Raw genomic sequence first — 57671 nt, 5'->3', positions numbered from 1 at the left:
AGGCACGTTCGGGCGGCACCCGAATCTGAGGTTCGTCTTCGCCGACGGGGGCTACGACATCCTGACCCCGTTGATGTGGCGACTCGACACGTTCTGGCTGTCGATGCGTGATCAGACGCCATGGGTCGATCGCTACCCGAGCGACTACCTGCCCGACCATGTCCGGTTCTGCACGTCATCCTTCGACGGGCCAACGGACCCGGGCCAGACGCAGCGCTGGATGGAGTTCTCCGGGAAATCCGGCCTGCTGATGTACGGGTCCGGCTACCCACACTGGTCCACCTGCTCAGCCGAGGATGCCGTCGCCGGGCTGAACAGTGCACAGCGCGACGACGTGCTGTGGCGAAACGCCGCCGACCTATACGGCCTCACCGCACTAGCGGAAGGGAGTCATCGATGACCATCACCGAACGGGCGGAGTCGCGCACCGAGCACGACGAGATCGCGGTCGCCATCGTCGACACCGACGTGCACCCGATGCCCGTCTCCACCGACGTCCTCAAGTCGTACGCGCCGCCGGAATGGGTGGACAAAATCTGGCCCTCCGGCAACGCCGTCACCCCGATCCCGCACTTCTACGACACCCCGGATTCGTTCAAGACCTTCTCCATGCGAGTCGACGCGGCGCCGCCCGGCGGCGGTTTCGCCGGGACCGATCCCGACTACGCCGCCAAACAACTACTCGTCGACGCCGGAGTCGGCATCGCCACGCTGGAACCGATGTGCGACGCGCAACTGCCGCAGGCCGAACACGTGCTGAAAGCCACGTACAACGACTGGCTCGCCGATGTCTGGCTGGACCGTAACAACGCCCACGGCCGCTGGCGCGGATCCATCAGCGTCACTGCGCAGGCACCCGACCTCGCGGCCCGCGAAATCGAGCGGTGGGCGGGCCATCCGTACATGGCGCAGGTGTTGATGACGCCGCAGACGCGCGGAATCCCGTTCGGCAACCCGCATTTCGATCCGATCTATGCTGCCGCTTCGGCTAACGGCTTTCCGGTGGCCACCCATCTGATGGGGCAGACGCCATTCGAGCTGATTCCGATCTACCCGGTCGGAAACCCGGCCCACTGGCACGACTTCTTCGCGTCGTGGCCCCTGCTGTACGTGTCGCATCTGATGAGCCTGGTGTTTGACGGCGCCTTCGACCGGCATCCCGACCTACGGGTGGTGTTCGTCGAGGGCGGCTTCACGTGGGCGATGCCGGTGATGTCGCGGATGGACCGGATCTGGCAGGCGCGGCGCGCTGACCTGCCGCACGTGCGTCGACGGCCGTCGGAGTACGTCCGCGAACACGTCCGTTTCACCACCCAGCCGCTGGAGGACACCGACGTCAAGCAGTTCCGCGAGTACCTCGAGATGATGGACCTCGGGGACAACCTGATGTTTTCGACGGACTATCCGCACTGGAGCTACGACGCCCCGACCTATGCGGTCAACCGGTTTCCCGCAGCTCAGCGGGAGCGGATCATGCGCGGCAACGCCACGGCGTTGTACGGGTTGCCCTCGACCGTCAAGGCACTGCCCGGAGAGCGTCCCCCGGTGACCGCTTGAATAGGGAGACCTGACCACGCTAAAGGACGACTGCATGACGACTGAGACCGATCGCGCACGGCCGCGCGGTTTGGGCCGGATTGACCCAGCCCTGCGCGACGTGGCGGCCGGCTTGGACATCGTGGAATTTCAGACCGAGTCGCTACCCGTCGAGCGGGAAAAGTCCAACGCGCTGGCCGCCGAGCGTGCCGCCGCCGTCGACACCACCGATGTCCGGGTCGAGGATCGGGCCATCGACGGGCCCGGCGGGCGACTCGGTCTTCGGCTCTACCGTGGTCCGGCCACGTCGGCGACACCGCTGGTGATCTACGCCCACGGCGGTTGCTTTGTCACCGGCAATCTCGACACCGATCACGCCCACTGTGTGCAGCTGGCTCGCGACGCGAGCTGCCTGGTGGTGTCGGTCGACTACCGGTTGGCCCCCGAGCATCCGTGCCCGGCGGCCCTCGACGACGTGGCGGCGGCGTTCCGGTACGCCGTCGAGAACGGCGCGGCCCTCGACGCGGACGCAGACCGGATCGTGCTGATGGGCCGCGACGCGGGCGCGGCGCTCGTCGCTGCGCTGGCCCAGCGCACGTTCGACGAGGAGGGTCCGGCGATCCTGGCCCAGGTGCTGCACCAGCCCATGTTGGATTCGGACGCAACGCCCTCGCGCCGGGAATTCCGGCAGACCCCCGGCCTCAACGGTCCGGCGGTGAGTCGGGCGTGGGGGCACTACCTCGGACATGGCGCGGCGACGGCGCAGCACGTTCCGGCGCACCGGGCCAACCTCGAGGGTTTGCCGCCGGCGTTCATCAGCTGCGCCGAGATCGACCCCTGCCGCGACGAGGCCATCGACTACGCCAACCGGCTACTGCACGCCTATGTGCACACCGAGTTGCATGTCGTCGCCGCCACCTTCCATGGATTCGACTCGGCGGCGCCGGAATGGGTTGTCTCGCAAGAGAACGTGGCACTGCATGCCCAAACCCTGCGGCGAACGTTCGCGGTCTAGCGGCTCCCCGGCCTACTAGAGCGGATCGAATTTGGTGATCAACCACTGGCCGTTCATCCTGCTCAGCGAGACCCTCACCGAACTGGCGGCCATCGACGGATCCGGCCGCTCCTTGCTCGCAGTGGCTTGATTGACGAAGACCAGCACCTCGGCTGAATTCGGGTGCAGATCGGAGACGGCGGCGCCGACGACCTGAGCGGTGGTGGACACGCCTTTCGATTTGGCAGCCGGCGTCACGACCTGCTTGGTGAAGTCGCTGTAGTAGTTCAGAAAGTCGCCGCTGAGGTGCGACTTCGCCGCGGCGAAGTCTTGGTCGAGCGTGTCGGGCTTGTACGAGAGCAGGGCCACCGTGCCGTCTCGCGCGGCGTTGACGACGCTTTGCTCGACCGCGTGGTCCGTCTCCTGGTCGGGTCGGTACTGGGTGAAGAACAGCCACCCCGCAAGGCCGCCGGCCGCCAACAACGCCACCAACAGCACCAGTGGGACGACGGGAATGCCGGCGCGCCGGCGGACCTCGCCCGTGCTCAACCGGTGAACCGTCTCGGTTCCGTCCTCTTCGCCGTCCTTGGTCTTGTCGATCTCGACGCCTTCGGTCGGCTCGACGTCGGCGGCAGTGTCGTCGTCGCTCACAGCACGAACTCCACTTTCGACACTTTCAGGTCACCACCGGCTTGCACGACGCTCACCCGGAACCGGAAGGTCCGCGGTTGGTCTTTGGCACCGGCGATGTTGGTCACGCGCTCGTTGGCCAGCACCAGGACGACTGCGGAGTCCTTGCTCATCGATTCGAGCGCGGTCATCGTGACAGATCCCTCGGTCACCGCCTTCGAGTCCTTCACCACCGACTCGAAATCCTCTGCGCGCTTCTGGAAGTCGTCCTTGAACTCGCCAGTGGCGCTGTCCAGCACCCGCTGTACGTCTTCCTTGGCTTTGTTGAAGTCGAGTGACGTCAGGTTGATGACGCCCTGGCGGGCGGTCGCGACATAGGCGGCGGCGCGCGCGCGGTCCTGCCCGACTTTGTAGTGACACCATGCCATCCAGCCGCTGGCCCCGAGGAGCGCGACGATTGCGACCACCGCGGCAACGGTCAGGGTCAGCGACATCCTCGGTAGCTGCCGCCGCTGGCCGGCCGCTTCGGATTCGGCGGAGTCGGTCGGCTCGGGAGTTGCCGCCTCGGCAGTCTCCGGCTCGGCCGCCTGCTCGACGGCGGTGTCGCTGGAGCCGGTCGCGTCGTCGTCAGCGTCGGTCTGAGTCGCGCGCTCGGCCTCGGCCTCGCGCCGCAACTTGATGGCCCGCGCGCGGGCGCGGGCCGCCGCGGCGAGCGCTTCAGCCTCAGCCGCCTCCGCCTCGGCTTGCTCAGCCAGCGCGAGGGCATCCAGCTTCGCTTTGGCCAGGTCCGACGGCCGGTCGTCGGCCTCAGCCATGGCTAGCGCGGCTTCTCGACGTCATTATCGATTGAACTCCGGTATCTCTTACGGTATTGGTCATTGCTACCATCGGGTCACCAGCGACCAGCGATTGGGACGCACGGCCAGGAAGGCTTCGCCAACATCATGACTGCCGTCGATTCCCCCGAAAAGATACTCTTTGCCTCCACGACTCAGGCTTTTCTCCAGAAAGAGGTTCCCCTGAGTCGGGTGCGGGAGTTGCATTCTCAGGGCGTGGCATTCGAGCCGGATTGGTGGCGGCGCGCCGCGGAGTTGGGGTGGACCGCGCTGCTGGTTCCCGAAGACCTCGGCGGCGGCAGCGTCTCCGGTGACGGGTTCGCCGACCTGGCGATGGTCGCCGAACAACTCGGCAAAACCGTCGCCCCCGGCCCGTTGTATCCAGTCAGCACCGTGCTTACCGCACTGGTGGAATCGGCCGAGCCGCAAGCACATGCGGAGACGATCGAATCGCTGATCGCCGGCGAGACGATCGCCTCGTGGGCGGTGTACGAGCCCGGGCGGGGCTGGGCGCCGCACGAGCCGTCGGTCACCGCGACGGCCACCGACTCCGGCTACCGGATCGACGGCGTCAAAGACCGGGTCGAGGCCGGCGCCCAATCCGGACTGCTGCTCGTGGTTGCCCGCACCGATGACGGTGTGCGCCAGTTCCTGGTCCCTACCGACGTTGCGGGCGTGCACGTCGAGCCCCAGCAGTCCATCGACATGGTCAAGCAATACGCGCGTGTGCAATTCGACGATGTCGAGGTGGACCACACCGCGGCGCTGGACAGTTCGGTCGACCTGATCGACCGTCAAAGTCAGATCGCGCAGGTGCTGCAGTGCGCCGAGGTCGTCGGGATTCTGCAGACCGTCTTCGACTTCACCGTGGCCTGGGCGCTGGACCGGCACAGCTTCGGTCGTCCACTGGCGTCCTACCAGGCGCTCAAACACCGTTTTGCCGACATGAAGATGTGGCTGGAGGCGTGCCGGGCGACGACTGGCGCGGCGGTGGTCGCGATCTCCCAGCGCGCGCCTGATTCCTCGCTGACGGCCAGCATCGCCAAGTCCTACATCGGGGAGAAGGCAGTGGAGATCATCCAGGGGTGTGTGCAGATGCACGGCGGAATCGGGGTGACGTGGGAACACGACCTGCACTTGTACCTGCGACGAGCGACCCTGTACCGCTCCATGTTCGGCACCCCGGAGGAGCACAACTTGCGGGTGTATGCGCTGCACGACGCCGCCCAGCAGGCATTGAGGTCGGCGTAATGACCGAGACCGCCGGCACCGTGACAGACACCGAAACCATCGACGAGTTCCGCGCCCGCGCCCGCGCGTGGCTTGCCGAGAACATGCCGGCGATCGATCCGGCACACCCACCGGCCGCGCACCGCGACGAAGAGCGCTGCTGGCAGCGCGCCCGCGAACTCCAGAAGCGGCTCTACGACGGAGGATTCGCGGGCATCTGCTTTCCCCGCGAATACGGCGGGCTGGGCTTGGACTACGAGTACCAGAAGGCGTTCAACGACGAGAGCCTCAGCTATGAGATGCCGCTGATACTCAACACGCCGACCTTCACCATCTGCTGCGCGACCTTGCTCGACACCGCAAGCGAGGAGCAGAAGCGTCAGCACATCGGCGCCGCCCTGCGGGGCGAGGAGATCCTGGTCCAGCTGCTGTCCGAGCCCAGCGGCGGCTCGGATCTCGCGGGGGTGCTCACCCGCGCCGACCGAGTCGACGACCACTGGGTGCTCAACGGCGCAAAGACGTGGAGCACCAGTGCCTTTGGCGCTGACTACGGCTTATGCCTGGCGCGGACCAACTGGGATGTGCCCAAACACGACGGCCTGACCATGTTCCTGGTCCCGATCAAGCATCCCGGGATCACGATGCGTCGCATCACCCAGCTGAACGGGTCGACAGAGTTTTGCGAGGAGTTCCTCGACAACGTCGACGTCGGCGATGACGCGGTGGTCGGCGAAGTCAACGACGGGTGGTCGGTGGCCTCCCGCCAGCTCTATCACGAACGCCGCGCGGTCGGCATGGGCTCGGAATTCGCCAGCGGCAGCGGCAGTGAGGGCGGGCGCGCGACGCCGGTCAATTACCCGCGACTGCTCGCCGCGACCGGACAATCCGACAACGAGCGGCTGCGAGAGATCGCGGGGCGGGCGCTGGTGCACCGCGCGGTCAGTGAGCAACTGGGCGCGCATATCTTTCGCGGCGTCAACGACGGTTCGCTGCCGCCCGCGGCCGGAAGCTTGTTGCGGCTATTCCACGCCGACGCCGTCACCTTGGAGATGGATACGGGGCTGGCGATTACCGGAACCGGCGGCGTCGTCGGCGCCGAGGGCGAGGGCTTGGAGACCGGGCTGCGCTATCTGTCCCGCCAAACGGCCTGCATCGGCGGCGGCACCAGCGAGTTGGCTCGTAACGTGATCGGCGAGCGCGTGTTGAACTTCCCTCGCGAGTACGCCGCCGACCGTGGGGTGCCGTTCAACCAGGTCAAGCACGGCAAGGCCGGACGCTAGACCGTCCGCGTCAGTCGGTTGGCAAGCAGCTCGGCGAACCGGGCGGGATCCTCTGGGGCATTGCCTTCCGCCAGAAGTGCCGCGCCGTAGAGCAATTCGGCGGTCTCGCCATTGGTGGGGTCGTCGCCGCGGTCTTTGTGTGCCTGCTGCAGCCCGGTGATCAATGGATGCGTCGGATTGATCTCCAGCGTCCGCTTGCCGACCGGCACGTCCTGCCCGGTCGCGCGGTAGATACGGGCCAGCGACGGGGTGATGCCGAATGCGTCGGTGATCAGGCACGCCGGTGAGTCGGTCAGGCGAGTGGACAATCGCACTTCCTTGACGTGGTCGCTCAACGTCTCGGTCAGCCACGCCAGCAGGTCGGCGAAGTTCTCTTCCTGCTCTTTGCGTTCGGCCTCGTGCGCCGACTTCTCTTCCTCGGTGTCGAGGTCGACGTCGCCCATGGCAATCGACTGCAGCGGCTTCTCGTCGAACTCGGTCACCGAGCCCAGCCAGATCTCGTCGACGGTGTCGGAAAGCAGCAGCACCTCGTAGCCTTTGGCCTTGAACGCCTCGAGGTGCGGGGTGTTGAGGATCTGCTGGGGCGATTCGCCGGTGGCGTAGAAGATCTGGCGCTGACCCTCCTTCATCCGGGAGACGTACTCGGCGAGCGTCGTGAGCTGGTCTTCGCTGTGGGTCGAGGCGAATGAGCAGACCTCGAGCAGCGTCTCCTGGTTGTCGAAGTCACGCATCAGGCCCTCTTTGAGGACCTTGCCGAACTCGCCCCAGAAGGTGCGGTAGTCGTCCGGCCGCTCGGTTTGCAGTTCCTTGATGGTCGACAAGACCTTCTTGGTCAGCCGCCGCCGGATCGCGTTGATCTGCCGGTCTTGCTGCAGGATTTCGCGAGACACGTTGAGCGACAGGTCCTGTGCGTCGACGACACCTTTGACGAAGCGCAGGTATCGGGGCATCAGCTGGTCACAGTCACCCATGATGAAGACGCGCTTGACATACAGCTGCACGCCGATGGCGGCGTCGGGCTCGTACAGGTCGAGGGGGGCGCGCGACGGAATGAACAGCAGCGCTTGGTATTCGAACGTGCCTTCGGCCTTCATGGAGATGACCTCGAGTGGCTCGTCCCAGGCGTGCGCGATGTGCTTGTAGAACTCCTTGTACTCCTCGTCGGAGACCTCGTCCTTGGGTCGCGCCCACAGCGCCTTGCCGGAGTTGAGGGTCTCGACCTCGGTGGTGACGGTCTCCTTGTCGTCCTGCTCAGACTTTTTCTCGACCTCCATCCGGATCGGCCAGGCGATGAAGTCGGAGTACTTCTTGACCAGCGTCCGCAGCTTCCACTCCGAGGTGTAGTCGTGCAGCGCGTCCTCGGCGTCGGCGGGCTTGAGGTGCAGCGTCACCGACGTTCCCTGCGGCGCGTTGTCGACTGATTCGATCGTGTAGGTGCCGTCGCCGCTGGATTGCCATTTGATGGCTTCGCTTTCACCGGCTTTGTGGGTGAGCAGTTCGACCTTGTCGGCCACCATGAACGTCGAGTAGAAGCCGATGCCGAACTGGCCGATCAGCTCGTCGGATACCGCGGCGTTTTTCGCGTCCTTGAGTTGCTGTCGCAGCTCGGCCGTCCCCGACTTGGCCAAGGTGCCGATCAAGTCGACCACCTCAGCGCGGCTCATGCCGATGCCATTGTCGCGAATGGTCAACGTGCGCGCCTCGCGGTCCACGTCGATCTCGATGTGGAGATCGGAGGTATCGACATCCAGGTCCTTGTTGCGGAACGCCTCGATGCGCAGCTTGTCCAGCGCGTCAGAGGCGTTGGAAATCAACTCCCGCAGAAACGAGTCCTTGTCGGAATAAACCGAGTGGACCATCAAATCCAGAAGCTGTCGCGCCTCGGCTTGGAACTCCAGTTGCTCGACACCCGATGTCATGGCTGCCCCTTAGTACGCCCTCCGGTATTCGAGGGCAGGGTACAGGATCGCGTCACCCCAGGTCTTCGTGCACCTTTTCGGTGTCTTTCCTATCTTTAGTAGAATAGATACTATAGGTTTTTAACAGCCTGTCCTGCAGTGACGCAGCGTCGTGGAAGAGAAGCGATGGAGTTGAACGCTCACCGATCCCTGTGGTGGGTCGGCTCAGCGCCTCTGTCGCGCCCACGTCGGAGGATTCAGCTGCCGGCTTCCGTTTCGAATGGCTTGGGCGACAACATCGCCGCTAGGCCCGCGGTCGCGTTTGTGAGCGCATGAGAAGGGATCGGCTATGGGCAGGGTGACGGGCAAGGTCGCGGTCGTCAGTGGAGCCGCGCGCGGTCAGGGCCGCTCGCACGCCCGGACGCTGGCGGCGGAAGGCGCCGACATCATCGCGGTCGACCTCTGCGAAGACATCGAGACCAATGAGTACCCGCTCGCCCGCCCGGAGGATCTGGACGAAACCGCCCGCCTAGTGGAGAAGGAGGGGCGGCGCGTCCACACCGAGATCGCCGACGTTCGGGACCGCGCGGCATTGGCGGCGGCCGTCGACCGCGGCGTCGCCGAGCTCGGCCATCTCGACATCGTGGTCGCCAACGCCGGGATCTGCCCATTGACGGCGGGTCTGCCGCCGCAAGCCTTCGCCGACGCCGTCGACGTCGACCTCGGTGGCGTGCTCAACCTGGTGCACTCGAGCCTCAAGCACCTGGAGTCCGGCGCATCGATCATCGTGATCGGCTCCAACGCCGCCTTCATGTCGTCGATGAATACCACCGGCATCGACGGCGGGCCCGGCGGCGCGGGTTACGCCTTCGCGAAAATCGCTGCCGCGCATTACGTCAACGACTTCGCACGCGCGCTGGCGCCGTTCTCGATCCGGATGAACGCGGTGCACCCCACCAACGTCAACACCGACATGCTGCACAGCGCGCCGATGTATCGGGCTTTCCGGCCCGACCTGCCGAACCCCACCCGCGAGGACGCAGAACCGATCTTCCCGCTCGTGCAGGCGATGCCGATTCCGTACGTCGAACCAGAGGACATCAGCGAAGCGGTGCTGTTCTTGGCCTCCGACGCCGCGCGCTATGTCACCGGTCAGCAACTCCGCGTCGACGGTGGCGGCTTCCTCAAGGTGAAGCCGTGGTCGGGCGGCTAAGCGGCGCAGGAGAATTGGAGACCTAGAAATGGCTACCGCCAACGACGATGCAGAGCGAAGCGATGAGGAGGAGTGGCGAAATGGCTACCGCCAACGACGATGCAGAGCGAAGCGATGAGGAGGAGTGGCGAAATGGCTACCGCCAACGACGATGCAGAGCGAAGCGATGAGGAGGAGTGGCGAAATGCCTAGAGGCATCATTTATCTACAGACCATGCCGGCGTCGTCCGACCTCGAGCAGGAGTACCACGACTGGTACAACGACACACATTTGGCCGAGATCTGCTCGGTGGACGGCATCGTCTCCGCGCGCCGATTCGCGCCGACGGATGGAAACGGTCCGTTCATCGCGATCTACGAACTCGAGGCCGACGACCTCGACGGGGTCGTCGCCAAGCTGGGTGAGCTCGGCGCCAGTGGCAAGATGTCGTCGCTGCAGTATCTCAGCCTGGACCCGCCCCCGATTCCGAAGGTCTACCGCGAGATCGGCTCCTACACGGAGTGATTCCCGCGATCGAGACTGCAGACGTCCAACGGGGCATGTATGAGCTGATGATCTTGATGAAATCCGCCGACGACTCGCTTTCGGAGGGCGTCGGCACAGGCGAGATCGGCACGACTTACGACATCGGCGCAGAAATCGGCGTCATCACTCAGGAAGGGTAAAAGTATATGGACGTCAACGAAACTCGCGAACGCATCATCTATCAGAAGGATGGTCCGATCGCGAAGATCACCCTGAACTGGCCGGAGAAGGCCAACGCTCAGGACCAGAAGCTGGCCGAGGAAGTCGATGCCGCCCTGCTGGACGCCGACCGCGACTACGACATCAAGGTCCTGGTCCTCAAGGCCAACGGCAAGGGCTTCTGCTCGGGGCACGCGATCGGCAACAACGCGGTCGACTACCCGTCGTTCGTGGAGAACGCGATGGTGACCGGACATCCGTGGAAGGCGCAGTCGGATCTCTTCGTGAAGCCAACCCTCAATCTGTGGGAATTCTCCAAGCCCACCATCGCGCAGGTGCATGGCTACTGCGTGGGCGGCGGCACGCATATGGGGTTGACTACGGACATCGTCATCGCCTCCGAGGATGCTTACTTCTCCTATCCGCCGTTACAGGGATTCGGCATGCCCTCGGGTGAATGTTCCATCGAGCCATGGGTGTTCATGAACTGGCGCCGCGCGGCCTACTACCTGTTCACCGCAGAGGTGATCGACGCCAAGAAGGCGCTGGAGGTCGGACTGGTCAACGAAGTGGTCAAGAAGGAAGACCTCGACGACCGGGTGGACGCGATTGCCCGCCACATCGCCCAGGCGCCGCTGACGACGCTGATGCTGACCAAGGCCAACCTGAAGCGGGCCTGGGAGCTGATGGGTATGCGAGTGCACTGGCAGAGCTCCAACGACCTCGTCGCGCTGGCGTCGATCAGCAAGGACGTGCAGCAGCTGATCCAAACCGTGTTCAAGGACAAGGTGTTGCCGTCCGAGCACGCGCGGCGTCAGGCGGCCGCGGCAGCGGCGAGCGACGGCGCGTCCGCGGGATAGTCGTGAACATCGCCGATCACGCGATCAGCGCCGGGCAGTCGCCGGCGCTGATCATGTCCGACGGCGATGTGCTCTCATTCGGGGAGCTGTACGCGCGAAGCCAACGGGTCGCCGCGGCGCTGCACGACGCGGGGCTACGCTCCGGCGACGGCGTGGCGTTGGTACTGCCAAACCGGCCGGAGTTCTTCGAGATCACCTGGGGTTGCCAGCTTTCCGGGCTCTATTACACCGCGATCAACACCCATTTCACCCCCGACGAGGTCGCCTACGTGATCGACGACTCCGATGCCAGAGCGGTATTCGTCGACGTGTCGATGGCCGAGCTTGCGGCGCAGCTGGGTGGCTCCGATCGACTGCGGATTGCGGTCGGTGGGAACTTACCAGGCTGGCAGTCTTACGCGGAGGCGCTGGCGGCGGCGGGTGAAGCGCCCCCGCTGACCGACGGGTCGGAGATGCTGTATTCGTCAGGAACCACCGGCCGGCCCAAAGCGGTTCGCCGACCGTTGCCCACCGACGGTAACGGCTCCTGGGCGCAGTCGGTGCTCGAGTTGGCGCTGATCCACAAATACGGCATGAACGCCGACAGCGTGTATCTGTCGCCCGCGCCGATGTATCACGCGGCCGGGGTGAACTACACGATGGCGGTCAATCGCGTTGGCGCGGCGGCCATTACGATGCGTAAGTTCGACGCCGAGGACGTGCTGCGGCTGATCGAGGCGTACCGCGTCACCCATGCTCAGTTCGTGCCGACGATGTTCGTCCGGATGCTCAAGCTGCCAGACGACGTCCGCCGACGCTACGACGTCTCGAGCCTGCAGTGCGTGATCCACGCTGCGGCCCCGTGCCCCGTCGACGTCAAACAACAGATGATGGCCTGGTTCGGCCCGATCATTCACGAGTATTACGGTGGCACAGAGGGATTCGCCGGCACGACGATCGGGCCGGAGGAGTGGCTGGCCCACCCGGGTTCGGTCGGTATCCCGATGTCGCCCGTGCACGTCGTGGGCGAAGACGGAGAAGAGGTTGCGGCCGGGCAGACCGGTGAGCTGTTCTTCGAGGGCGGCCCGGCGTTCGAGTACTTCAAGGACCCGGCCAAAACCGCGTCGGTCTCCAACGACCGGGGCTGGCGGTCGCTCGGTGACATGGGCTATGTCGACGACGACGGCTACCTGTATTTGACCGACCGGTCTACGTTCATGATCGTCTCGGGCGGGGTGAACATCTATCCGCAAGAGGCGGAGAACGTGCTGACGATGCATCCCAAGCTCGTCGACGCGGCGGTGTTCGGCGTGCCCAACGACGAATTCGGCGAAGAGGTCAAGGCCGTCGTGCAACCGGCGGACGGTGTTTCGGGCGGACCCCAGTTGGCGGCCGAGCTCATCGAATACTGCCGAACCCACCTCGCGGGCTACAAGTGCCCGCGCACAATCGAATTCGACATCCTGCCGCGGGACCCCAACGGCAAGCTCTACAAACGGCGTATTCGGGACCGGTATTGGCAGGGGCGGGCGTCCAGGATCTTATGAGGTGACACGATGACCAACCAGGTGCCGTGGGCGGTGCAGAATCCGAGCCGAATTCCCAAGCAGCGCTATTACGATCCCGACTTCTATGCTGCCGAAGCCGAGTTGTTCTGGCCGCGGGTGTGGCAGATGGCGTGCCGTTTGGAAGAGATTCCCAAGGTGGGCGACTTCGTCGAGTACGAGATCCTCGACCAGTCGGTCATCGTCGTGCGAGTCGACCCTGACACCGTCCGGGCTTATCACAACGCGTGCCGCCATCGCGGAGTCAAGCTGATCGAAGGCAACGGCAATCGGCGCACCTTCGTCTGCCCTTTCCACGGCTGGTGTTGGGGAATCGACGGGCGCAACACCTTCGTGCTGCGCCCCGAGGCCTTCGTCGAGAGCAACATGGTCGCTTACGATTTGGAGCTCGTGGAAGTCAAGTGCGAACTGTGGGGTGGTTGTGCCTGGATCAATCTCGACGACGAAGCACCGCCGCTGCGCGACTGGATGGAGCCGTTCGCCTCGATTTACGACGCATGGCAGGTCGAGTCACTGCGCGTCGAATGGTGGCAGTCCTGCCGGCTACCGGTGAACTGGAAGCTGGCGACGGCGGCGTTCATGGAGGGCTACCACGTCCCGCAGACGCATCCGCAGCTGTTGCCGTCCGCGGCAAGCGGCGGCGCGTCCGAGGCAGTGCACCCCGTCGTGGCGAGCAGCCTGTATTTCATGCGGACCCTCGGCGACGGTATGGGCGGTATGACGCACGAGAACGACATCCGGATCGCCGAGGGGATGCAGACTCTCCCGTTACCGTCGGATCCAGCTGAGGCGCTAGCCGCTTGGCGTCGCGCCCTCAACGACGCGGTGGTCAAGTGGCACCGCGCGCGGGGGAGCGCGATGCCCGATCTCAACGACTTGATTCGCCGCGGCATCACCGACGCGATCGGCTTCGCCTTCCCGCACCACTTCATCCTGCCCACCTACAGCAGCGCGTCGTCTTACCGGATTCGCCCCCTCGGGCCGGAGGAGACGCTGTTCGAGATCTGGTCGCTCACCCGCCTGCCCAACGACCAGTCGGCGGGCAAGCCGACACCGCCCGAGCCGTTGGCGCCCGACGACCCGAGCTGGCCACCGATCCCCGCGCAGGATTTCTCCAACCTGCCGAGGCAACAAAAAGGATTGCATTCCAAGGGTTTCGACTACATGCGGCTGTCCAACCAGATCGAGGGGCTGATCTCGAACTTCGAGCGGGTCATCGACGGATTTCTGGCCGGTCTGCCCTACGACACCCTGGTCCCGGCGATTCAGAAGACGAACACCACCATCGACGTGCCGATCGTCGACCTCGGTTTCACCTTGGAGGCGCGATGACCACGCACTGGGATCGTTCCGTCGATCTGTTGATCGCCGGCAGCGGCGGTGGTGGCATGGTCGCCGGCCTGGCCGCCCTCGACAGCGGGCTCGAACCGCTGATCGTGGAAAAGCAAGGACTGGTGGGCGGTTCGACCGGCTTGTCCGGCGGCATCGTCTGGTTGCCCAACAACCCGCTGATGCGCGCCGACGGCATCGCCGACTCGCACGAGGACGGACTCGCCTACCTGGACGACGTCGTGGGCGACGTCGGCGCTGCGTCCTCACCCGAGCGTCGCGAAATGTTCCTGACCGCCGGTTACGAGATGATTAACTTCCTGATCCGACGCGGCGTCAAGCTGATCCGCTGCGACGGCTGGAGTGACTACTACCCGAACCACAAGGGCGGCAACGCAGCTGGCCGGGCCGTCGAAGGCATCCCATTCGACGCCGCCGAGCTGGGTCCCTGGCACGACAAGGTACAACCGGCGCTGGCCGAGAACTACGGTTACTCGGTGCTGACCAACGAGCTGCGGTCGGTGCAATATTTCAACCGGGCACCAAAGGCTTTCGCGGTGGCCACCAAGGTGTTCCTGCGCACCGCCGGTGGCCGTGCGCGTCGGCGCCAGATCCTGACCAACGGTGCGTCGCTGATCGGGCAGATGCTCAAGGTGCTGCTGGATCTCAGCGGCGGCCGGCCACCACTGTGGATCAATTCCACGTTCGACGATCTGATCGTCGAGGACGGCCGGGTGGTCGGCGCGCGCATCACGCACGACGGGACGACCGTCAACGTCGAGGCCCGCAGGGGAGTCCTGTTGGCCGCCGGCGGATTCGGGCACAACGCCGAGATGCGAAAGCAGTACAGCGGCGACCAGCCCAACGAGGCCAAGTGGTCGATCGCCAACCCGGGCGATACCGGGGAAGTGCTGCAGACCGCGATGCGGCTGGGCGCCAAGACCGACCTACTCGACGAAGCCTGGTGGCTGCCTTCGGTTTTCCTGCCCGACCGCGTCGTCGCCGCGTCACTGGGTTCCGGACGGCAGCGGCCCGGCGCCATCTACGTCGACTCGACGGGACGTCGCTTCTGCAACGAGTCGAACTCCTACGTGGAAGTCGGCAAGGCGATGTACGCCAACAAGGCGGTGCCATGCTGGATGATCTTCGACGACGGATACGTGCGTCGCTACGTCACCAGCGCCAACCCGCTCAAGCGCAACCAGCAGCTGCCGGCCGAGCTGATCGAGTCCGGGGCAGTCAAGCGCGCCGACACCATCGAGGCGCTGGCCCGCCAAACCGAGCTTCCCGCAGACGAATTGGCGCACACCGTGCAGCGCTTCAATGAGTTTGCGGTCAAGGGTCTCGATCCCGACTTCGGTCGCGGCCAGTCGGCCTACAACGACTGCCTCGGCGATCCGGGATACCGGCCCAACGCCGCCGTCGGTCCGCTGGATCGTGCGCCGTTCTACGCGACCAGGGTGCTGCCCGCCGACGTCGGGACGTGCGGCGGGGTCGTCACCAACAAGCACGCCCAGGTCCTCGACGGCAACGACCAGGTGATCGAGGGCCTGTATGCCACCGGCAACACCACGGCGACCGTGATGGGCCGCACCTACCCGGGTGCCGGCGCCAGTATCGCCAGTTCGATGGTGTTCGGCTACGTCGCTGCGCGGCATGCCGCAGGCCGCGCGCTGCCTGGCGAGCGCGGCCGCTAGGCGGGCGCGGCCTGCCCCTCCGCCGCCTCCCGGCTGGCCGGGCGTTCGGCGGCGGGAGCCCGGCTAGCCGGGCATTCGGCCGGGGTTCAGCTAGTCGGATCGCCGTCGCGGTCGATGAAATCCCTTGGCTTCAAACCGGATTGCATCAACAGCTTGCGGCGCTCCTGCACGTCGGACGCAGCGCCGACCATGTTGGTCAGGATGTGACTGACCTGCAGATGTACCCGCATACCCATCAGCTCGTAGGCGCGTTTGACGCTGTTCTTGACGGCCATCGAGGTGGTCAGCGGCACCTGAGCGAGCTTGCGCGCCATCTCCTCGACGGTGTCCTCGAGATCGTCGCGGGGGACCACCTTGTTGAGCAGGCCCCACTCCAGGGCCTCGGCGGCCGACAGCGTCGGCGCCAGCAGCAACCAATCCATCGTGCGATGCCAATTCATCAGCAGCCACGGCTCGATCATGGTGTGGCCGCCCGGTTCGCCCAGGCTCTGCGCCAACGGCATCTGGAAATACGCGTCCTCGGATGCCACGCAGAAATCGGTCAGTAGACCCAGATAGATGCCGCCGCCCATGCAGTAGCCGTGGATCTGCGAAATCGTCGGCTTCGGGAACTCCCAGAGGTACAGCGTCGGCCATAGGAACAGGTCGGCGGTGCCCTTGTAGAGATCCTCGAACGTATCGCCGAAATCGGGGTAGGGGTTCTCGTCGGGACCCCACCGGGCGACGTGCCCGCCGCAGAAGCCGTTGCCGTTGGCTTTGAGGATCACGACTTTGATGTCGCGGTCGCGGTCGGCCTCATGCAGGCAGGCGTCGACTTCCTGGACCAGCGTCGCATCCTTGGTGTTGGCTTTGTCAGGCCGATTCAGCACGATCCGCGCGATCGGCGGTTCGCGTTCGTAGATGACCGCTTCCAGCGTGCGCCGCTCCATCATCACTACGCGTTGGCCGGCGCCGATACCTTCATCAGCCGCATCAGGTTGCCGCCCATGATCTTGGCGACGTCCTCTTCGCTGAAGTCGGTCAGCTCGTCGACGAAGCTGATCGGGTCCTTGAGACCTTCGGGGTGTGGCCAGTCGGATCCGAACAGCACGCGGTCGGTACCCATCATCTTGACGATCTCGGTGAACCGGTCCTCCCAGAACGGGGTGATGTAGACGCAGCGTTTGAACGCCTCCACCGGGTCCTCGCTGAAGGCCTGCGGCATCTTCTTGTAGACGCCCTTGAGACCTTTGAACAGATCCGGCACCCAGTCGGCGCCATTCTCGATCGACAGGATCCGCAGTTCGGGGTTGCGGGACAGCGCGCCATGGCACACCAGCGCGCCCATGGCGTCGAGGATCGGGCGGTGTCCCATCGCGAAGCTGCGGAAGGGCGTCGGCTTGAACGGCAGGAATTCGTCGCCGGGCTCCCACACGTTGGCAAATTCGGAGTAGCCGCTGTCAGAGGCGTGCATCGACACCGGGATCCCGGCCTGGACGCAGGCCTGCCAGAAGGGGTCGAACTCCTCGAGCCCGAACGAGCGACTGCCCTTGAAGCCGGGCACCGGCGCCGGGCGGACCAGCACGGTCCGCGCGCCGCGCTCCAGACACCACTCGAGTTCTTCGAGCGCACGCTCGACGATCGGCAGGGTGATCACCGGGGTGGCGAATATGCGGTCCTTGTGATTGAACGACCACTGCTCGTACATCCACTGGTTGAGCGCGTGGATGACGTCATGGGTCATCTCCGGGTCGTCCTTCATGCGCTCCTCGACCAGGCTGGCCAAGGTCGGGAACATCAGGGCGTAGTCGATGCCGAGTTCGTCCATCACCTCCAGCCGTGCCGCCGGTTCCCGGAACGCAGGAATGGCCTTCATCGGTTCGCCGAGGATTTCGCGGTAACTCTTGCCCTGCGCGCCGTTGCGGAAGTAGTCCTCCTGCGCGCCGGGTTTCGCGACGACCTCGAAGGTCGGGTTCGGGATGTACTCGCTGATGTGTCCGCGCACCACGATCTTGGTGCGACCGCGGACCTGGACGTAGTCGATGACGCGCTTGCGGTTCTCCGGAAGGAATTTGGTCAGCGCTTCCTGCGACTCGTACATGTGGTTGTCGGCGTCGAAGACCGGGAAGGAAAGTTCACGAGACGGCATGGCGATCTCCTGAGGCTGGGATTCTCACTTGGTGGTAATGACGTTACCCCCCGATTGCCCGCTTGGAAACGACCGTCACGATGAAGGCCAGTCGGGCAGCTTGGGGGTAGCGCCGTTGATCACGGCGAAGTTCACCGTCGCCGAGGCAAGCAGGCCTTCGTCACCGTCGTCGTCGCTGAGCACGTCGATCTGCATGACCATCGCCCGCCGGCCACCCCGCAGCATGCGAGGCACCGCATACGCCGTGCCCTGCCGGATCGGTCGCAGGTAGCGGATGTTCATGTCGGCGGTGGTCATCGTGGTGCCGTCCTGCAGATAGTCCAGGCCGAATTGGCCGCCGGCGACGTCGATCAGGGTCGCGATCAGGCCGCCCTGTAGTGCGCCGGAGGTGTTGACCACCTGCGGGCTGACCGGGATGGTCATCGCGAATCGACCGTTGCGTGTGCCCGGCCGCATCCCGATTTGATTGAACAACTCGGCCAGTGTCGGCGTCTCGGGCACGACGGTCTCATCGGCACCAAGAGCGCGAACACAGAAGTCGTAGAGGTGGGCGGCATCGATCGGGGCGCCGGTCAATTCGGCGCCGAGCCAGTGCAGGCGCAGTGCCCCGAGAATCGTCTGCATGACGATCGCGGCGGCGGGGCCGACATCGAGGTTGGGCCGGAAGACGCCCTCGCTGATGCCGCGCTGAATGACGTCGCGCAGCAAATTGTGCAGCGGGGCCAGCACGCGGGCGTAGTCGTGGGGCCGGGTTTCGGACAGGTGCTGGTTGTACAGGTTCATCGCCCGATTGAGGCTGTCCTGAGTGCTCGACTCGGGCTCCGCGCTGATCCGGTCGATGATCAGCTTGATCGCCGCGGTGCTGGCCAGTCCCGCGGTCTCGCCGCGCCAGGCTTGCGTCGCCTGCGCCATCGTTCGCTCCAGCAGGGCGATCAGAAGTTCGTCCTTGCTGCCGAAGTGTTGGTAGAAGGCGCGCAGTGAGGTCTTCGAGCGGGCCACCACCTCTTGCACGGTGAAGTCCGTGCGCCCGGTTTCTCGGAGGATCTCGACCGCGGTTTTGATGAAGCGGGCATCCCGGGTCGTCGGTTCGGCGTCGTCCTGTGCGGCCATGCCGCCTCCTCGGTCTCACGGGGTGCGCTGTGAGAATGAGGTTACCGCGCGCGGACGTCAGGGAACGGCGTCCCAACCCTGCTCAGGTCCCCCTCCGCAGGGGCGGCTACCGACTGCAGTGCCGGGTCCGGGTCCGCCGAGCAGGGTGAGGCAGCCGCCGAGCGCAGCGGTGATGTGACCGTCGGGTTGCAGGCTCCAACGCTGGCTGCTCCAGCACCCGACCAACCGCAACGCCTCGATGTCTTGCGGCCGGTTCAGGCACTTTCCGGGAAACGCGGCGCTCTCGAGCCGTTGGTCGCCGGTCAGGTTCCAGCGCTGAAAATCGGCTCCGTTGCAGGGGTTGACCATGACGTGGTTCGGCCAGACGTCGCTTGGGGCGTCGAGACAGGCATCGCCCAACCGGCTCTTGATCTCGACCGGTCCGTCGGCCGTCGCGACACCGGTGCTGGCGATCGCCGCGGTCGAAACTGCGCTCAGAATGGCGAAAACTTGTCGACGCATTCCGCGATTGTCGGCGAAAGGCGCAGCGCATGCGGCGTTCTCGCCGAAATTGCTGAGGGGTGCAGGCGTCGGGGTTCAGGCCGCCACGAGCATCAGCTGAGCGACTCAGCCCCCGCGCGCTTCGACCATTGCGGACCGGTTGACTTTGGTGGCCGCGGTTCGCGGGATTTGGTCGACGAACTCGACCGTCTTGGGGACTTTGTAGGCGGCCAGGCGCGCCTTCGCGTATGCGATCACGTCGTGCTCGGTCAGCGCTGTCGCGTTGTCGGCGAGCTGGACCACCGCGTGCACGCGGCGGCCCCACTCCGTGTCCGCGAGGCCGATGACGACGACGTCGGCGATGCCTTCGTGTTCGACGAGCGCGCATTCCACTTCGGCGGGAAAGACATTCGCGCCGCCGGTGACGATCATGTCGCTGCGTCGATCGGCGATGTAGAGGTAGCCGTCGTCGTCGAGGTATCCGAGGTCGCCCGCGGTCCGGAATCCGTCGGGTGTCGACGCCAGCAGTGGTGCGCCGCCGAGGTAAAGGTATCCGGCACTCATCGGCGAGCGCAGATACACCTCGCCGAGTTCGCCGGCCTTGACCGGTTCGCCCTCCGGATCCAGGATCCGGACCTCGGTGTCCCGGAAGCCGCGGCCCACGCTGCCCGGGTGGGCCAACCATTCGTCGCCGCGTAACGCAGTGAGCCCCAGGTTTTCTGTCATCCCGTAGGCCATCACGACCTGTTCGGGGCTGAGCAGTTCGAACCATGTGCGCAGCAGAGCGTGAGGCATGACCGCTGCGCCCTGCAAGATCCACGCGATGCTGGACAGATCCCGTTCCCGGATGCCCGGCAGGGCCGCGATGCGCGACAGCATCGTGGGGGTTGCGGTGAAATTCGTGACGCGGTACACCTCGATCGCATCGACAACCGTTGCCGCGTCGAACTTCTCGAGCACCACCAACCTGTCACCGCCGAGCAGGTAGGTCAGCGGCGAGAAACCGTTGGTGTGATACATCGGGCCCGGAACCAGGATGGTCTGCGGCGTAGGGGTCGGCGTCCAGGCTGCCAAAAAGGGGAACGACGACTCCGGCGTCCAGACTCCCTGTGCCAGCGTCAGAATGACCTTCGGTAGGCCGGTGGATCCGCTGCTGCATATCCCGTTGGCGTTCGGAGACACGACCTCCGGTAGGGGATCGCTGGATTCGCCGGCGGCGCGGGCGGTAAGCACGGGACGTAATGCGTCGTCGACGGCGACGGCCGGAGCGATCACCTCCAGCACTCGCGACCGCTCCCAGTCCGGCAGATCCCAGCGCATCGGTACGGGGACGGCGCCGATCTTCCAACACCCCAGCGCGGCCAGCACGAACTCTTCGGAGTTGGGAATACCCAGCGCGACAAGTGAACCGATCTGAGCGCCGGCATGCGACAGGGCGCGGCCCCACTGATTGGCCCGTCCGTCGAGCTCGGCGAACGTCAACGATTCGGCGTTCCCGTCGCGGTCGATCACCGTGAGAGCCACGTCGTCGCCGTGTTGCTCGGCGAGCTGTAGAAGCTTAGAGCCGAACGGAATTCCTTCCGGAGCGCTCACGCCGAGACCGGGTCGGAGAACAACGTCTCGAGCGCGCCGCTGCGCACATCCGGCAGCAGGCGCATGGCGAGCACCTCGGCACTGACCGGCTGGCGGACCAGCGACTGGGTGTGCCTGTCGAGCACGCTCACGTCGGATTCGTCGCAGAAGCCCAGGGCTCCGAGCAGCTGGTGCGCGGCCCGGAACACCTGACGGGCGGTTTCGGTCGCCTTGAGCCTGAGCACCAGCGCATCCGCCGAACGCACTTGCGCAGGAGCCGATTCCATGCGGCTGATCGTATACTTCGCCAGCTCGTGCAGTCCGCGAGCCGCAACGGATGCGTCGGCGATGGTGAATCGCACGGCTTGGAATTCGGCGAGCGGCTTGCCGAACTGCATCCGGGCCACGACGTGTCGGCGAGTGATCTCCAACGCCTGCTGTATCGCGCCGACGATCCGCCAGGACCCGAGGGTGAGATGCAGATCGACGTCGGCAGCCGGCACCGTGCCGTCGGGTTGGCTCAGCGTGGCCGGCACCAGGAACGGTCCGAGCTTGGCGGCTGTGCGTGACGTCGGCTGGACGGCGTAGCGCGTCCCGTCCAGATCGGTCGCAATCCAGCCGCCGGGCAGGTCGCCGTGGTCGACGCGGGGCGCCTCGGGGCTCACTAAAGCGAGGCGGGCGCCGTCGATCGCGAGCAGTTCCTCGACCAGCGGGTAGGGCAACGCTGTCGCGCCGGCGGCTTGGCATAGCACCGCGGCCGCGAGCAGGTCATCGGTGGATGCGCGCACCTCGAGGTCGAACGCCCCGAGGTCGGACAGCGCCGTCCGGGCGTCGCGACGCAGTTGGTCGTCGGACTCAGCGTGAAGTGCGGCCTGCACTCCGCCGAACCGGACCAGCCGTTTGGTGGCGACGGCGGCGAACTCGGCAATGTCTTCTGGCAGAGCGGGTTTCATCAGTGATCTCCCAATGTCTCGCGCGCGACCAGCATCCGCTGCACCTCGATGGTTCCGGACGCCACCGTCGCCGCCTGGGCGTACCGCCAGTGGTCCTCGATTGCGCCGTGCAGCGGCGCCGACATGCCGCTGTCGAGTGCCGTGGGCCCGAGCACGTCGAACAGCAACTCCGCGACCTGCTGGTCGCAGGTGGTGGTGGCGATGCGAGCGGCGCTGGCCGCGCCGCCAGCGGTGGGGTCGTCTTGCAGCGACACCGCGCGGTAGGCCAGCAGCCGCGCAATGCGCAGGTCGATCAGCGCCCGTACCCAACGGGTCCGGATCGACTCTGGCAACTTGTCCCAGTCGTCGCCGAGTTCGGTCTGCATCCGATCCAGCAGCGACTCGCACCGGGCATAGCGGGCAATCCCAACTCGCTCGAACGCGAGCGCTTCCCGCATTACCCGCCACCCGTCGCCCACTTCGCCGAGGACCTCGTTGCGGGCCACCTCGACACCGTCGAGAAAGACCTCGTTGAGGTGATGCGGCCCCAGCATCGACCGGATGGGCCGGACGGTGATCCCGGTCCGGTCCATCGGAACCAGAAACAGGGTGAGGCGCTTGGATTTTGGGGCGTCCGGGTCGGTGCAGGCCGCCAGCACGCACCAGGATGCCATCTGCGCATACGACGTCCACACCTTCTGGCCGGTGATGCGCCAGCCGCCGCTATCGGGATATGCGCGGGTGCGCAGCGACGCGAGATCGGTACCGGCTTCGGGTTCGGAGAACCCCTGGCACCAGATCACCTCCCCGGCGGCGATCGCGGACAGGTGCCGGGCCTTTTGCTCGTCGGTTCCGTACCGCATCAGCGCGGGCCCCACCCAGTTGATGCCCATGTACTGGGCGCCACGTGGCTCGTGGTGTGCCCACATCTCCTCGCGCAACACGGTCTGCTGCCACACCGAACCGCCGGCGCCGCCATGCTCTTTCGGCCAGGCCAGCGCCAGCAGGCCGTCGGATGCCAGCATTTTGCAGAACGACTCGGTGGTCGCCAGGTCCTTCGGGTCGTTGGTGCACGCGCCCAGAAATCCCTCCGGGATGTGCGTTGCGATCAACTCCCGCAACCGGGTTCGAAGTTCGGCGGCGTCGGTGCCGAGGTCGTAATCCATCGTCATCCCTTCGGCAGTCCGAGCAGTCGCTCGGCGATGATGTTGCGCTGGATCTCCGAGGTGCCGCCATAGATCGTGGCGGCCAGGGCGTCCTGACGTTCGAAGAGCAGGCCGGCGTCCTGCATCGACGGCGGACCCGCTGTCATGGCTGCCAGATCCCAAACTCGCTGCAGGGTCACCGAACCCAAGAGTTTGAGGATGTCCGCTTCGGGGCTGGGTTGGCCGGCGAGTTCGTTGTGCAGCGCTCGATACCCGGTCGCTTTGACGGCCTCGGCGTCGGCGAGCAGGGAGCCGAGCTCGGCGAACACCTCTCCGGAGGAGTCGTCGTCGTGGCCGGCCTGCGACTCGCGGACCGTGGCGAGTCCGCGCTGGATCTCGACCCAGTTCATGATCCAGATCATCTGTCGCTCATGGCTGAGCGACGACATCGCCACCTGCCATCCGCCGTTGAGGTCGCCGAGCACGCTATCGGCCGGAATCTCGACGTCGTCGAGGACAACCTCGCAGAACGTCTCGTCCGAGATCGATGCCATCCGAATGGGTTCGATGGTCAGGCCGGGGGATTCGAGATCGAGGATGAAGCACGAGATTCCGCGATGCTTGGGCGCGTCGGGGTCGGTGCGGGCGTACAACGTGCACCACCGCGACAGGTGGGCCTGAGTCGTCCAGATCTTTCTGCCCTTGACGCGGAACACGTCCCCATCAAGCACGGCCCGGGTGCTCAGGCCGGCGAAGTCGGATCCGGCTTCTGGTTCGGACATGCCCAGTGCCCACCACTCGTCGCCGCGCAGCAACGGGACGAGCAGCCGGTCGATCTGCTCGGGGGTGCCGAAGCGCCGGATACCCGGTGCCGCGACGCCGGGCCCGGCGACGTTGGGCAGCTTGGGGGCCGATCGCATCGCCGCCTCGAGCCGGATCTCCATCGCCTCGGCCAAACCCAGTGACCGTCCGCCGTGCTCGCGTGGCCATGTCGGCTGCAACCAGCCGGCCTCGAAGGCGGCCCGTTGGTGATCACGACGCAGCCCGATGTCCCAGCGGTATTCGTCGTAGCGCTGGTAGTAGTCGCGGGGCAGAAAGTCGCTCAGCCACGCGTCGTATTCGGCCGTCAGCTCGGTCGCGGTCATTGCAGTCATGGGCGACTCCCGGCGAAGCGACGCCCGACCGCGTGGTACAGCGCGCGACTGTCTCCGAGCGTCGAGGCCACCTGCCACGCGTGCCGCAGGTATAGGTGCATGTCGTGTTCCCAGGTCTGCGCCAGGGCGCCGTGGACCTGCACGCCGGTGCGTGCGCATCCGACCGCGGCCTCGGCGGCGGCGGCCTTGGCCAGTGCGGTCGCGTCCCAGCCGTCGGTGGGGGAGGTCTTCGGATCGTCGAGCCGCGCCGCGGCGGCGTACGTCAGACCGCGGGCGCGTTCCAGCGCGACATAGTTGTCGGCCAATGCGTGCTTGATGCCCTGGAATGCGCCGATCGGTTTGCCGAACTGGTGGCGCGTCTTCGCGTGCTCGACCGAGCGGGACAGCGCGGCGGCAGCCACACCGACCAGGTCCGCTGCGGCGGCCAGCAGCGGGGTCGCCAGCGCGGACGCCGGGTCGACCGCGGCTACGGCGATGGGGTTGGCGTCGACGTCGACGTCGGCCACCGGCTGAGCGGGATCGGTGCCGTCGGTTTCGTGCACGGTGATGCCCTCGCCGACGCGGAGCACGGCGGCGACCGGGCCATCGGCCGACGACGCCAGCGTCACGATCAGCTCGGCCCGGGGGAGGCCGAGCACTGCAACGGCCCGGCCCCGAATGCGTCCGTTCTCCAGCGCCATCGTGGTGCCGGGCAGTCGATGGCCCGGCGGGTGGACGGCCAGCGCCGCAACGCTCCCTTCGGCGATGTCGGACAGCGTCTCGGCGGCTGCGGGTCCGGCGGTACGCAGCAGGCCAGCGGCCAGGCCGACGCTGGACAGCAGCGGTACTGGCGCGAGCGCAGCGCCGCACTCCTCCAGGACGACGGCGAGGTCCATCCGGCCGAAGGAGTTGTCGTCATCGGGCCGGGCGAGTTCGGTCCAGCCGAGGTCGACGACCGTCTTCCAGACCGTGCGCCAGCGCTCCGAATCTGTCATGGCCTGCCGCGCGATCGCCGGGGGGCATTCGGCACGCAGGACATCGCGCACGCTGTCGCGCAGCGCCAATTGTCCGGAATTTAGTCCTACGTCCATAAGGCCTCTAACATAGTAAAAATAGTAAACTAGCGCGACCAACGTCAATCGCTTTGGTGACGGGTTCAACGACTGAAATTGGGTGGTCGGATATCGCCGCGCCAGCGACGATTCAGAGCGAAGCGATGAGCAGGAGTGGCGCACTATGACCGCGCCAGCGACGATTCAGAGCGAAGCGATGAGCAGGAGTGGTGCACTATGACCGCGCCAGCGACGATTCAGAGCGAAGCGATGAGGAGGAGTGGCGCAAATGACTGAGTGGTACCTGTTCCTGCCGCAGGTACGGGTTCCGGTCGCCGACCTCGTGGAGCGGGCCCGGCGTGCCGAGGCCAGTGGATTCGACGGGATCGCGTTCATCGACCACCTCGAGGCTCCGGGCCTTCCCGACGAAAGCATTTGGGAGGCAATGAGCGTCGCGACATGGGTGGCCGCGAAGACCGAGCGGCTGCGGATCGGCCACCTAGTGCTCTGTGATGCATTCCGCCACCCAGCGGTGCTGGCCAAGCAGGCCGTCACGTTGTCGGAGGCCTCGGACGGTCGATTCGACCTCGGCCTCGGGTCCGGATCGTGGCCCGCCGAGCTGGCCAGATTCGATGTCGGACAGCAAGATCCGCTGGCCCGCGTCAAACAACTCGAGCGCCATCTGGATCTGATCAACCAGTACTGGGGACGCGACGAGGGAGCGGCCGGCAGTCAGGTGCCGCGGCCCTCGCGGCACATCCCGCTGATCTTGGGCGGCACCGGCAGGCGGATGATGGAACTTGTTCGCAAGCATGCGGATTGGTGGAACATCCCGGCCAACCACATCGACCGCCTGGCGGAATTGGCACCGTCCGCGGGCTCGGCCAGGGTATCCATCCAGCAGATGGTCGGGTTTATCCGCAAAGACAGCGACCCGAACAAAGTTCGCGAGGTGAGCGCAAAGCGCTTCGGAAATCTCGGGTCAGGTCTGGTGTGTGGTGACGCCGACGAATTGTCCGGACACTTCGGTCATTTGTCCGGTCAAGGCGTCGAGCGTTTCTATGTCTGGTTCGCCGATTTCGCGGCGCCGGAATCACTCGACGAATTCGGTGAAACGGTGATCAAGAATTTTTAGCGCTGTGCCGCTCGCCGGTGAACCTCTTCAGGGACAACGGGCTTCCGGGCGTACGGTCCCCGTCGCACCGCGCTGAGCCTGATCTCCGGGACATCCACCGACGGGTCCACCGTGTCGAGCCACGCGACGGTGCCGGCGACATCGGCGACCTGGATTGCCTGCATCTCGAACGGAACATCCTGCAGCATATCGGTTTCCACCGGACCTGGCGTCACGATGTGCACGGCGATGCCGTCGCGGTCGACTTCCAGCGCGAGCGCGCGGGCGAAGGCGCTCATCCCCGCCTTGGACGCGGAGTAGGCGGTGCGCGCCATCATCGGCTCGTACGACGCGGACGACGAGATGAAGACGAACCTCGAGCCGGCGCGCATCTTCGGTAGTGCCGCCGACGTCAGCACGAAGCAGGAATCCAGGTTGGCCGAGATGATCGCCCGCCACTGCTCGAAAGTCTGCTTGCGAGCGTAGGTGCCGCCGAGCGCGCCCGCCGCGTGCACGACCAGGTCGATCGTCTCGAGCGGAGCGATCGCGTCGGCGAATCCGGTCGGGTCCGAGGCGTCGGCGACGATATAGCGAGCTCCGATCTCGTCGGCCGCCGCCCGCAGCGGACCCTCGCGACGCGCGGAAAGTACTGCGTCGTAGCCCAGTTCGCACAGTTTGGCGGCACAGGCCTTGCCGATGCCGCCGCTACCGCCGGTAACCAGTGCGGTTCTAGAGATGGCGGTTGTCCCGTGGGCGGGACAACGCTTGCGGCGACAGAGCGTAAATCCGTTGGTCAGGTCCGGCGGCCAACACGTGGCTCTGGGTGTCGGAAAGGTGTCGCGCCGCAACCCGACGTGCCCTCTCCACGTCGCCGGCTTCGATCATCTCGGCCATCTTGACGTGTGTGCTGAGTACGGCACGACGCTTGGAAAGCGACGGATAGGTGCCCCTTGCCGCGCTTTCGTCGGCCCACTGCTGCTCGTGGCTGGTCCACAGCGTTTCCAGGGTGCCGACGACAGCGATGATCGTCTTGTTGCCACACCCGTGGACGATCGCATCGTGAAATCGCCGGCCGATCTCGGTGAATTCCGGCCCGTCCTCGAGATGAGTTTCCATCGCGTCGTTGATCTCTTTGAGCTCGGCAACGATGGTGTCGGCGCGGTCGGCTCGCTGGGCGGCCAAAGCGGCGCAGGCGGGTTCGAGCTCGAGGAGCGCGGTCCCCAGGTCGGCCACCACCACCGACTCGCTCTGCAGCAGCAGACCCAGCATGTACGCGGCGCTGGTTTTCGCCGGAGCATGCACGATGGCGCCGCCGCGATTGCCGCGCCTGACCGACACCAACCCTTCGGTTTCCAGGATTCGCAAGGCTTCTCGAAGCGACACCAGACTGACGTTGAACTGTTCGACGAGCACCTCTTGGCGCGGCAGCAAGTCGCCATCGGCGAGATCGCCGTCGATGATCTGCCGCCGCAACTCGTCAGCGACGATCTCGGCGATCCGCGGCGCCGACAATCGGCGTCGGGCCTCCGGGCCAATTCCGAGCGCAGTCATCCGATTCCAGCAGCGGGACTCACGGGCAGAGACACGGCCGCTGCGCCCGCGAACTCCTTTCCTGCAATCTTAGCAGTAATGGCATAATAGCCGCGCTAGAAGACATCGTGACGATTGCAACGGATACTCCTTTGAGCGACGGGCGAAGCAGCCGACCGACACCGCTGGAGGACGTCCGTGTGGTCGAGATCAGCGATCGCATCGCGGGTAGCTACTGCGGAAAGCTTCTGGTCGACGCAGGTGCCGCCGTCCGTAAAATCGAACCAGCGCAAGGGGATTGGCTGAGGCGCTTCACTGCGAGCGGGTCGGCCATTGCCGGCGGCGCCGACTCGCCACTGTTCGGTTATCTCAATGCCGGCAAGCGCAGCCTGACCTGGCCGAGCGTCGACCTCGCTGCGGAATTGGCCGGCGCCGACATCGTCGTGGTCACCGCCGCGCCGTCCCGGGCTGCCGAATGGGGCATCGATCCGCAGCGCTTGCTCGACGAGTTTCCCCGTGCGGTCATCGTCACCATCTCCGACTTCGGCTGGACCGGACCCTATGCCGAACGCGCCGCGAGTGAGTTCACCCTGCAGGCGTGGTCCGGGCTGACCGGCTTCCGCGGCGACCCGGCCGGTCCGCCGATCTCGATCGGCGGCGACCTGGGCGAGTACATGGGCGGGGCGTTCGCCGCGTTCGGTGCGCTGGCCGTGCACCGCCGCGTCACGCACGGTGGGCCCGGCGAACACCTGGATCTGTCGATGCTGGAAGCGATCACGCTGATGCAAAGCGGCGAATGGTTGCATTCGCGTCTGCTCGACGTGCCGCCGGTGACGCGCACCGTCGAAGTGCCGTCGATCGAGCCGGCCAAGGACGGCTATGTCGGCATCACGATGGTCACCGGCCAGCAGTGGCTGGACTTCGCCGCGATGGTCGACTGCCCTGAGCTGACCGAGAATTCGCAGCTGAGCTTCCAGATCGGGCGATGGCAGTATCGCGACCTGATCCGCGAGAAGATCCGGCCGTGGCTCGCCGAGCGCACCGTCGCCGAGGTCGTCGAACTCGGCCAGTTGTTCCGGTTGCCGATCGCGGCGCTGGGCAACGGCGCGACCGTCCGCGAGACGGCCTACGCCACCGAGCGCGGGGTGTTCGTGCGCAACCCGGCCGGATTCCACCAGCCGCGCACGCCGTGGTTGATGTCGCGGTGCGCGCCCGCACCCCTGCGCCGCGCGCCCGCACTGGGCGAGGCTGACACGACCGCGCCATGGCCGGTCCGCCAGTCCGGTGAGCCGCCGTCCGATCGGCGACTGCCGCTCGAGGGTGTTCGGATCGTCGATCTGACCGCGTTTTGGGCCGGGCCCGCCGCCACGCACCTGCTCGCGGCGTTCGGCGCCGACGTGATCAAGGTCGAGTCGATCCAGCGGCCCGACGGCATCCGGTACTCCGGTGGCATGCGCAAAGACGTCGACGACTGGTGGGAGTACGGCTGGGTGTTCCATGCCATGAACACCAACAAGCGTTGCGTGACATTGGATTTGGGCTCCGAGGACGGGCGTCGCCTGTTCGGTCAGTTGGTCGCCGACGCCCACGTCGTGATCGAGAACTTCTCCCCGCGGGTGATGGAACACTTCGGGCTCACCGCCGACGCCCTGCTGGCGATCAACCCTCGGCTGGTGATCGCTCGGATGCCGGCGTTCGGGCTGGACGGCCCGTGGCGCGACCGCGTCGGGTTCGCGCCGACCATGGAGCAGATTGCCGGACTGGCGTGGGTGACCGGTGCCGCGGACGGGCCGCCGGTGCCGCCGCGGGGTGCGTGCGATCCGCTGGCCGGTGTGCATGCGGCGTTCGCCGTGACCGCGGCGCTGTGTTTCGCCGACCGCACCGGAGCGGGTCAACTGGTCGAGTTGCCGATGATCGAGACGGTCCTGAACGTCACCGCCGTTCAGCCGATAGAGGCCGAGGTATTCGGTGTCACGCTCAGCCGCCGGGGCAACCGTGGGCATGGGTGGGCCGTTCAGAATCTGTACCGCTGCAAAGGCGACGACGACTGGATCGCCGTCACCGTGGGCACCGACGGGCAGTGGCGAGCGCTGGTCGATGCGCTGGGCAAGCCGCCGTGGGCCGACGATCACCGGTTCGACACCGTCGCGGCCCGACTCGCCCACGCCGACGAGATCGACCAACAGCTGCAGCGCTGGTTCGCCGACCAGAATCTCGACGAGGTTGTGAAAGCGCTTGCTGCCGCGGGCATTCCCGTCGCGCCCGTGGTGTCACCGTCGCTGATCACCGAGAACGATCAGCTCAACGACCGCGGTTTCCTCGAAACGCTCGAGCATCCCCGGACCGGCGCGGCCCGCTATCCGCGACCGCCCTTTGCGCCGCTCGACGGGCGGCGGACCTGGCTGATGCGCCCGCCGCCCACACTCGGCGAGCACAACGACGAGATACTTCGCGACTGCTGCGGGCTGACCGACGACGATCTGACACGATTGGCGGCCGCGGGCGTGATCGGCACGCGGCCGAAAGGCCTATGAGAGGAGCAAGACATGCGAGTTGTGGTCGACGAATCGCTGTGTGAGGCCAACGGGTTCTGTGAATCGTTGGCACCGGACGTTTTCGAGATCGGCACCGCCGACGTGGTGCACGTGGCCGGCGGCGAGGTGCCCGAGCACCTGGAGATCGACGTGGCGGCCGCGGTCGACCAATGCCCGAAAGCCGCTCTGCGGATTGTCGACTGAGCTGCGCGCGGTCGACATTTCAGTCCGTCCGCGGTGGAGACGGACCGGTTACCGCTACTTCCCCTATGCGGCAAGGGAATCGGGTCAGTGGTGGGTGCTACGCGCCAACTACTGCTTTCCGGAACACGATTTAGTGACCCTGTTTGTCGACGGTCGCGCCGTCGGCGACATCACCGCCGCCGAGAGTGACGCACGGCCACTCGTCGCCGGCATTGCCGGACTGGATCCGATGCTCCCGCTGCGCAAGCCCGATATCCCTGCAATGGAGACCGGCAATGCCGAGTCGGCTATCGCCACCGTCGCCGCTTATGTGTGCCACGGATCCGAGTTCGACCCCCCAGATGTCTGCGACCTGTGCGAATCCTCCGAGCGTGACCCCTACGAGCGAGGCGCTTAGCCGTCAGCGCGCACGCAGCGTGATGGGCATCTCGTCATAGATCGACATATTGGTCGTCAGATTCGGATAGGACGCCTTCGCTGGTCCGAGTGCGAATCCGTCGCCGCGCAGGAGCAATTCGTCGAACACCGCGCGAAGTTCGGCACGCGCGAGCATGGCGCCCAGGCAGTGGTGCGGACCTCCGCCGCCGAAGGCGACATGCGGATTGGGTTGCCGGGCAATGTCGAACGTGAACGGCGAGGAGAACACCTCCTCGTCGCGGTTCGCCGAACGCAGCATCGCGACCACCCGCTCACCCTTGGGGATGTGCTGGCCATCCATCTCGATGTCGACCGTGGTGGTGCGGGTCCAGTAGGCGACCGGTGACGCCCACCGCAACACCTCTTCGACGGCGCTGGATCGCAGTGTCTCGTCCTCGCGATACCGTTCGATCTGCTCGGGATTGGCGACGAACGCCTGCAACCCGATTGCCAGCGCGTTTTTCGTGGTGTCGCTGCCGGCGAAGGCGAGTACGAAGAAAAAGAACTCCAATTCATTATCGGCCAAGCTGAACTCCGTGCCGTCGTCACCGGCGATCACCGCCGATGCCAAGGTGCTCCAAATGTCGTCGGCCGGGTTGCGCCGCTTTTCGGCGGTGAGTTCCATGGCGTAGCCGAAGATGCTGGCGAAGATGTCGGTATCCATCTGCTCGCCAGTGGCCTGGGCCTTCAGGATGTGGTCGAAGCCGTCGAAGATGCGCGGGCGATCCGGTTCCGGGATGCCGATGATGTCCCCGATCACCGTCATGGGGAGCAGGTCTGCCACGTCGTCGATCCAGTTGCCGCCGCCGCGCGCGAGCAGGTCGTCGATCATGCGCGACGCGCGGGCCCGGATGCCGTCCTCGAGCTTGGCGATCGCTCGTGGGGTGAAGGCGCTCGAAATCAGCTTTCGATGCTTGCTCTGTTCCGGCGGGTCGAGCGTGATGATCGTCGGATATGACGAAAAGAGGTCGGCCGGTTGAATAAGCGGGCCGTCTCCCGCGGTGAACGACTCGTAGTCGCGGTGCAGCCGCACGGCGTGGTGATGTTTGGTGGTCATCCAGAAGTCCCGCTTCACGGTCTTCTCCACTCCCGGCGTCAGGCCATGCTTGAAGAGCGGTCGTTCGCGCCGTAGCTCGGCGAAGACCTCATCGGGGAAACCATTGCGCCACAATGCGAAATCGGACAGGTCGACTGTCGAAGCCGTCATCCGCAACCTCGATTCACTCGGACTCTCGTAGCGCGTGGCGAAGCGGTCTGCCGACCGACCCTACCGTCCGCGGCTGCACTCGTTGACGTTCAATGCTTAAAATAGTAAAAATAGAAGAAATCTTCAAAGCGCTACGAGCGTCCCGTAGCCGTGCGCCAATTGGCTGGCGCGGCCGTTCGCCGAACGGCTGGGACGCAGAAGGAGCAGCCAATGACGGACACGATTCCGGAGTCGTCGGTCGATCCGTCCGACGTGGACCCATCAGAAAGGGAATTCGGACCAAGCGGCATCGGCCTATCGCCGTATCGTTTCCCGACCGGATGGTTCATCGTCGGCTTCGCCTCGGAGTTGGCGCGTGGTGACGTCAAGCGGGTGCACTACTTCGGCGAAGAAATGGTGCTGTTCCGCACCGAGTCCGGCGAGGTGAAGGTGCTCGACGCGTACTGTCAGCACCTGGGTGCCAACATGGGCGTCGGCGGCACGGTCGAAGGTGAGAACATCGTCTGCCCCTGGCACGGCTGGCAGTGGCGCGGTGACGGCACCAACGCATTGATCCCGTACAGCAAAATCGGCTGCAAGAACAACGTCCGCATCAAGACCTATCCCTGCACCGAGTGGTACGGCTTCATCCTGGTGTGGCACGAACGGCACGGCCGAGCCCCGTACTGGCAGCCGCCAGTGCTGCCCGAACTGGAAACCGACGAGTACTACCCGCTGCACCCGCATAGCCGGATGCTCAACAGGGTCAAGGTGCACGCCCAGATGATCATCGAGAACGCCGCCGACCCGTACCACGTGCAATACGTGCACAAGGCGGCGAACCCGGCCAACACCACGTCGTTCGAGGTGTCGGGCTATCACCTGCACGCGACCGTCAGCGCCCATTTCGGCGGCGGCCGGTCGCAGACCTGGCTGACGCCGAACGGGCCGGTGGACGCCAAGATCGTCTACGACAACTACTCACTCGGCCTGGGCATCGTCCGATTTCCCAGTGACCTGGTGGCCACCATCGAGGTGACCGGGCAGACGCCGGTCGACGAGGATTACACCGATTACTTCTACACCCAGGCCTCTGCGCGCGAGCCCGGCGATTCCGGCGACGTGCCGACCGGTCGCGCCGCCAAATTCTTGGCGCTCCAGCAAGAAGTCATCAAACAGGACTTCTTTACTTGGGAGAACATGAAGTACCTGGAGAAGCCCAACCTGGCGCCGGAAGAGGCGCACGATTACGCGGCGTTGCGGCGTTGGGCACATCGCTTCTACCCCGGTGAGGAAGCCGCGGCGGACGATTTCGGGTACACCGCCAACGGTGATCCGGACCCGGCTGCCGCAGCGGTCTGATGTCTCGCGTGCCGGTTGGGTCGGCACCTGCGTGCGATGGAAAGCCGTTAGGCCCTGATGATTTCGGCGTCGAACGGTTCACTGTGGCGGCAGTGCTCGATCGCCGGGCGGGGGAGTGTCCCGATCGGGTGATGATGTCGATCGACGGTGTCGGCGTGACCTTCGAGCAGATGCGCCGGCGATCCTGCGCCGCCGCTGTTACGTTGCAGGAATTGGGCATTGGCCCCGGCGACGGTGTCGCGTTGTTCGCCGGCACCAGCCCGGAGTGGATCTATTTCTGGTTGGGTTGCGGTCGGATCGGCGCCGTCGCCGCCGCGGTGAACACCGCGAACAAGGGCGACTTCCTGTCGCATGCGCTGCGGTTGTCACGTGCGAAGGTGGTGATCACCGACGCCGAACGGCGATCGCGGGTCGCCGAGGTGGCCGACCGGTTGCCGGCCATGGCCGTCGTTGTGCTGGAACGTGACTCGCTCGATAACGGCAGCGACGTCGTAGCTGAGCACGTCGGTGAGCAGGGCGAGACCGGATCGCTGTTTTTCACGTCCGGCACAACCGGTCCGTCGAAAGCCGTTGCGACGACCTGGCACTACCTTTTCACGACGGCAGCCACCGCGGCGGCGGCGTGGGAGTTCAGCCCTGGCGAAGCCCTGTGGACGGCGATGCCGCTGTTCCATCTCAGTGCCGCGCCAGCGGTGCTTGCGCCGATGCTGGTCGGTGCGACGACGGTTCTGGCGTCCGCGTTTCATCCCGCGTCGGTATGGGACGAGGTGCGGACTCACAATGCCGTGGGCTTCGTCGGCGCCGGCGCTATGGTCACGATGCTGTGGAATCAGCCGGTGGATCCCCGCGATGCGAAGTTGCCGGTGCGTTTCATCTCCGCAGCGCCGATCGCCGCCGAGATGTACCGCGACATCGAAAAGCGCTACGAATGCCGGATCGTCACCATGTACGGGTTGACCGAAGCGTTCCCGATCGCAGTCAAAGGCGTGGCGGAGGACGGTGTACCGGGGACGTCGGGTCGGCCCAATCCTGACTTCGACGTGCGCATCGTCGACCCGGGCGGCGTGCCGCTGCGCCACGGCTCGGTGGGCGAGATCGCATGCCGTCCGCGCTTTCCGCATGTGATGAGCGAGGGATATGTGGATCCCTCCGACCACTCGGTGGTTCCGCATCCCGAATGGTTTCGCACCGGCGATCTAGGCATGTTCGACGGCGACGGCAACCTGACCTATGTGGACCGGGTGAAGGACTCGTTGCGCCGCCGGGGTGAGAACATCTCGTCGGTCGAAATCGAGACGGTGGTGGCCCGGCATCCGTGGGTGCTGGAAGCCGCGGTGGTCGGGGTTCCCAGCGACCTGGGCGAGGATGACATCCTGCTGTTTGTCACCGTACCGCCCGGCCACGAGCTGGATTATGTTGAACTGCTGGACTTTTGCGGCACCCGGATGCCGTATTTCGCGGTGCCGCGGTACGTCGAGGTCGTTGACGAGCTACCGAAGACGATCATCGGCCGGGTTCGCAAGGACGTCCTTCGCGCACGCGGTGTCGGACCCGCGGCATGGGACCGCGAAACTCACGGATACATCGTCAGCCGTTAAGACAGGGAGAACAAAGACATGGCCATGACCTATCAACAGCAGTTCGTCCTCGACGGCGCCGTGGGGCGGGACGCCATCTTGAATTTGACGGCGCGGCACAACCGCTGCTTCACCGACGGCGACCGCAACGGATGGATTGCGACATTCCGACACTCGGGAGCCCGCTTCGTCCGTGACGGCGCGGAATTCACTGATCTGCGTGAGGCTTTCGAAGGCGGCACTGGCCGGCTCGTCACCGTCGACCACGAGATCATGGTCGACGGAGTCAACGCGACCCAGCGATGCGTCGCGTTACTCTTCGAGCCGGGTGGCGCGGCCCTTAGGGCCACCGGCAGCTACACCGACCAACTGATCTACGAGCGAGGCGGTTGGTACTTCACGTCCCGTGAGCTGCAATGGGATTCGGTGCCGGTTTCGGCGTGATCAGCTACAAGCTCGCTTTCGGCACGTACGACGACGCGCTGCGAATGGTCGGTGTCGCGTCTGAGCCGCGAGTGGCGGGAACCGTAATCAGCGCGGCCCGGATCCAGATGTTCGCTGCAACAGTGCAAGACGGTAATCCATCGTACTGGGACACGGAGTTCGCGACGCGGGCATGGGGCGGCTTGCTGGCGCCACCGGCCCTGCTGATGGGCTGGCTGGTTCCGCCGCCGTGGGAACCGGGCGGGCAGCCGCCGGCGGCGGCCATCGCGCTACGGGTTCCGCTGCCGGGCACCACCATCGTGAACGCCACCAACGAGGCCGAGTTTCCGCTACCGATCATCGAGGGTGACCGGCTGACCATCGTCGAGCAGGTGGTCTCGGTGTCGCCCGAAAAGCAGTCCAAGCTCGGCGTCGGCCATTTCGTGGAAACCCTGGACACCTTCACCCGCCAGGACGGGGCGGTGGTCGCCACCAACCGGAACACGCTGTTCCGGTTCACCCCGACGGGTGCTGCACGGTGATATGGGACGACGTCAGCGTCCCGACGGAATTGCCCGAGGTGCGCGACGAGATCGGCTACCAGCGGGTAGTGATGAACGCGGGCGCCACCTGGGATTACACGCCGGTGCACTTCGACCCCTACTACGCCGAGAAACAGGGCCACCCAGGTATTTTCGTCAACACCATGCACATCGCCGGGTTCGCCGACCGGATCGCGACCGACTGGGCCGGCCCGCGTAGTCGGGTGGTGCGACGCACGATGCGGCTGGCCGGCTCGATCTACGCCGGCGACACGATGGTGGGCCGCGCCCGGGTGGTGGCCAAGCCTGCGCCGGGACTGGTAGACCTTCGGATCGACGTCGTGAATCAGCGTGGGGAGTTGTGCTCACCGGTCGATCTGACGCTGCGGCTGTCGGAGTGACGCAGCCGAGAAGGATGTGCCGAAGTGCCCGCCTCACAGCGACAAAATCGGTGATCGACGAGCGTTGTCGCTGTGAGGCGGGCACATCGGGTGCCGACCGGGACGGGCGCTAAGCCAGCGGTGGCATCGCGCCCTTGCTGATCACCGACTGCAATTCGACGTACTCGTGCAGACCCTCGGGTCCGAATTCACGGCCGATGCCGGACTGCTTGAAACCACCGAACGGACTGCCGATGTCGAGTGTGTACATGTTGATCCCATAGGTGCCGGCCCGCACCTGCGCGGCGACCTCGAGGCCATGAGCGGTGTCGGCGGTCCACACCGACCCCGCCAGCCCGTAGTCGCTGTCGTTGGCGATCCGGACCGCGTCCGCCTCGTCGCGGTAGGTCAGCACGCTGAGCACGGGGCCGAAGATCTCCTCGCGCGCGATCCGCATGTCGTTGGTGACGTCGGTGAACAACGTCGGCCGCACGTACCAACCCTTGCTGTGCGGCGCGTCCTCGCCGCCGAGGACCATCCGGGCGCCCTCTTTCACGCCCGACCGGATGAAGTCCTGCACCCGCGCCTGCTGCCGCTGCGCGACTAGGGGTCCGATGTCGGTGGTCTCGTCGCGCGGGTCGCCGACGTGAAGGCCCGACATCATCTCGGTGAGTGCGTCCACGACGTCGTTGCGGCGACGTTCGCTGACCAGGATGCGGGTCTGCGCCACACAGGCCTGCCCGTTGTTCATCAGGCTCGCGGACTTCAGCTCGCGGACGGTCTTGCCGATGTCGGCGTCGTCGAGGATGATCGCCGCCGACTTGCCGCCCAGTTCCAGGCTCACCCGCTTGAGCTGCTCCCCGCAGAGCGTCGCGATCCGACGGCCCACGGCGCTCGACCCGGTGAACGACACCTTGTCCACCCCGGGATGGCGCACCAGCGCCTCGCCGACGTCCGTGCCACCGGGAAGCACCGAGACCACGCCTTCGGGCAGCTCCAGCTGCTCGATCATCTCGGCCAGCCATAACGCGTCGAAAGGGGTTTCGGGAGCGGGCTTCACGATGACCGGGCAGCCGGCGATCAACGCCGGAATCAGCTTGGGCATGATCAGGAACTGCGGCACATTCCACGGCACGATGGCGGCGACCACCCCGACAGGGGCCCGGCGCAGATGCACTTCGCCGAGCACGCCGTGGCGCCGCTCGGTCCACGGGAAGTCGCGGGCAACGCCCAGGCTCAGATGGATCATCGACACCGCCGCGGCGGCCTGGCCGAGTCTGCTGAAGCTGCGCGGAGAGCCCATTTCGTCGGTGATCAGGTCGGCCATCTCGTCGAGGTGTTGGCCGTAGATGGCCGCAAGTTGCTCGACCTTACGCATGCGCTCCTGCGGGTCCAGCCGGGGCCACGGACCGTGGTCGAAGGCATGCCGGGCAGCGGCAACCGCGTCGTCGACGTCCGCGGGAGTGGCGGCGGGCACGTCGCCGATTGATTCCTCGGTGTGCGGGGAGATGACCGTCAACCTCTGTTCGGTGGACGGCTTACGCCATCGGCCACCCACGAAAAGCTGGTCGTAGCAACGGTGATCATGAGTTTGCGGCATGAGGCACGACCTTTGAAAGGGCGATGGCAACTTCGCTATTGATGCTAACATAGCAAAAAAGACGGGACGTGAGGTTCGGTCCCCACCCACGAGGCGTGAGATGAATACCGACTGGCACACCTATCCGTTCCGCTTGGTGGCCGACGATCCCGCCCTGGATTTCCCGGCCGCCGAAGGCGTGCACGACGACCAAGAGTCCGACACTTGGTTCATCGCGGGCGAGTTGACCGGTGCGACCGGTCGCACCTTTGCCTTTCTGACCATCTTCAACAAGAACCGGCCCGGTGGCACCGTCGTGGCCGACTTCTACACGATGGCGTTATTCGACTGCGACACCGGCGAATACGGTACCTACACCGACTACGACATGCCGCCCAAGAACATGCAGCCAGACGCCCGTCCGAAGATGACGATGGCCGCGGGTTACTGCGACATCCGCTACGACAGCAGCGCCGGCCCGGTGGCCTGGACTGCGTGTCGCGACGCCGACGGCGAATTGCTGCCCTACACGTATCGGGTCAGCCTGCGGGGCATCGACCAAGCCGGTCAGACAATGGAACTGGACCTGGAGGTCACCCCGACGCGCGCCCCAGTGCCCGTCGGCGCGGACAGTTACGGCGGTGCTATCACCTGCTTCGGTCAGCCCGACACCTACTCCTATTTCCAGACCGGCATGAAGATGGGCGGGACGCTGCGCTGGGGCGAGCAGCGCGACGAGGTCACCGGTAGCGCAGGACACGTCGACCGGCAGTGGTTCCCCAAGTACGCCGGGGGAGGCGGGACCGGCGGTGACCCCCGATGCAGGTCGCACGAATGGCGCACCATCAATCTCGACAATGGCGTCGATATGAGCATCTGGCACCAATTCGACCGTATGGACGGTAATGCGTTGCAACCGTTTTCGGGTGCGACAGTGAGCTATCCCGACCCGACGGTGGCCCCGGAGTGTGCCGAGGACGTCGAGATCGTGACGAGCAGTTACGTCCGATGGCCTAATTCGATTCGGCCGTTGGTCCGCCCGCCGGCGCTGGACCGCTTCATGCCCGATTTGCATCACTTACGCAGCGCTGCACTGGAATTGGATCTCGTTGGCGAACCGCTTGTGCCGGCACCGGCCCACGGGCTGCCGATCGAGTACATGGAAGGCCCGTATCGCTACCACGGGACCATGCGCGGAGAACCGGTCACTGGCTTCGCCATCTACGAACGGTCTCTGGCGATGTACCGGGATTGGGAACTGGTCGACGTCCTGGCGGTCGCGTCCGGAGACCACGAACTGGCGGGCCGCATACGTTCACTGCTCGCTGCCGGGAGTCGCAGCGAGGCGCGAAAACTATTGCGGGACAACATCACAGGAATGGACGACAACTCCCGCGACGTCGCCGAGGCGCTGCACGAGCTACTGGCGAAGGAAGACTGACCGGTCTACTCACCGCCGCCGGGCGGCTCCCAGGCGAACCCGCCCGGGGTGCTTACACACGTCACTGGACCACCCGAGTTCGACACCGCTGCGGAACCCTCAGCCCCACAGGGCATGCCGACCGCGGGTCGGGTGTCCAGCCCACCGGGCGGCGTCGTGGTCGTGGTCGGCTTCGGCTTTGCCGCGGTGGTCTGAGGCGCCGTCGTCTCGGCCTTCGCCGTCGTCGTGGGTGCAGCCTTGGTGGTCTGCACCGCAGTCGGTTTGGGCGCCGCCGTGCTCGTGACCACGGGCGGGGCCATCGGCGTCGCGGCGGGCGGCGCGGGTGTGGTCATGGCGGGCGGCGCGACAAATGCAGGCGCCGTAGTGGTCGGTTCCGCCGACGTGGTCTCGACGCCGGCCGGCGTGTCGTTGGACTGCGAGGCCGAACGCAGTGCCTTGACGCCGGCGAACCAGGCGATCACCACGACCGCGATGACGCCGGCGATCGCCGCGAAGTTGCGCAATCGGTGGTTGCGGGCTTCGGTGGGTTGGTCATAATCGTCGTCCGCGGACTCGTCGTCGTGGACGTCGGATGCTGGGGACACGATGGCCGTCGCCGCGGTGTCGACACCGTCACGCGGGGTGTCCGCGAGCGCGTGACGGCTGGTCATGGGCTTCGAGGCCGCGACGGTGGGTGTGACCTCCGTCGGTAGGCGATCTTCGGTTTCAGCCGTGTCCAGGAGTTCGGTGTTTGCGCCGTCGCCGTTAGTGGCTGCCTCGCGAAATATCGATGCCGCCCGTACCTCGGAGGTGGCACGGATGTGTGAGCGTTTGCCGCCCGTCGATTCGAGCGCCTTGGCGAAGTCGCGACACCGCCGGAACCTGTCGACCGGGTCTTTGGACAGCACCCGGCCGAAGATCGCGTCGAACTCGGTCAGGTCCGGACGAATCTCGCTCGGGCGGGGCGCTCGATCGTTGAGTTGCCTATTGACTACCACCGACGGATTGAAGTGGGCGAACGGTGGTGCCCCGGTCAGCAGGTGAAAAGCGGTGGCACCGAGAGCATATTGGTCGGCTCGACCATCGAGTTCGTCGTCCATCAGCTGCTCTGGCGCGGTGTAGCCGGCGGTGCCGATGAACATGCCGGCACGGGTCAGCGTGTTATGGGCACCCTCGGGTCGCGCTACTCCTATGCCGGTCAACGCAATGCGCCGGCGGTCACCCGCAGCGTTGCTGACCACGATGCGGCCGGGATTGACGTAGCGATGAAGCACGCCGCGATCGTGCGCGTAGTCCAGTGCGTCGGCGATTGCGGAGACGATCTCGACCACCATCCGCGGCGGCATCCCGTCCAGGTGGCCCTCGCCCAGCAATTCCGCGGCGTCGCAGCCTTCGACGTACTCCGACGACAGCCACAACTGATCCTCGAACTCGCCCCGGTCGGTGAGCCCCGCGATGTTCGGATGCCACAGTGCGGCCGCGGCATCGGATTCCTGGTTGAACCGCAGGCGGTAATCGAGGTCGATAGAAGTGTCGGCTGGAATCAGATGCAGTACGTGCTGGCGGGGAAGCCGTGGGTGCTCGGCGACGTAGAGCTCACCAAACTCCTCGTATCCGAGCTGCCGCACGATATTGAATCCAGCGGCTGTCGCTCCCATGACCAGCGGCATGGGGAGGATCGTACATACTGCCGACCCCCGTTTACGGGCTCGGTGCTAAGCGGTCACCCAATTGAGACCGGGGGAAAATATTGCCGTGAGCGAACCAGCAGAGCACCCCGACCACGTGGCGCGCGCGCATCGGCTCCGCCGAATGTCGGGTCGCGACCCCCACGAACCGTATCGCGCAGCCACGCCGCTCGAGCTGCTGTTCGATCTCACCTTCGTCATCGCCTTCGGCGTCGCTGCCGCCCAATTCGCGCATACCTTGGCATCGGGCCACATCGAGAGCGGATTGGTCAGTTTCGCCTTCGCAACGTTTTCGATCTGCTGGGCGTGGATCAACTTCAGTTGGTTCGCCTCGGCTTACGACACCGACGATTGGGTGTATCGCCTGACCACCATGCTGCAGATGGTGGGTGTCCTGGTGCTTGCCCTCGGAATACCGCAAGTGTTCTCGTCGATCGCAGCCGGCGCGCATGTCGACAACCGAGTGCTGGTCGCGGGCTATGTGGTGATGCGAGTAGCCATGGTGATCCAGTGGCTACGGGCCGCGGCGCAAGATCCGGCGCGCAAGCCCGCGTGCCTGACTTACGCGGTCACCATTACCGTCGCGCAAATCGGATGGATCGCCGTGGCCATCGTCAACAGCTCGGTGGGGATTACCTTCCTCTTGTTCGCTGTGATGATCGGAATCGAACTGAGTGGTCCGCTGATTGCCGAGAAGCGCATGGGCGGGACGCCCTGGCATGCGCACCACATCGCCGAGCGCAACGGGTTGCTGACGATCATCGCGCTCGGCGAAGGCGTGGTGGGAACGGTCGCGTCGCTGTCGGCGATGGTCGCCGAACACGGCTGGACCGCCGACGCCGCACTGGTCGCAGCCGCGGGGACGGGCCTGACCTTCGGCATGTGGTGGGTCTACTTCGTGGTGCCCGCGGCCCAATTGCTGCACGTCCACCGTGACCGGTCGTTCGGCTACGGCTATCTGCACATCGCGGTCTTCGGATCGATCGTCGCCACCGGCGCCGGTCTGCATGCGGCCGCAGACTTCATCCAGCATCGGTCGGCGCTGGACTCGGTTGCCACCGTGCTGGCGGTTGCGGCCCCGGTCGGTGTCTACGTCGGGGCGGTTTACGGCACCTATCTGCTGCTGACTCGAACCTGGGACGGCTTCTACACGGTCCTGGTGTTGACGACGCTTGCGTTGCTCGGCGCCGCGATCGGTCTCGCCGCGCACGGCGTCTCGACACCGGTGTGTCTGCTCGTCGTCGCCGCGGCGCCGGCCGTCGTGGTGGCCGGGTACGAGTCACGTGGCCACCGCCGGACCGCGCACGCCTTGGCCCGAACCACGGGGACGCCGGTGGCCGACGGCGACAGTCCCGCCCGTAGCTGACTCCAGAGTAAGTTCCCAGCAAACTTTCTTCGGCCGCATGATCGGCCGGATTTTTGACGGTCGCACCGTGCCGCTGCGTGTTCGGCGAAGCCGCACGCTGGCCGAGGCGCAAAATTCCTAGATAACGATTCGATAACAATACTGCCTTGATCTGCGCAGTTATAGCTACTCGACCGTAACCACCCGCACGCAGCGGGTTTGGTCCGGACGGTGCGAACCGCCTCCGAGCCGACTGTTACCCAGCCCACCATTACTCATGCGTAGAACTCGCCAGTAACCAAATCGCTCCGGAAACTCCCAGATTTCTTATGACACTCTTAGTGCAGCCGATGACGCCCATTTGGCATGACCCGCGAGAGCGCGGTCAGCCAAATCGCGCCGGGTCGAACCCGGGGGCTCGATCGGATTTGACGGTATCTACGGGGCAGCGCGGCTCTTGCTTGTGAGCAGACGAGCGCTAGCGAGGGAGAACACGTGACGATCTATGAACACCATCGAGTGTCCGATGAGCGCGACGGAGTCTCCTCGACCACTCATGCGCTGGTCGACCGTCTGACCGCCGGCGAGCCCTATGCGGTGGCGTTCGGTGGACAGGGCGGTGCCTGGCTGGAGACGTTGGAAGAGTTGGTCTCGTCGTCCGGTATCGAGGCCGAGCTGGCCACATTGGCGGGCGAGGTGGATCTGCTGCTCGAGCCGGTGGCCGACGAGCTCGTCGTCGTCCGCCCGATCGGCTTCGAGCCGCTGAAATGGGTGCGGGCGCTGGCTGCCGAAGACCCGGTTCCATCGGAGAAGCACCTGACCTCGGCGGCGGTCTCGCTGCCCGGCGTCCTGCTCACCCAAATCGCCGCCGTCCGCACCCTGGCCCGTCAGGGAATGGACCTGCTGGCCACTCCGCCGGTGGCGGTCGTCGGACACTCCCAAGGCATTCTCGCGGTGGAGGCGCTGAAGGGCGGGGGAGCCCGCGACATCGAGCTGCTGGCGATGGCACAACTGATCGGTGCCGCCGGGACGCTGGTCGCCCGCCGGCGCGGGATCTCGGTGCTCGGTGACCGTTCGCCGATGGTCTCGGTCAGCAACGCCGACCCCGAGCGCATTTACCGCCTGCTCGAAGACTTTTCCCAAGACGTACGCACCGTGCTGCCGCCGGTCTTGTCGATCCGCAACGGTCGGCGCTCGGTCGTCATCACCGGCACGCCCGAGCAGCTGTCCCGCTTCGAGCTGTACTGCAAGCAGATTTCGGAGAAGGAAGAAGCCGACCGGAAGAACAAGCTCCGCGGCGGTGACGTCTTCTCACCGGTCTTCGACGCCGTGCAGGTCGAGGTCGGTTTCCACACTCCGCGACTGGCCGACAGCATCGACATCGTCGGCGAATGGGCCGAACGGGTGGGCATCGACGTCGAGCTGTCCCGCGCGATGGCCGAGGCGATTCTGGTGCATCCCGTCGACTGGGTGGACGAGGTGATCCAGGTCCACGAGGCAGGCGCCCGCTGGATCCTCGACCTTGGCCCCGGCGACATCCTGACGAGGCTGACCGCGCCGATCATCCGCGGTCTCGGCGTCGGCATCGTGCCCGCCGCCACGCGCGGCGGACAGCGCAACCTTTTCACGGTCGGTGCCGTCCCGGAGGTGGCCCGGCCGTGGTCGAGCTACGCGCCGTCGGTGGTCAGCCTGCCCGACGGGCGGGTCAAACTGTCCACCAAGTTCACCCGGCTCACCGGCCGATCGCCGATCCTGCTCGCCGGCATGACCCCGACCACGGTCGACGCCAAGATCGTCGCGGCCGCCGCCAACGCCGGCCACTGGTCCGAGCTCGCCGGTGGCGGGCAGGTCACCGAGCCGATTTTCAACAACCGAGTCGAAGAGCTGTCCCAGCTGCTCGAGCCGGGCCGTACCTACCAGTTCAACTCGCTGTTCCTCGACCCCTACCTGTGGAAGCTCCAGGTCGGCGGAAAACGCTTGGTGCAAAAGGCCCGCCAGGCCGGTGCCGCGATCGACGGCGTGGTCGTCAGCGCCGGCATCCCGGAACTCGAAGAGGCCGTCGAGCTGATCGAGGAACTCAACGAGATCGGCATCTCTCACGTCGTGTTCAAGCCGGGCACCGTCGAGCAGATCCGCTCGGTCATCCGCATCGCCACCGAAGTGCCGACCAAGCCGGTCATCATGCACGTCGAAGGCGGGCGCGCCGGCGGCCACCACTCCTGGGAGGACCTCGACGACCTGCTGCTGGCCACCTACTCCGAACTGCGGTCGCGGCCCAACATCACCGTCTGCGTCGGCGGCGGCATCGGCACCCCCGAACAGGCAGCCGAATACTTGTCCGGGCGTTGGGCGCAGTCCTATGGCTTCCCGCTGATGCCGGTCGACGGCATCCTGGTCGGCACCGCCGCGATGGCCACGCTGGAGGCCACGACGTCGCCGTCGGTCAAGCAGATGCTGGTCGACATCCAGGGCACCGACCAGTGGGTCGGTGCCGGAAAAGCGCAGGGCGGCATGGCTTCTGGCCGCAGCCAGCTCGGCGCCGACATCCACGAGATCGACAACACCGCCTCACGTTGCGGCCGCCTGCTCGACGAGGTCGCCGGTGACGCCGAGGCCGTCGCGGCCCGCCGCGACGAGATCATCGCCGCGATGGCCAACACCGCCAAGCCGTATTTCGGCGACGTCGGCGAGATGACCTACCTGCAGTGGCTGCAGCGCTACGTCGAGCTGGCGATCGGCGACGGAGACAGCACCGCCGACACCGCCGCGCCCGGCAGCCCGTGGCTGGCCGACACCTGGGTCGAGCGCTTCGAGGCGATGCTGCAACGCGCCGAGGCGCGGCTGCATCCGCACGACTCCGGGCCGATCGAGACCTTGTTCGCCGACCCAGAACTGTTGCAGCATCCCGACGATGCGATCGCCGCGCTGGTCGCCCGGTACCCGGACGCCGCCACTGTGCAGCTGCATCCAGCCGACGTGCCGTTCTTCGTCACGCAGTGCAAGACGCCGGGCAAGCCGGTGAACTTCGTGCCGGTGATCGATAAGGATGTCCGCCGGTGGTGGCGCAGTGACTCGCTGTGGCAAGCCCACGACGCGCGCTACGACGCCGACCAGGTCTGCATCATCCCCGGCACCGCCGCGGTCGCCGGCATCACCCGGCTCGACGAGCCCGTCGGCGATTTGCTCGACCGCTTCGAGCAGGCCGCCGTCGACGAGGTGCTCGCCACCGGTGCGACCCCGACACCGGTCACTGCCCGCCGCCAGGGCCGCGTCGACGTGCGCGGGCCGCTGGCCACCGTGCTCGACGCCCCGGATGTGTTGTGGGCCGGCCGGGTTGCGATCAACCCGGTGCACCGCATCGCCGACCCCGCCGACTGGCAGGTGCATGACGGGCCCGAGGAGCCGCAGGCCACGCATTCGTCAACCGGGGCACGCCTGGTCGTCGAGGACGACCACGTCGTGCTGAGCGTTCCGATCGCCGGGGTGTGGATCGACATCCGATTCAGCCTGCCCGCCAACACCATTGACGGCGGCATGCCGGTGATCCGCACCAAGGATGCGGTCGAGGCGATGCGTGCCGTGCTGGCCATCGCCGCCGGCGCCGACAGCCCTGAGACGCTGCCCCGGGTGCACAACGGCACGGCGACTGTGACCGTGCACTGGGATCCCGAGCGGGTCGCCGACCACACCGGCGTCACCGCGACCTTCGGTGAGCCGCTGGCCCCGACGCTGACCACCGTTCCCGACGCTCTGGTCGGGCGCTGCTGGCCGGCCGTTTTCGCGGCCATCGGTTCGGCGGTGACCGGCGCGGGCGTTCCCGTCGTCGAGGGTCTGCTGAGCTTGGTGCACCTGGACCACGCCGCCCACCTGGTCTCCGCGCTGCCGAAAGTGCCGGCCGAATTGATCGTCACCGCAACAGCTTCGGTGGCCATCGACACCGAAGTGGGCCGGGTCGTGCCGATCTCGGTGACGGTTGCAGACGCTGACCGCACAGTGCTCGCCACCATGGAGGAGCGGTTCGCGATCCGCGGCCGCACCGGACCCGCCGAACTGAGCGACCCACAGCGGGCCGGCGGCGCGGTGTCCGAGAACACCACCGACACACCGCGTCGCCGCCGCCGCGACGTCACGCTCACCGCTCCGGTCGACATGCGGCCGTTCGCCGTGGTCTCCGGCGACCACAATCCCATTCACACCGACCGCGCCGCCGCCCTGCTGGCCGGCCTCGATTCGCCGATCGTGCACGGCATGTGGCTGTCGGCCGCCGCGCAACACGTGGTTACCGCCACCGACGGCCAGGCCCGCCCGCCGGCCCGCCTGATCGGCTGGACGGCCCGCTTCCTGGGCATGGTCCGCCCGGGTGACGAGGTCGACTTCCGTGTCGACCGCGTCGGAATCGACCAAGGCGCAGAGGTTCTCGAGATCGCCGCCCGGATCGGCTCGGATCTGGTGATGTCGGCGACCGCGCGCCTGGCCTCGCCCAAGACGGTCTACGCGTTCCCGGGTCAGGGCATTCAGCACAAGGGCATGGGTATGGATGTCCGGGCCCGCTCGAAGGCCGCCCGCAAGGTGTGGGACGACGCGGACAAATACACCCGCGAGACCCTGGGCTTCTCGATCCTGCATGTCGTTCGGGACAACCCGACCAGCCTGATCGCCAGCGGAGTGCACTACCAGCACCCCGAAGGAGTGCTGTATCTGACACAGTTCACCCAGGTCGCGATGGCGACGGTGGCCAGCGCGCAGGTGGCCGAGATGCGTGAGCAGGGCGCCTTCGTCGAAGACGCGATCGCCTGCGGTCACTCGGTCGGCGAGTACACCGCGCTGGCCTGCGTCAGCGACATCTACGGTCTGGAAGCGTTGCTGGAGACCGTGTTCCAGCGTGGCTCCAACATGCACGACATCGTGCCGCGCGACGAAATGGGCCGCTCCAACTACCGGCTGGCCGCGATCCGGCCGTCGCAGATCGACCTCGACGACGCCGACGTCGTGGAGTTCGTCAACGAGATCTCCCAGCGCACTGGGGAATTCCTGCAGATCGTCAACTTCAACCTGCGTGGCTCGCAGTACGCGATCGCCGGGACGGTTCGTGGTCTGGAAGAGCTCGAGGCAGAGGTGGAGCGTCGTCGCGAAATCTCCGGAGGCAAACGGTCTTTCATTCTCGTGCCGGGCATCGACGTGCCCTTCCACTCGGAGGTGCTGCGCGTCGGTGTGGCCGACTTCCGCCGCTCGTTGGAGCGGGCGATGCCACGCGGCAAGGACCCCAAGGTGATCATCGGGCGCTACATTCCGAACCTGGTGCCGCGGCCGTTCACGCTGGACCGTGACTTCATCCAAGAGGTCCGGGATCTGGTGCCGGCCGAGCCGCTCGACGAGATCCTGGAGAACTACGACTACTGGCGCAACGAGCGTCCGTTCGACCTGGCGCGCACGTTGATCATCGAGCTGCTGGCCTGGCAGTTCGCCAGCCCGGTGCGCTGGATCGAAACCCAGGATCTGCTGTTCACCGAGGAGGCCGCCGGCGGTCTGGGTGTGGAACGGTTCGTCGAGATCGGTGTGAAGTCCGCGCCGACGGTAGCGGGGCTGGCCACCAACACCCTCAAGCTGCCCGAATACGCGCACAGCACAGTCGAAGTGCTCAACGCTGAGCGTGACGCCGCGGTGCTGTTCGCCACCGACACCGATCCCGAACCCGAGGACATCGCTGTCGATGAGCCGGCCGAATCGGAAGGCGCACCTTCATCTGAGGCCACCCCTGCCGCTGCCGCTCCCGCCGTAGCTCCGTCCGGTGCTCCGAGACCCGACGACATCGGGTTCGACGCCGCCGACGCGACCCTCGCATTGATCGCGCTGTCGGCGAAGATGCGCATCGACCAGATCGAGGAACTGGACTCCATCGAGTCCATCACCGACGGTGCCTCGTCGCGACGCAACCAGTTGCTGGTCGATCTGGGATCCGAGCTGAACCTCGGTGCGATCGACGGCGCCGCGGAAGCCGACCTGGCCGGGCTGCGCGCGCAGGTAACCAAGCTGGCCCGCACCTACAAGCCTTACGGCCCAGTGCTTTCCGATGCGATCAACGACCAGCTGCGGACCGTCCTCGGCCCGTCCGGTAAGCGTCCCGCCGCGATCGCCGAACGGGTGACCAAGACCTGGGAATTGGGCGAAGGCTGGGTCAAACACGTCACCGTCGAGGTGGCACTCGGGACTCGTGAGGGAACCAGCGTCCGTGGCGGCTCGCTGGGCAACCTGCACGAAGGTGCGCTGGCGGATGCCGCCGCGGTAGACAGCGTCATCGACGCCGCTGTCACCTCCGTGGCGGCCCGCCGGGGCATCGCGGTGGCGTTGCCGTCCAGCGGTGGTGGGGGCGGCGCGACCGTCGACGCCGCCGCGTTGAGCGAGTTCACCGACCAGATCACCGGCCGCGACGGGGTGCTCGCCTCCGCGGCCCGCTTGGTGCTCGGTCAGTTGGGGCTCGACGAGAAGGTCAGCGTACCGCCGGCTGCGACCGACGCCGAGCTGATCGACCTGGTAACCGCCGAGCTCGGCGCGGACTGGCCGCGGTTGGTGGCGCCGGTGTTCGACGGCAAGAAGGCAGTCGTGTTCGACGACCGGTGGGCCAGTGCGCGTGAGGATCTGGTCAAGCTGTGGCTGATCGACGACGACGAAGCCGACGCCGACTGGGCACGCATCTCTGAGCGCTTCGAGGGTGCCGGCCACGTGGTTGCCACGCAGGCAACCTGGTGGCAGGGCAAGGCTCTGGCGGCTGGACGTCAGATCCACGCCTCGCTGTACGGCCGCATCGCGGCCGGCGCGGAAAACCCGGAGCCCGGTCGATACAGCGCCGAAGTCGCCGTGGTGACCGGTGCGTCGAAGGGCTCGATCGCCGCGTCGGTGGTCGGCAAGCTACTCGACGGCGGGGCCACCGTCATCGCCACCACCTCGAAACTCGACGACGACAGGCTGGCGTTCTACCGCAACCTCTACCGCGACCACGCCCGTTTCGGCGCCTCGTTGTGGGTGGTCGCGGCCAACATGGCGTCGTATTCCGACATCGACGCGCTCGCCGACTGGATCGGCCACGAGCAGTCGGAAAGCCTTGGGCCGCAGTCGATTCACATCAAGAACGCCCAAACGCCGACGCTGCTGTTCCCGTTCGCGGCGCCGCGGGTGGTCGGCGACCTGTCCGAGGCCGGTTCGCGCTCCGAGATGGAGATGAAGGTCCTGCTGTGGGCCGTGCAGCGACTGATCGGTGGTCTGTCGAAGATCGGCGCGGAGCGCGACATCGCCTCACGGCTGCATGTGGTGCTGCCGGGCTCGCCCAACCGCGGGATGTTCGGTGGTGACGGCGCCTACGGTGAAGCGAAGTCGGCGCTGGACGCCGTGGTGACCCGCTGGGGCGCCGAATCGTCCTGGGCGCAACGCGTCAGCCTGGCCCACGCGCTGATCGGCTGGACTCGTGGCACCGGGCTGATGGGGCACAACGACGCGATCGTGAGCGCCGTCGAAGAAGCCGGTGTGACAACGTATTCCACCGACGAGATGGCCGACATGCTGCTCGGGCTCTGCGACGTCGAGTCGCGCGCCGCCGCGGCCGTCTCGCCGGTCAAGGTCGACTTCACCGGCGGTCTCGGCGACGTCGAGCTGGACATGGCCGAGCTGGCCGCCAAGGCCCGCGAGGAGGTCGCGGCCTCCGCCGCCGAAGAGCGGGCCGACGCCGCCGCCGAGGGCACCATCGCGGCCCTGCCGTCGCCGCCGCGCGGATTCAATCCGGCACCCCCGCCGGCGTGGGACCGCCTCGACGTCGACCCGTCGGAGTTGGTGGTCATCGTCGGCGGCGCCGAACTCGGCCCGTACGGCTCGTCGCGGACCCGCTTCGAGATGGAGGTCGACAACGAACTGTCGGCCGCCGGCGTGCTCGAATTGGCTTGGACCACAGGGCTGATCAAGTGGGAAGAAGACCCGACGCCGGGCTGGTACGACACTGCGTCAGGTGATCTGGTCGACGAGGCGGAGCTGGTCGAGCGCTATCACGACACAGTGGTCGAGCGCGTCGGCATCCGCGAGTTCGTCGACGACGGCGCGATCGACCCCGACCACGCCTCCCCGCTGATGGTGAGCGTCTTCCTGGACAAGGACTTCACGTTCGTCGTCTCCTCGGAGGCCGACGCCCGCGGGTTTGCCCAGTTCGATGCCGAGCACACAGTGGTCCAGCCGATCCCAGGCTCGAGTGACTGGCAGGTTACGCGCAAGGCGGGCACCGAGATTCGGGTGCCACGCAAGACGAAGCTGTCGCGGACCGTCGGTGCGCAGATCCCTACCGGCTTCGACCCGACGGTGTTCGGGATCAGCCAGGACATGGCCAGCTCGATCGACCGGGTGGCGTTGTGGAACATCGTCGCTACCGTCGACGCGTTCCTGTCGTCCGGCTTCACCCCGACCGAGCTGATGCGCTGGGTGCACCCCGGCCTGGTGGCCAGCACCCAGGGCACCGGGATGGGCGGTATGACGTCGATGCAGACGATGTACCACGGAAACCTGCTGGGCCGGAACAAGCCGAACGACATCTTGCAGGAGGTCCTGCCGAATGTCGTCGCCGCGCACGTGATTCAGTCCTACGTGGGCAGCTACGGCGCGATGATCCACCCGGTCGGCGCGTGCGCCACCGCGGCGGTGTCGGTCGAAGAGGGCATGGACAAGATCCGGCTCGGCAAGGCCGAACTCGTCGTGGCCGGCGGATTCGACGACCTGACGCTGGAAGCCATCATCGGCTTCGGTGACATGGCCGCCACGGCCGACACCTCGATGATGCGCGGCAGGGGAATCAGCGACTCGAAGTTCTCCCGGCCCAACGACCGTCGCCGGCTCGGCTTCCTCGAAGCCCAGGGCGGTGGGACCATTCTGCTGGCCCGCGGCGACCTTGCCCTCAAGATGGGTCTGCCGGTGCTGGCGGTGGTCGGTTACGCGCAGTCGTTCGCCGACGGTGTGCACACCTCGATCCCGGCCCCCGGCCTGGGCGCGCTGGGTGCCGGCCGGGGAGGTAAAGACTCGCCGCTGGCCAGGGCGTTGGCCAAGCTGGGTGTCGGCGCCGACGACGTCGCGGTGATCTCCAAGCACGACACCTCGACGCTGGCCAATGACCCCAACGAGACGGAAATGCATGAGCGACTGGCGGATTCGATCGGCCGGTCCGACGGTGCGCCGTTGTTCATCGTGTCGCAGAAGAGCCTCACCGGCCACGCCAAGGGTGGCGCGGCGGTCTTCCAGATGATGGGTCTGTGCCAGATCCTGCGCGACGGCGTGATCCCGCCGAACCGCAGCCTCGACTGTGTCGACGACGAACTGGCCGACTCCGCGCACTTCGTCTGGATCCGTGAGACTTTGCGACTCGGCGAGAAGTTCCCGCTGAAGGCCGGTCTGGTGACCAGCCTTGGGTTTGGCCACGTCTCCGGTCTGGTTGCCCTGGTGCATCCCGAGGCCTTCATGGCGACCCTGGATGCCGAGCAACGGGCGGACTACCAGCGCCGGGCCGACGCCCGCCTGCTGGCCGGCCAGCGTCGTCTGGCCTCCGCGATCGCCGGGGGCCGCCCGTTGTACGAGCGGCCCGCCGACCGACGCTTCGACCACGAGGTGTCGGAGAAGCGGCAGGAAGCGGCGATGTTGCTCGATGCCGACGCGCGTCTCGGTGACGACGACGTCTACGCGCGCTAGGCATCCGATAGGTTCTGCTGAATGAGTATCGTCGGAGTGGGGATAGACCTTGTCTCCATTACTGAATTCGCCGAGCAGGTCGACCAGCCGGGAACGGTCTTCGCCGAGACGTTCACGCCGGGTGAGCGGCGCGACGCCTCGGACAAGAGTTCGTCGGCGGCCCGCCACCTGGCGGCCCGGTGGGCTGCCAAGGAGGCCGTGATCAAGGCTTGGTCGGGCTCGCGGTTTTCGCAGCGGCCGGTGTTGCGTGAAGACATCCACCGCGACATCGAAGTGGTCACTGACATGTGGGGACGTCCGCGGGTGCGGCTCACCGGCGACATCGCCACGCACCTCAAGGACGTCACGATCCACGTATCGCTGACACACGAGGCCGACACCGCCGCGGCCGTCGCGATCCTCGAAATGCCCTAGCGTTCACAACGGTCACAGCGGTCACTCGAGCTGGACAGCCGTCGTTGTGCCCGCCTCATAGCGACAACTACCGGCTGCGGCCATGTTGTCGCTACGAGGTGGGCACGTCGATGCCAGCCGCGTCCTGTGAATCACGTGGCGGATGAGACTTCGACTAGCCTCGAAACATGAGCGATCTCGTCGAACGGGTCCGTGAACTGCTACCGTCGGTACGCGGCGATCTGGAGAATCTGGTCCGCATCCAGTCGGTCTGGGCCGATCCGGCCCGCCGCGACCAGGTACACCGAAGCGCCCAAGCGACCGCAGACCTGTTGTCGGAGGCCGGTTTTGGTGACGTTCAGATCGTCAGCGAGGGCGGTGCGCCCGCCGTCATCGCCCGCCATCCCGCGCCCCCGGGTGCGCCGACGGTGCTGCTCTACGCCCACCACGATGTGCAGCCCGAAGGTGATCCTGACCAGTGGGCGTCGCCGCCTTTCGAGCCGACCGAGCGCGACGGTCGACTGTACGGGCGCGGCAGCGCCGACGACAAGGCTGGTATTGCAACACATTTGGCGGCATTTCGGGCGCACGGAGGTAATCCACCGGTCGGGGTGACGGTGTTTGTCGAGGGCGAGGAAGAGTCCGGGTCACCGTCGCTGGGCCGGCTGTTGGCCGCCCATCGGAACGCGCTCGAGGCCGACGTGATCGTGATCGCCGACTCGGACAACTGGAGCACCGAAACGCCCGCGCTGACGGTGTCGCTGCGCGGGTTGGCCGACTGCGTGGTCGAGGTCGCCACGCTCGACCATGGCCTGCACTCCGGGCTCTGGGGCGGCGTGGTGCCGGACGCGTTGTCGGTCCTGGTGCGTCTGCTGGCCAGCCTGCACGACGACGAAGGCAACGTCGCGGTCGCCGGACTACACGAAAGCACCGCCGCGACAGTCGATTACCCGGCCGATCGGGTGCGCGCCGAGTCGGGGTTGCTCGACGGCGTGAGCGAGATCGGTTCCGGTTCGGTGCCGCAGCGTATGTGGGCCAAGCCGGCGATCACGGTGATCGGGATCGACACGACTTCGATTGCGGCGTCGTCGAATACGCTGATTCCGCGGGCCCGGGCCAAAGTGAGCATGCGGGTCGCTCCCGGTGGCGACGCGGCTCAGCACCTCGACGCGCTGACCAGGCACCTCGAGCAGCATGCACCGTGGGGTGCGCACGTCACGGTCACGCCGGGTGACATCGGTCAGCCGTACTCCATCGACGTCACCGGTCCGGTCTACGACGCCGCACGCGCGGCGTTCCGGCAGGCGTGGGGGACCGAGCCGGTCGACATGGGTATGGGTGGCTCGATCCCGTTCATCGCCGAGTTCGCCGCCGCGTTCCCCGACGCGGCAATCCTGGTCACCGGTGTCGAAGACCCCGGCACCCAGGCGCACAGCGTCAACGAAAGTTTGCATCTGGGCGTGCTGGAGCGGGCGGCGATCACCGAAGCGCTGCTACTGCAGAACCTGGCGACCTAGACCTCGAGTTCGCGCCGCAGCTTGGCCACGTGTCCGGTGGCCTTCACGTTGTACTGCGCTTCGGCAATCTTGCCCTTCTCGTCGACGACGAACGTCGACCGGATGACACCCTGGACGGTCTTGCCGTACATCTTCTTTTCGCCGTAGGCGCCGTACGCCGTCAGCACCTTGCGCTCGGGATCGGACAGCAACGGAAACGTCAGCCCCTCGGCGTCGCGGAACTTCGCCAGCTTCTCCGGTTTGTCGGGGGAGATACCGACGACGTCGATACCGGCCCCGTCCAGCTCGGCCAGGCTGTCGCGGAAGTCGCAGGCCTGCTTGGTGCAGCCGGGCGTCGAGGCCGCCGGGTAGAAGTACACGATCACTCGACGGCCCTTGTAGTCGGCGAGGGAGACCTTCTTGCCGTCGGCGTCGGGAAGGGAGAACGCCGGTGCTTTGTCGCCCGGCGCGAGGCGCGTGGTGTCGGTCACGGGGCTGCCTTTCTGTTCACCGGCGGGTTCGGTGAGCGCCGGCTGATCTAGGGTAGGCGGCAGGCATCAACCCTGACCGAACCTGGTCGGGGTTCGCCGACGACAGGGAGGACGAGAGTGGCGGAGCGGGATCCCGACACCATCAAGCAAGAGATCGACAAAGCCCGCGACGAGCTCGCGGCGACCGTCGACTCACTGGCCGTGCGGGCCAATCCCCGCCGCCTGGCCGACGATGCCAAGGCGCGGGCCATCGCGTTCGTCAAAAAGCCCGCTGTGGCCATCTCACTGGCCGGTGTTGCGGCGCTGGCCGTCGCGGTAACGGTCCGCCGCATTCGAAACAGATGAGCTAGTCCCCGGGCGGCAACTGCCTCGGTCCGTCGGCCGCGCGTAACGCTGCCGAGTCCTCGCGCTGCCCCACACCACGTCGGGGCTGACTGCTGCCGGCACTCAGCGGCCGTCCCTGGGCAGATGAATCGGCCAGGGCATGGTTGTCCGAGACGTCCCGCCAATGGTCGGCAGCCGCTGTGTGCCCGGACGACGTGCCGGTGGTTTCCTGCGTCTCGACCGTGAGCTTGCGCGTTCGTGTCAGCGAAAACGTGATGTGCTCGACTTCTTCGATCACCTGCCGGGCAGTGCGAAATGGATGGGTCGACGTGTCGATGGCACGGGCGACGAAGCCCGGCACGACGGGGCGGATCCAACGAGCCGCCGCCCTGGTGACATCGGGGATCGTCGGGATCGCCGGTATGGCAGACCGGTCGTGCCGCTCGAGCGTTGCGGGGAGGTTGGCCTGAGGATCCGGACCCGGGGGAGGTGCCGGAGTCGCCGCGGCGGCGAGACTGGCGGCGTGCGCCTCGGCGGCGATTGGCAGATAGACGTCGTCATCGACCGGCTCCGCGGTGAGGGCGGTGACTTCGATCGCGGCATGCACTTGTTGACGCAGTTGCGCGCGGTCGATCTCCGTCTGTGCCGCAACGGCCAGCCGGGCATGCTCGAGTTGCCTTTCTGCCCAGGCGTTTTCGACCTCCGCTCGCACCTCGGCTCGTTTGACGGCGATCGCTGTGTCGGCCAGCAGCTCGGCGCGTTCGCGTTCAGCGCGGGCTTGCGCGTGAAGGTCACCGGTCGTATCGCCGTTGCGCCTCCGAAGGATCGCCGGCAATACGCCGAGAAGCATGAAAAGCCCGTCCGTGAGCAGGCGCAGTATCAGCGTCCCGGTGTTGGCGGTCGTCAACTCTTGCATTGCCAGCCAGCGCGCACCCAGGCCCGGAACGGCTTCTGTCGTCGCAGCTTCCCGTGTCTGTGTCAGGATCCGTTCGGCGTCAGCGATGCGGGAGTCGAGTTCGGGGGCACGGCTATCGCGAACTGCGACCGATCGGTCCAGTTCGCGCTGGGCGTGCGCGAGAAAATCGTTGTCCGTTCGGGTTTCGGGCCCGGTACCCGGCACGCCGGTGATCCGGGTCTGCGGACATGCCGCGGTGGGGTGGTATTCGCAGCGCGCAACCTCTAGGGCCGCGTCCCGTTGCGCGCGTGCCGTGTCGACCGCGTTGTCGAGCGCTACCCGCGCTTGCCGCGCCTGTTGCAGATCGGACGTCACTTTGAGGACGGCCGGGCTGGAAGCGGCACTGCGGGTGGCCTTCTCCTGGACGATGCGGTCGACAGAGCCGGACAACAATGCCAAAGTGGCGAATTCGCCGACGACTCCTCCGAGGATCAGCGCTACGACTACCGCCGACGTGGCTCCGCGCCGAACGGTGCCACGAACCGGCCTCGTCGCGACCACCCGCGCGGTCATCAGGATCAGCAGCGCGAAAATCGACGCGAACAGCGCTGCGACGGCTACTGACCGGTGAGTTGTCGGCAGGATCGCGGCGAACGTCGCCACCCAGCCCAGCACGGCGTTGACGAGCACAACGACGCCGGACACCGCATGCGCGGACTGTTCGTGTGGTTGGAGGAGCTCGAACCGGTCGGACCCGCCTAACCAGGCGATCCAGTGGACCGGCGAGACGCCGGAAGTGCGCGGTTCTGCCGTGTGATGGGCGCACATAGGGGCCAGGTACCTCCAGAACCCGGCGGCCAGAGCGGCCGTCGGTCGCGGGTATCGGTCAGAAGGGTGAGGGATGAACTGCGGTGATACTCGCAACCACCTGCTCACCGGACGCGTCGCTGCGACGGGGTCGATTCTCTCACAGCTGCCGCCCCGCAGGCAGCTAGCGCCGGTCCGAGTTTGGACAGCAAACATGCGGGTATGCCCACGATCTACGACCTCGCCGGCTGTTTCCGGTGTCACCGGTGTTCGCCGAGGCGAAATTGCCCTGAGACGCGAGGGCCCACTAACACGTACTTCGGTCATGAATGGCAGTGGGGCGGTGCCTGACGATCTCGATGCCAACGCGGACTTGGCGTTGCTTGCCGGAATCAACTTTCTTTCCTTCGACCCCGAGGACATTCTGGGGGCGGTTACGCGGGGCGCTGCATCCTTCGGTGGCTGCCGCGTCGAGGCGAGCTACTGTGCCGTCGATGGGGGCATGCGGCTGTGCCCGGCCTCGCAAACTGAGCGACCGGAGTTGGTGGGCTTACTGCAGCAATCAAGTTGGGAGGGCCGCGTAGAGCTCCCCCGGGGAGATTGGGGCTGGGCCTTTCCCCTCTGCCACGGTGACGATATGCAGGGGTGCATGGTGATCGGCGCGCGCGCCCACCCCACGGCAGATCACTTTCTTCTGCTGCAGCTCCTCGCCCAGAAGGCCGGCGCCGCGCTGGCTTGCGCTGCGCTGCATCAGCGGGAGGTTCGACGGGTCGGCCAACTCGCAGAGGCGAATGAGATCCTTTCCGGCACGGTGCACCGGCTGCAGGCTCGCACGGATAAGCACGAATTGCTGGAGGCGGCAATGTCGGCTGGCGAGGGTCAACAAGGTATCGCCGACGCGCTTCATCGAGTGACGCGACGTTCCGTCTGCGTCGAAGACAAATTCGGCAACCTGTGTGCATGGGCGGG

General features: G+C 66.2%; 47 protein-coding genes (2 of these 47 cut by a window edge). 28 read left to right on the top strand and 19 right to left on the bottom strand.

Annotated features, from left to right (window positions below; all coding sequences use genetic code 11):
• The 3 genes in view from MKK62_RS00475 to MKK62_RS00465 are tightly spaced (at most 34 nt apart) and all read left to right on the top strand, a layout consistent with a single transcriptional unit that may run on beyond the window.
• Positions 1-400, top strand: partial view of an amidohydrolase family protein gene (locus tag MKK62_RS00475; protein ID WP_240262908.1) — the final stretch only. Its footprint begins 653 nt before the window's first position; only the last 400 of its 1053 coding nucleotides appear in the window; its start codon lies off the left edge, out of view; it ends in the stop codon at positions 398-400.
• Entirely contained in the window at positions 397-1557 is a 1161-nt protein-coding gene (locus MKK62_RS00470; protein WP_240262909.1) for an amidohydrolase family protein, read from the top strand. The genes MKK62_RS00475 and MKK62_RS00470 overlap by 4 nt, the downstream gene beginning before the upstream one ends.
• 34 nt (positions 1558-1591) lie before the next feature.
• Complete coding sequence (locus tag MKK62_RS00465) at positions 1592-2551, top strand: alpha/beta hydrolase (protein ID WP_240262910.1); 960 nt, start codon at positions 1592-1594, stop codon at positions 2549-2551.
• A gap of 15 nt (positions 2552-2566) precedes the next feature.
• Here the strand turns inward: MKK62_RS00465 and MKK62_RS00460 are convergent, their stop codons facing one another.
• Together MKK62_RS00460 and MKK62_RS00455 are read right to left on the bottom strand one after the other, a co-directional pair.
• Positions 2567-3181 carry a hypothetical protein gene (locus MKK62_RS00460; protein ID WP_434085005.1) on the bottom strand — a complete coding sequence of 205 codons (615 nt, stop codon included), beginning with the start codon at positions 3179-3181 and terminating at the stop codon, positions 2567-2569.
• A complete protein-coding gene (locus MKK62_RS00455; protein ID WP_240262911.1) occupies positions 3178-3975 on the bottom strand; it encodes an Rv1363c family protein in 798 nt (265 codons plus the stop codon). The genes MKK62_RS00460 and MKK62_RS00455 overlap by 4 nt, the downstream gene beginning before the upstream one ends.
• 129 nt (positions 3976-4104) lie before the next feature.
• On the opposite strand from MKK62_RS00455, the gene MKK62_RS00450 reads away from it, so the two are divergent.
• Entirely contained in the window at positions 4105-5247 is a 1143-nt protein-coding gene (locus MKK62_RS00450; RefSeq protein ID WP_240262912.1) for an acyl-CoA dehydrogenase family protein, read from the top strand.
• On the top strand, positions 5247-6506 hold the full coding sequence (locus MKK62_RS00445) for an acyl-CoA dehydrogenase family protein (RefSeq protein ID WP_240262913.1): 1260 nt from the start codon (positions 5247-5249) through the stop codon (positions 6504-6506). Before MKK62_RS00450 ends, MKK62_RS00445 begins: the two co-directional genes overlap by 1 nt.
• Here the strand turns inward: MKK62_RS00445 and htpG are convergent.
• The gene (htpG, locus tag MKK62_RS00440; protein ID WP_240262914.1) at positions 6503-8425 is read right to left on the bottom strand and encodes a molecular chaperone HtpG; all 1923 of its coding nucleotides are present in this window, start codon (positions 8423-8425) and stop codon (positions 6503-6505) included. The genes MKK62_RS00445 and htpG overlap by 4 nt on opposite strands.
• A gap of 328 nt (positions 8426-8753) precedes the next feature.
• Between htpG and MKK62_RS00435 the strand changes: the two genes are divergently transcribed.
• The 7 genes from MKK62_RS00435 (at position 8754) to MKK62_RS00405 (ending at position 15732) form a co-directional block, all read left to right on the top strand.
• The gene (locus tag MKK62_RS00435; RefSeq protein ID WP_240262915.1) at positions 8754-9617 is read left to right on the top strand and encodes a mycofactocin-coupled SDR family oxidoreductase; all 864 of its coding nucleotides are present in this window, start codon (positions 8754-8756) and stop codon (positions 9615-9617) included.
• A 184-nt stretch (positions 9618-9801) separates the two neighbouring features.
• Positions 9802-10122, top strand: coding sequence for a hypothetical protein (locus tag MKK62_RS00430; RefSeq protein WP_240262916.1), 321 nt, complete (start codon positions 9802-9804; stop codon positions 10120-10122).
• Positions 10119-10283 carry a hypothetical protein gene (locus MKK62_RS00425; RefSeq protein ID WP_240262917.1) on the top strand — a complete coding sequence of 55 codons (165 nt, stop codon included), beginning with the start codon at positions 10119-10121 and terminating at the stop codon, positions 10281-10283. Before MKK62_RS00430 ends, MKK62_RS00425 begins: the two co-directional genes overlap by 4 nt.
• Before the next feature lie 6 nt (positions 10284-10289).
• Entirely contained in the window at positions 10290-11162 is an 873-nt protein-coding gene (locus tag MKK62_RS00420) for an enoyl-CoA hydratase-related protein (protein ID WP_240262918.1), read from the top strand.
• Positions 11163-11164: 2 nt separating this feature from the next.
• Positions 11165-12688, top strand: coding sequence for an acyl-CoA synthetase (locus MKK62_RS00415; protein WP_240262919.1), 1524 nt, complete (start codon positions 11165-11167; stop codon positions 12686-12688).
• A 9-nt stretch (positions 12689-12697) separates the two neighbouring features.
• Positions 12698-14038, top strand: coding sequence for an aromatic ring-hydroxylating oxygenase subunit alpha (locus MKK62_RS00410; protein ID WP_240262920.1), 1341 nt, complete (start codon positions 12698-12700; stop codon positions 14036-14038).
• Positions 14035-15732 carry an FAD-binding protein gene (locus MKK62_RS00405; RefSeq protein WP_240262921.1) on the top strand — a complete coding sequence of 566 codons (1698 nt, stop codon included), beginning with the start codon at positions 14035-14037 and terminating at the stop codon, positions 15730-15732. The genes MKK62_RS00410 and MKK62_RS00405 overlap by 4 nt, the downstream gene beginning before the upstream one ends.
• An 86-nt stretch (positions 15733-15818) precedes the next feature.
• On the opposite strand, the gene MKK62_RS00400 is transcribed toward MKK62_RS00405, so the two are convergent.
• The 9 genes from MKK62_RS00400 to MKK62_RS00360 form a co-directional block, all read right to left on the bottom strand.
• Positions 15819-16661 (bottom strand): enoyl-CoA hydratase-related protein, encoded by an 843-nt coding sequence (locus MKK62_RS00400; RefSeq protein WP_240263900.1) that lies wholly within the window; start codon positions 16659-16661, stop codon positions 15819-15821.
• Positions 16662-16666: 5 nt separating this feature from the next.
• Positions 16667-17860 carry an amidohydrolase family protein gene (locus tag MKK62_RS00395; protein WP_240262922.1) on the bottom strand — a complete coding sequence of 398 codons (1194 nt, stop codon included), beginning with the start codon at positions 17858-17860 and terminating at the stop codon, positions 16667-16669.
• Between the two features lie 75 nt (positions 17861-17935).
• Positions 17936-18970 carry a hotdog fold thioesterase gene (locus MKK62_RS00390; protein WP_240262923.1) on the bottom strand — a complete coding sequence of 345 codons (1035 nt, stop codon included), beginning with the start codon at positions 18968-18970 and terminating at the stop codon, positions 17936-17938.
• A gap of 57 nt (positions 18971-19027) precedes the next feature.
• Positions 19028-19471, bottom strand: a complete 444-nt coding sequence (locus MKK62_RS00385; RefSeq protein ID WP_240262924.1) for an RICIN domain-containing protein — start codon at positions 19469-19471, stop codon at positions 19028-19030.
• A gap of 105 nt (positions 19472-19576) precedes the next feature.
• Positions 19577-21043: a class I adenylate-forming enzyme family protein gene (locus MKK62_RS00380; protein ID WP_240262925.1), complete on the bottom strand. Its 1467-nt coding sequence runs from the start codon at positions 21041-21043 to the stop codon at positions 19577-19579.
• Positions 21040-21975, bottom strand: a complete 936-nt coding sequence (locus MKK62_RS00375) for an acyl-CoA dehydrogenase family protein (protein ID WP_240262926.1) — start codon at positions 21973-21975, stop codon at positions 21040-21042. The genes MKK62_RS00380 and MKK62_RS00375 overlap by 4 nt, the downstream gene beginning before the upstream one ends.
• Positions 21975-23120 carry an acyl-CoA dehydrogenase family protein gene (locus MKK62_RS00370; RefSeq protein ID WP_240262927.1) on the bottom strand — a complete coding sequence of 382 codons (1146 nt, stop codon included), beginning with the start codon at positions 23118-23120 and terminating at the stop codon, positions 21975-21977. The genes MKK62_RS00375 and MKK62_RS00370 overlap by 1 nt, the downstream gene beginning before the upstream one ends.
• Positions 23121-23122: 2 nt before the next feature.
• Complete coding sequence (locus MKK62_RS00365; RefSeq protein WP_434085126.1) at positions 23123-24244, bottom strand: acyl-CoA dehydrogenase family protein; 1122 nt, start codon at positions 24242-24244, stop codon at positions 23123-23125.
• 5 nt (positions 24245-24249) lie between these two features.
• Positions 24250-25323: an acyl-CoA dehydrogenase family protein gene (locus MKK62_RS00360; protein ID WP_240262929.1), complete on the bottom strand. Its 1074-nt coding sequence runs from the start codon at positions 25321-25323 to the stop codon at positions 24250-24252.
• A gap of 250 nt (positions 25324-25573) precedes the next feature.
• On the opposite strand from MKK62_RS00360, the gene MKK62_RS00355 reads away from it, so the two are divergent.
• On the top strand, positions 25574-26419 hold the full coding sequence (locus MKK62_RS00355) for an LLM class flavin-dependent oxidoreductase (protein ID WP_240262930.1): 846 nt from the start codon (positions 25574-25576) through the stop codon (positions 26417-26419).
• Here MKK62_RS00355 and MKK62_RS00350 read toward each other — a convergent pair.
• Both MKK62_RS00350 and MKK62_RS00345 read right to left on the bottom strand, forming a co-directional pair.
• On the bottom strand, positions 26416-27135 hold the full coding sequence (locus tag MKK62_RS00350) for an SDR family oxidoreductase (RefSeq protein ID WP_240263901.1): 720 nt from the start codon (positions 27133-27135) through the stop codon (positions 26416-26418). The two genes, MKK62_RS00355 and MKK62_RS00350, sit on opposite strands and share 4 nt — an antisense overlap.
• Positions 27128-27949: a FadR/GntR family transcriptional regulator gene (locus tag MKK62_RS00345; protein WP_240262931.1), complete on the bottom strand. Its 822-nt coding sequence runs from the start codon at positions 27947-27949 to the stop codon at positions 27128-27130. Before MKK62_RS00345 ends, MKK62_RS00350 begins: the two co-directional genes overlap by 8 nt.
• A gap of 131 nt (positions 27950-28080) precedes the next feature.
• Between MKK62_RS00345 and MKK62_RS00340 the strand changes: the two genes are divergently transcribed.
• Genes MKK62_RS00340 through MKK62_RS00330 form a run of 3 tightly spaced genes read left to right on the top strand, consistent with a single transcriptional unit; the run spans position 28081 to position 31063 of the window.
• Positions 28081-30462 carry a CaiB/BaiF CoA-transferase family protein gene (locus MKK62_RS00340; RefSeq protein WP_240262932.1) on the top strand — a complete coding sequence of 794 codons (2382 nt, stop codon included), beginning with the start codon at positions 28081-28083 and terminating at the stop codon, positions 30460-30462.
• A 12-nt stretch (positions 30463-30474) separates the two neighbouring features.
• Complete coding sequence (locus MKK62_RS00335; RefSeq protein WP_240262933.1) at positions 30475-30666, top strand: ferredoxin; 192 nt, start codon at positions 30475-30477, stop codon at positions 30664-30666.
• Positions 30656-31063, top strand: a complete 408-nt coding sequence (locus MKK62_RS00330; RefSeq protein WP_240262934.1) for a hypothetical protein — start codon at positions 30656-30658, stop codon at positions 31061-31063. Before MKK62_RS00335 ends, MKK62_RS00330 begins: the two co-directional genes overlap by 11 nt.
• Positions 31064-31066: 3 nt before the next feature.
• Here the strand turns inward: MKK62_RS00330 and MKK62_RS00325 are convergent, their stop codons facing one another.
• The gene (locus MKK62_RS00325; protein WP_240262935.1) at positions 31067-32290 is read right to left on the bottom strand and encodes a cytochrome P450; all 1224 of its coding nucleotides are present in this window, start codon (positions 32288-32290) and stop codon (positions 31067-31069) included.
• A 210-nt stretch (positions 32291-32500) separates the two neighbouring features.
• Here MKK62_RS00325 and MKK62_RS00320 point away from each other — a divergent pair, with 210 nt between their 5' ends.
• From MKK62_RS00320 to MKK62_RS00300, 5 genes are read left to right on the top strand one after another with little or no spacing between them, the layout of a single operon-like run.
• Positions 32501-33631 carry an aromatic ring-hydroxylating oxygenase subunit alpha gene (locus MKK62_RS00320; RefSeq protein ID WP_240262936.1) on the top strand — a complete coding sequence of 377 codons (1131 nt, stop codon included), beginning with the start codon at positions 32501-32503 and terminating at the stop codon, positions 33629-33631.
• Entirely contained in the window at positions 33631-35229 is a 1599-nt protein-coding gene (locus MKK62_RS00315; RefSeq protein WP_240262937.1) for an AMP-binding protein, read from the top strand. Before MKK62_RS00320 ends, MKK62_RS00315 begins: the two co-directional genes overlap by 1 nt.
• Positions 35230-35247: 18 nt before the next feature.
• Positions 35248-35652: a nuclear transport factor 2 family protein gene (locus tag MKK62_RS00310; RefSeq protein ID WP_240262938.1), complete on the top strand. Its 405-nt coding sequence runs from the start codon at positions 35248-35250 to the stop codon at positions 35650-35652.
• On the top strand, positions 35625-36173 hold the full coding sequence (locus MKK62_RS00305; RefSeq protein WP_240262939.1) for an FAS1-like dehydratase domain-containing protein: 549 nt from the start codon (positions 35625-35627) through the stop codon (positions 36171-36173). Before MKK62_RS00310 ends, MKK62_RS00305 begins: the two co-directional genes overlap by 28 nt.
• Positions 36170-36574, top strand: coding sequence for a MaoC/PaaZ C-terminal domain-containing protein (locus tag MKK62_RS00300; protein ID WP_240262940.1), 405 nt, complete (start codon positions 36170-36172; stop codon positions 36572-36574). Before MKK62_RS00305 ends, MKK62_RS00300 begins: the two co-directional genes overlap by 4 nt.
• A gap of 109 nt (positions 36575-36683) precedes the next feature.
• Here the strand turns inward: MKK62_RS00300 and MKK62_RS00295 are convergent, their stop codons facing one another.
• A complete protein-coding gene (locus MKK62_RS00295; protein ID WP_240262941.1) occupies positions 36684-38153 on the bottom strand; it encodes an aldehyde dehydrogenase in 1470 nt (489 codons plus the stop codon).
• 100 nt (positions 38154-38253) lie between these two features.
• Here MKK62_RS00295 and MKK62_RS00290 point away from each other — a divergent pair, with 100 nt between their 5' ends.
• Positions 38254-39573 (top strand): lipocalin-like domain-containing protein, encoded by a 1320-nt coding sequence (locus MKK62_RS00290; protein ID WP_240262942.1) that lies wholly within the window; start codon positions 38254-38256, stop codon positions 39571-39573.
• A gap of 5 nt (positions 39574-39578) precedes the next feature.
• Here MKK62_RS00290 and MKK62_RS00285 read toward each other — a convergent pair whose 3' ends face one another.
• Positions 39579-41222 carry a serine/threonine-protein kinase gene (locus MKK62_RS00285; protein ID WP_240262943.1) on the bottom strand — a complete coding sequence of 548 codons (1644 nt, stop codon included), beginning with the start codon at positions 41220-41222 and terminating at the stop codon, positions 39579-39581.
• A 142-nt stretch (positions 41223-41364) separates the two neighbouring features.
• Between MKK62_RS00285 and MKK62_RS00280 the strand changes: the two genes are divergently transcribed.
• The 4 genes from MKK62_RS00280 to MKK62_RS00265 all read left to right on the top strand — a co-directional run bounded on the left by MKK62_RS00280 (position 41365) and on the right by MKK62_RS00265 (position 54206).
• On the top strand, positions 41365-42606 hold the full coding sequence (locus tag MKK62_RS00280; RefSeq protein ID WP_240263902.1) for a low temperature requirement protein A: 1242 nt from the start codon (positions 41365-41367) through the stop codon (positions 42604-42606).
• A gap of 474 nt (positions 42607-43080) precedes the next feature.
• Positions 43081-52296 carry a type I polyketide synthase gene (locus MKK62_RS00275; protein WP_240262944.1) on the top strand — a complete coding sequence of 3072 codons (9216 nt, stop codon included), beginning with the start codon at positions 43081-43083 and terminating at the stop codon, positions 52294-52296.
• A 21-nt stretch (positions 52297-52317) separates the two neighbouring features.
• Positions 52318-52710 (top strand): holo-ACP synthase AcpS, encoded by a 393-nt coding sequence (gene acpS / locus MKK62_RS00270; RefSeq protein ID WP_240262945.1) that lies wholly within the window; start codon positions 52318-52320, stop codon positions 52708-52710.
• 167 nt (positions 52711-52877) lie between these two features.
• Positions 52878-54206, top strand: coding sequence for a dipeptidase (locus MKK62_RS00265; protein WP_240262946.1), 1329 nt, complete (start codon positions 52878-52880; stop codon positions 54204-54206).
• On the opposite strand, the gene bcp is transcribed toward MKK62_RS00265, so the two are convergent.
• Complete coding sequence (bcp, locus tag MKK62_RS00260; RefSeq protein WP_240262947.1) at positions 54203-54676, bottom strand: thioredoxin-dependent thiol peroxidase; 474 nt, start codon at positions 54674-54676, stop codon at positions 54203-54205. The two genes, MKK62_RS00265 and bcp, sit on opposite strands and share 4 nt — an antisense overlap.
• Before the next feature lie 117 nt (positions 54677-54793).
• Between bcp and MKK62_RS00255 the strand changes: the two genes are divergently transcribed.
• Entirely contained in the window at positions 54794-55021 is a 228-nt protein-coding gene (locus MKK62_RS00255; protein WP_240262948.1) for a DUF3618 domain-containing protein, read from the top strand.
• Between the two features lies 1 nt (position 55022).
• On the opposite strand, the gene MKK62_RS00250 is transcribed toward MKK62_RS00255, so the two are convergent.
• On the bottom strand, positions 55023-56723 hold the full coding sequence (locus MKK62_RS00250; RefSeq protein WP_434085004.1) for a DUF4407 domain-containing protein: 1701 nt from the start codon (positions 56721-56723) through the stop codon (positions 55023-55025).
• A gap of 304 nt (positions 56724-57027) precedes the next feature.
• On the opposite strand from MKK62_RS00250, the gene MKK62_RS00245 reads away from it, so the two are divergent.
• Positions 57028-57671: the beginning of a PucR family transcriptional regulator gene (locus MKK62_RS00245; protein WP_240262950.1), read on the top strand. 1000 nt of this gene lie beyond the right edge of the window; only the first 644 of its 1644 coding nucleotides appear in the window; the start codon lies at positions 57028-57030; its stop codon lies beyond the right edge, outside the window.

Source organism: Mycobacterium paraterrae, from assembly GCF_022430545.2.
In the GTDB taxonomy this organism is placed as follows: Bacteria; Actinomycetota; Actinomycetes; order Mycobacteriales; family Mycobacteriaceae; genus Mycobacterium; species Mycobacterium paraterrae.
This window is presented reverse-complemented; position numbering and strand designations above follow the sequence as displayed.

Excerpts from the sequence above, each read along its gene's own strand:
- MKK62_RS00445 (WP_240262913.1), top strand. The coding sequence starts at position 5,247 with ATGACCGAGACCGCCGGCACCGTGACAGACACCGAAACCATCGACGAG.
- MKK62_RS00290 (WP_240262942.1), top strand. The coding sequence starts at position 38,254 with ATGAATACCGACTGGCACACCTATCCGTTCCGCTTGGTGGCCGACGAT.
- MKK62_RS00465 (WP_240262910.1), top strand. The coding sequence starts at position 1,592 with ATGACGACTGAGACCGATCGCGCACGGCCGCGCGGTTTGGGCCGGATT.
- MKK62_RS00295 (WP_240262941.1), bottom strand. The coding sequence starts at position 38,153 with ATGCCGCAAACTCATGATCACCGTTGCTACGACCAGCTTTTCGTGGGT.
- MKK62_RS00430 (WP_240262916.1), top strand. The coding sequence starts at position 9,802 with ATGCCTAGAGGCATCATTTATCTACAGACCATGCCGGCGTCGTCCGAC.
- htpG (WP_240262914.1), bottom strand. The coding sequence starts at position 8,425 with ATGACATCGGGTGTCGAGCAACTGGAGTTCCAAGCCGAGGCGCGACAG.
- MKK62_RS00395 (WP_240262922.1), bottom strand. The coding sequence starts at position 17,860 with ATGCCGTCTCGTGAACTTTCCTTCCCGGTCTTCGACGCCGACAACCAC.
- MKK62_RS00390 (WP_240262923.1), bottom strand. The coding sequence starts at position 18,970 with ATGGCCGCACAGGACGACGCCGAACCGACGACCCGGGATGCCCGCTTC.
- MKK62_RS00265 (WP_240262946.1), top strand. The coding sequence starts at position 52,878 with ATGAGCGATCTCGTCGAACGGGTCCGTGAACTGCTACCGTCGGTACGC.
- MKK62_RS00315 (WP_240262937.1), top strand. The coding sequence starts at position 33,631 with ATGTCTCGCGTGCCGGTTGGGTCGGCACCTGCGTGCGATGGAAAGCCG.
- MKK62_RS00400 (WP_240263900.1), bottom strand. The coding sequence starts at position 16,661 with ATGGAGCGGCGCACGCTGGAAGCGGTCATCTACGAACGCGAACCGCCG.
- MKK62_RS00360 (WP_240262929.1), bottom strand. The coding sequence starts at position 25,323 with ATGGACGTAGGACTAAATTCCGGACAATTGGCGCTGCGCGACAGCGTG.
- MKK62_RS00455 (WP_240262911.1), bottom strand. The coding sequence starts at position 3,975 with ATGGCTGAGGCCGACGACCGGCCGTCGGACCTGGCCAAAGCGAAGCTG.
- MKK62_RS00405 (WP_240262921.1), top strand. The coding sequence starts at position 14,035 with ATGACCACGCACTGGGATCGTTCCGTCGATCTGTTGATCGCCGGCAGC.
- MKK62_RS00355 (WP_240262930.1), top strand. The coding sequence starts at position 25,574 with ATGACTGAGTGGTACCTGTTCCTGCCGCAGGTACGGGTTCCGGTCGCC.
- MKK62_RS00335 (WP_240262933.1), top strand. The coding sequence starts at position 30,475 with ATGCGAGTTGTGGTCGACGAATCGCTGTGTGAGGCCAACGGGTTCTGT.
- MKK62_RS00370 (WP_240262927.1), bottom strand. The coding sequence starts at position 23,120 with ATGGATTACGACCTCGGCACCGACGCCGCCGAACTTCGAACCCGGTTG.
- MKK62_RS00325 (WP_240262935.1), bottom strand. The coding sequence starts at position 32,290 with ATGACGGCTTCGACAGTCGACCTGTCCGATTTCGCATTGTGGCGCAAT.
- MKK62_RS00410 (WP_240262920.1), top strand. The coding sequence starts at position 12,698 with ATGACCAACCAGGTGCCGTGGGCGGTGCAGAATCCGAGCCGAATTCCC.
- MKK62_RS00365 (WP_434085126.1), bottom strand. The coding sequence starts at position 24,244 with ATGACCGCGACCGAGCTGACGGCCGAATACGACGCGTGGCTGAGCGAC.
- MKK62_RS00305 (WP_240262939.1), top strand. The coding sequence starts at position 35,625 with ATGGGATTCGGTGCCGGTTTCGGCGTGATCAGCTACAAGCTCGCTTTC.
- MKK62_RS00320 (WP_240262936.1), top strand. The coding sequence starts at position 32,501 with ATGACGGACACGATTCCGGAGTCGTCGGTCGATCCGTCCGACGTGGAC.
- MKK62_RS00310 (WP_240262938.1), top strand. The coding sequence starts at position 35,248 with ATGGCCATGACCTATCAACAGCAGTTCGTCCTCGACGGCGCCGTGGGG.
- MKK62_RS00435 (WP_240262915.1), top strand. The coding sequence starts at position 8,754 with ATGGGCAGGGTGACGGGCAAGGTCGCGGTCGTCAGTGGAGCCGCGCGC.
- MKK62_RS00345 (WP_240262931.1), bottom strand. The coding sequence starts at position 27,949 with ATGACTGCGCTCGGAATTGGCCCGGAGGCCCGACGCCGATTGTCGGCG.
- acpS (WP_240262945.1), top strand. The coding sequence starts at position 52,318 with ATGAGTATCGTCGGAGTGGGGATAGACCTTGTCTCCATTACTGAATTC.
- MKK62_RS00250 (WP_434085004.1), bottom strand. The coding sequence starts at position 56,723 with ATGTGCGCCCATCACACGGCAGAACCGCGCACTTCCGGCGTCTCGCCG.
- MKK62_RS00470 (WP_240262909.1), top strand. The coding sequence starts at position 397 with ATGACCATCACCGAACGGGCGGAGTCGCGCACCGAGCACGACGAGATC.
- MKK62_RS00450 (WP_240262912.1), top strand. The coding sequence starts at position 4,105 with ATGACTGCCGTCGATTCCCCCGAAAAGATACTCTTTGCCTCCACGACT.
- MKK62_RS00280 (WP_240263902.1), top strand. The coding sequence starts at position 41,365 with ATGTCGGGTCGCGACCCCCACGAACCGTATCGCGCAGCCACGCCGCTC.
- MKK62_RS00385 (WP_240262924.1), bottom strand. The coding sequence starts at position 19,471 with ATGCGTCGACAAGTTTTCGCCATTCTGAGCGCAGTTTCGACCGCGGCG.
- MKK62_RS00420 (WP_240262918.1), top strand. The coding sequence starts at position 10,290 with ATGGACGTCAACGAAACTCGCGAACGCATCATCTATCAGAAGGATGGT.
- MKK62_RS00375 (WP_240262926.1), bottom strand. The coding sequence starts at position 21,975 with ATGAAACCCGCTCTGCCAGAAGACATTGCCGAGTTCGCCGCCGTCGCC.
- MKK62_RS00285 (WP_240262943.1), bottom strand. The coding sequence starts at position 41,222 with ATGCCGCTGGTCATGGGAGCGACAGCCGCTGGATTCAATATCGTGCGG.